57 protein-coding genes (2 of these 57 only partly in view) are annotated in these 55662 nt (G+C 70.9%); 22 read left to right on the top strand and 35 right to left on the bottom strand.

Going from position 1 to position 55662, the window contains the following annotated elements; genetic code table 11:
* The 4 genes in view from cobJ to cobC are tightly spaced (each overlapping or abutting the next) and all read left to right on the top strand, a layout consistent with a single transcriptional unit that may run on beyond the window.
* Positions 1-814, top strand: partial view of a precorrin-3B C(17)-methyltransferase gene (gene cobJ / locus ACWD3E_RS06610; protein WP_451386397.1) — the final stretch only. It extends 878 nt beyond the left edge of the window; 814 of the gene's 1692 nt are visible here — the last part of the coding sequence; the start codon falls outside the window, past its left edge; it ends in the stop codon at positions 812-814.
* Positions 811-1401 carry a precorrin-8X methylmutase gene (locus ACWD3E_RS06605; protein WP_451386396.1) on the top strand — a complete coding sequence of 197 codons (591 nt, stop codon included), beginning with the start codon at positions 811-813 and terminating at the stop codon, positions 1399-1401. The genes cobJ and ACWD3E_RS06605 overlap by 4 nt, the downstream gene beginning before the upstream one ends.
* Positions 1398-2333, top strand: a complete 936-nt coding sequence (locus ACWD3E_RS06600) for a sirohydrochlorin chelatase (protein WP_451386395.1) — start codon at positions 1398-1400, stop codon at positions 2331-2333. The genes ACWD3E_RS06605 and ACWD3E_RS06600 overlap by 4 nt, the downstream gene beginning before the upstream one ends.
* Positions 2323-3369 (top strand): Rv2231c family pyridoxal phosphate-dependent protein CobC, encoded by a 1047-nt coding sequence (cobC, locus tag ACWD3E_RS06595; RefSeq protein ID WP_451386394.1) that lies wholly within the window; start codon positions 2323-2325, stop codon positions 3367-3369. Before ACWD3E_RS06600 ends, cobC begins: the two co-directional genes overlap by 11 nt.
* A gap of 35 nt (positions 3370-3404) precedes the next feature.
* Here cobC and ACWD3E_RS06590 read toward each other — a convergent pair whose 3' ends face one another.
* The 5 genes from ACWD3E_RS06590 to ACWD3E_RS06570 form a co-directional block, all read right to left on the bottom strand.
* Positions 3405-4313 carry an SCO1860 family LAETG-anchored protein gene (locus ACWD3E_RS06590; protein WP_451386393.1) on the bottom strand — a complete coding sequence of 303 codons (909 nt, stop codon included), beginning with the start codon at positions 4311-4313 and terminating at the stop codon, positions 3405-3407.
* Between the two features lie 169 nt (positions 4314-4482).
* The gene (locus ACWD3E_RS06585; RefSeq protein ID WP_451386392.1) at positions 4483-5574 is read right to left on the bottom strand and encodes an amidohydrolase family protein; all 1092 of its coding nucleotides are present in this window, start codon (positions 5572-5574) and stop codon (positions 4483-4485) included.
* Between the two features lie 42 nt (positions 5575-5616).
* Complete coding sequence (locus tag ACWD3E_RS06580) at positions 5617-6411, bottom strand: amino acid ABC transporter ATP-binding protein (protein ID WP_451386391.1); 795 nt, start codon at positions 6409-6411, stop codon at positions 5617-5619.
* On the bottom strand, positions 6408-7241 hold the full coding sequence (locus ACWD3E_RS06575; protein ID WP_451386390.1) for an amino acid ABC transporter permease: 834 nt from the start codon (positions 7239-7241) through the stop codon (positions 6408-6410). The genes ACWD3E_RS06580 and ACWD3E_RS06575 overlap by 4 nt, the downstream gene beginning before the upstream one ends.
* Entirely contained in the window at positions 7238-8083 is an 846-nt protein-coding gene (locus tag ACWD3E_RS06570; RefSeq protein WP_451386389.1) for a basic amino acid ABC transporter substrate-binding protein, read from the bottom strand. Before ACWD3E_RS06570 ends, ACWD3E_RS06575 begins: the two co-directional genes overlap by 4 nt.
* Positions 8084-8247: 164 nt before the next feature.
* Between ACWD3E_RS06570 and ACWD3E_RS06565 the strand changes: the two genes are divergently transcribed.
* The 5 genes from ACWD3E_RS06565 to thpD all read left to right on the top strand — a co-directional run bounded on the left by ACWD3E_RS06565 (position 8248) and on the right by thpD (position 12786).
* Positions 8248-9351 carry a pyridoxal-phosphate-dependent aminotransferase family protein gene (locus ACWD3E_RS06565; RefSeq protein ID WP_451386388.1) on the top strand — a complete coding sequence of 368 codons (1104 nt, stop codon included), beginning with the start codon at positions 8248-8250 and terminating at the stop codon, positions 9349-9351.
* Positions 9352-9603: 252 nt separating this feature from the next.
* A complete protein-coding gene (ectA, locus tag ACWD3E_RS06560; protein ID WP_451386387.1) occupies positions 9604-10122 on the top strand; it encodes a diaminobutyrate acetyltransferase in 519 nt (172 codons plus the stop codon).
* Positions 10123-10135: 13 nt separating this feature from the next.
* Positions 10136-11407: a diaminobutyrate--2-oxoglutarate transaminase gene (gene ectB / locus ACWD3E_RS06555; protein ID WP_451386386.1), complete on the top strand. Its 1272-nt coding sequence runs from the start codon at positions 10136-10138 to the stop codon at positions 11405-11407.
* Positions 11408-11487: 80 nt separating this feature from the next.
* Complete coding sequence (locus tag ACWD3E_RS06550; RefSeq protein ID WP_451355494.1) at positions 11488-11892, top strand: ectoine synthase; 405 nt, start codon at positions 11488-11490, stop codon at positions 11890-11892.
* Positions 11893-11898: 6 nt separating this feature from the next.
* Complete coding sequence (gene thpD, locus ACWD3E_RS06545) at positions 11899-12786, top strand: ectoine hydroxylase (RefSeq protein ID WP_451386385.1); 888 nt, start codon at positions 11899-11901, stop codon at positions 12784-12786.
* 76 nt (positions 12787-12862) lie between these two features.
* Here the strand turns inward: thpD and ACWD3E_RS06540 are convergent, their stop codons facing one another.
* From ACWD3E_RS06540 to ACWD3E_RS06525, 4 genes are all read right to left on the bottom strand, one after another.
* On the bottom strand, positions 12863-13969 hold the full coding sequence (locus ACWD3E_RS06540) for an aminotransferase class V-fold PLP-dependent enzyme (protein ID WP_451386384.1): 1107 nt from the start codon (positions 13967-13969) through the stop codon (positions 12863-12865).
* Positions 13970-14030: 61 nt separating this feature from the next.
* Positions 14031-14756 carry a DsbA family oxidoreductase gene (locus ACWD3E_RS06535; RefSeq protein WP_451386383.1) on the bottom strand — a complete coding sequence of 242 codons (726 nt, stop codon included), beginning with the start codon at positions 14754-14756 and terminating at the stop codon, positions 14031-14033.
* A 75-nt stretch (positions 14757-14831) separates the two neighbouring features.
* The gene (locus ACWD3E_RS06530) at positions 14832-15335 is read right to left on the bottom strand and encodes an N-acetyltransferase family protein (protein WP_451386382.1); all 504 of its coding nucleotides are present in this window, start codon (positions 15333-15335) and stop codon (positions 14832-14834) included.
* 107 nt (positions 15336-15442) lie between these two features.
* Positions 15443-16972 (bottom strand): aldehyde dehydrogenase (NADP(+)), encoded by a 1530-nt coding sequence (locus tag ACWD3E_RS06525; protein ID WP_451386381.1) that lies wholly within the window; start codon positions 16970-16972, stop codon positions 15443-15445.
* A 132-nt stretch (positions 16973-17104) separates the two neighbouring features.
* On the opposite strand from ACWD3E_RS06525, the gene ACWD3E_RS06520 reads away from it, so the two are divergent.
* On the top strand, positions 17105-17875 hold the full coding sequence (locus ACWD3E_RS06520) for an IclR family transcriptional regulator (RefSeq protein ID WP_451386380.1): 771 nt from the start codon (positions 17105-17107) through the stop codon (positions 17873-17875).
* Between the two features lie 80 nt (positions 17876-17955).
* Positions 17956-19410, top strand: coding sequence for a peptidoglycan D,D-transpeptidase FtsI family protein (locus ACWD3E_RS06515; protein ID WP_451386379.1), 1455 nt, complete (start codon positions 17956-17958; stop codon positions 19408-19410).
* Between the two features lie 41 nt (positions 19411-19451).
* On the opposite strand, the gene ACWD3E_RS06510 is transcribed toward ACWD3E_RS06515, so the two are convergent.
* The 4 genes from ACWD3E_RS06510 to ACWD3E_RS06495 form a co-directional block, all read right to left on the bottom strand.
* Complete coding sequence (locus ACWD3E_RS06510; RefSeq protein WP_451386378.1) at positions 19452-20903, bottom strand: NCS2 family permease; 1452 nt, start codon at positions 20901-20903, stop codon at positions 19452-19454.
* Positions 20904-21077: 174 nt separating this feature from the next.
* Positions 21078-21875: an HAD family acid phosphatase gene (locus tag ACWD3E_RS06505; protein WP_451386377.1), complete on the bottom strand. Its 798-nt coding sequence runs from the start codon at positions 21873-21875 to the stop codon at positions 21078-21080.
* Between the two features lie 203 nt (positions 21876-22078).
* Positions 22079-22831 (bottom strand): MBL fold metallo-hydrolase, encoded by a 753-nt coding sequence (locus ACWD3E_RS06500; RefSeq protein WP_451386376.1) that lies wholly within the window; start codon positions 22829-22831, stop codon positions 22079-22081.
* A gap of 219 nt (positions 22832-23050) precedes the next feature.
* Positions 23051-23629 (bottom strand): TIGR03086 family metal-binding protein, encoded by a 579-nt coding sequence (locus tag ACWD3E_RS06495; RefSeq protein WP_451386375.1) that lies wholly within the window; start codon positions 23627-23629, stop codon positions 23051-23053.
* A gap of 99 nt (positions 23630-23728) precedes the next feature.
* Here ACWD3E_RS06495 and ACWD3E_RS06490 point away from each other — a divergent pair, with 99 nt between their 5' ends.
* The 4 genes from ACWD3E_RS06490 to ACWD3E_RS06475 all read left to right on the top strand — a co-directional run bounded on the left by ACWD3E_RS06490 (position 23729) and on the right by ACWD3E_RS06475 (position 27672).
* A complete protein-coding gene (locus ACWD3E_RS06490) occupies positions 23729-24127 on the top strand; it encodes a DUF4440 domain-containing protein (RefSeq protein ID WP_451386374.1) in 399 nt (132 codons plus the stop codon).
* A gap of 84 nt (positions 24128-24211) precedes the next feature.
* Positions 24212-25462, top strand: coding sequence for an MFS transporter (locus tag ACWD3E_RS06485; RefSeq protein WP_451386373.1), 1251 nt, complete (start codon positions 24212-24214; stop codon positions 25460-25462).
* A gap of 151 nt (positions 25463-25613) precedes the next feature.
* Positions 25614-26423, top strand: a complete 810-nt coding sequence (locus ACWD3E_RS06480) for an NAD-dependent epimerase/dehydratase family protein (protein WP_451386372.1) — start codon at positions 25614-25616, stop codon at positions 26421-26423.
* Between the two features lie 82 nt (positions 26424-26505).
* Positions 26506-27672 carry a TerD family protein gene (locus ACWD3E_RS06475; RefSeq protein WP_451386511.1) on the top strand — a complete coding sequence of 389 codons (1167 nt, stop codon included), beginning with the start codon at positions 26506-26508 and terminating at the stop codon, positions 27670-27672.
* 70 nt (positions 27673-27742) lie between these two features.
* Here ACWD3E_RS06475 and ACWD3E_RS06470 read toward each other — a convergent pair whose 3' ends face one another.
* Positions 27743-28309, bottom strand: coding sequence for a TetR/AcrR family transcriptional regulator (locus ACWD3E_RS06470; protein ID WP_451386371.1), 567 nt, complete (start codon positions 28307-28309; stop codon positions 27743-27745).
* Positions 28310-28466: 157 nt separating this feature from the next.
* Here ACWD3E_RS06470 and ACWD3E_RS06465 point away from each other — a divergent pair, with 157 nt between their 5' ends.
* A complete protein-coding gene (locus ACWD3E_RS06465) occupies positions 28467-29903 on the top strand; it encodes an MFS transporter (RefSeq protein ID WP_451386370.1) in 1437 nt (478 codons plus the stop codon).
* An 80-nt stretch (positions 29904-29983) separates the two neighbouring features.
* Here the strand turns inward: ACWD3E_RS06465 and ACWD3E_RS06460 are convergent, their stop codons facing one another.
* From ACWD3E_RS06460 to ACWD3E_RS06450, 3 genes are all read right to left on the bottom strand, one after another.
* Positions 29984-31564 (bottom strand): TROVE domain-containing protein, encoded by a 1581-nt coding sequence (locus ACWD3E_RS06460; protein WP_451386369.1) that lies wholly within the window; start codon positions 31562-31564, stop codon positions 29984-29986.
* A 498-nt stretch (positions 31565-32062) separates the two neighbouring features.
* Positions 32063-33508, bottom strand: coding sequence for an alkaline phosphatase PhoX (locus ACWD3E_RS06455; protein WP_451386368.1), 1446 nt, complete (start codon positions 33506-33508; stop codon positions 32063-32065).
* Between the two features lie 189 nt (positions 33509-33697).
* Complete coding sequence (locus tag ACWD3E_RS06450; RefSeq protein ID WP_451386367.1) at positions 33698-35134, bottom strand: hypothetical protein; 1437 nt, start codon at positions 35132-35134, stop codon at positions 33698-33700.
* Positions 35135-35401: 267 nt separating this feature from the next.
* Between ACWD3E_RS06450 and ACWD3E_RS06445 the strand changes: the two genes are divergently transcribed.
* A complete protein-coding gene (locus ACWD3E_RS06445) occupies positions 35402-37228 on the top strand; it encodes an endonuclease/exonuclease/phosphatase family protein (protein WP_451386366.1) in 1827 nt (608 codons plus the stop codon).
* 21 nt (positions 37229-37249) lie between these two features.
* On the opposite strand, the gene ACWD3E_RS06440 is transcribed toward ACWD3E_RS06445, so the two are convergent.
* From ACWD3E_RS06440 to ACWD3E_RS06430, 3 genes are read right to left on the bottom strand one after another with little or no spacing between them, the layout of a single operon-like run.
* Entirely contained in the window at positions 37250-37462 is a 213-nt protein-coding gene (locus tag ACWD3E_RS06440) for a hypothetical protein (RefSeq protein ID WP_451386365.1), read from the bottom strand.
* Complete coding sequence (locus ACWD3E_RS06435; protein ID WP_451386364.1) at positions 37459-38154, bottom strand: hypothetical protein; 696 nt, start codon at positions 38152-38154, stop codon at positions 37459-37461. Before ACWD3E_RS06435 ends, ACWD3E_RS06440 begins: the two co-directional genes overlap by 4 nt.
* Positions 38151-38291 (bottom strand): hypothetical protein, encoded by a 141-nt coding sequence (locus ACWD3E_RS06430; RefSeq protein WP_451386363.1) that lies wholly within the window; start codon positions 38289-38291, stop codon positions 38151-38153. Before ACWD3E_RS06430 ends, ACWD3E_RS06435 begins: the two co-directional genes overlap by 4 nt.
* 168 nt (positions 38292-38459) lie before the next feature.
* Between ACWD3E_RS06430 and dapA the strand changes: the two genes are divergently transcribed.
* The 3 genes from dapA to ACWD3E_RS06415 all read left to right on the top strand — a co-directional run bounded on the left by dapA (position 38460) and on the right by ACWD3E_RS06415 (position 40461).
* A complete protein-coding gene (dapA, locus tag ACWD3E_RS06425; RefSeq protein WP_451386362.1) occupies positions 38460-39362 on the top strand; it encodes a 4-hydroxy-tetrahydrodipicolinate synthase in 903 nt (300 codons plus the stop codon).
* Between the two features lie 70 nt (positions 39363-39432).
* Positions 39433-39939 carry a hypothetical protein gene (locus ACWD3E_RS06420; protein ID WP_451386361.1) on the top strand — a complete coding sequence of 169 codons (507 nt, stop codon included), beginning with the start codon at positions 39433-39435 and terminating at the stop codon, positions 39937-39939.
* A gap of 318 nt (positions 39940-40257) precedes the next feature.
* Positions 40258-40461, top strand: coding sequence for a hypothetical protein (locus tag ACWD3E_RS06415; RefSeq protein ID WP_451386360.1), 204 nt, complete (start codon positions 40258-40260; stop codon positions 40459-40461).
* A gap of 169 nt (positions 40462-40630) precedes the next feature.
* Here the strand turns inward: ACWD3E_RS06415 and ACWD3E_RS06410 are convergent, their stop codons facing one another.
* The 15 genes from ACWD3E_RS06410 to ACWD3E_RS06340 all read right to left on the bottom strand — a co-directional run bounded on the left by ACWD3E_RS06410 (position 40631) and on the right by ACWD3E_RS06340 (position 54563).
* Entirely contained in the window at positions 40631-42103 is a 1473-nt protein-coding gene (locus ACWD3E_RS06410; RefSeq protein ID WP_451386359.1) for a sialidase family protein, read from the bottom strand.
* A gap of 470 nt (positions 42104-42573) precedes the next feature.
* Positions 42574-42780, bottom strand: a complete 207-nt coding sequence (locus ACWD3E_RS06405; protein WP_451386358.1) for a hypothetical protein — start codon at positions 42778-42780, stop codon at positions 42574-42576.
* A gap of 182 nt (positions 42781-42962) precedes the next feature.
* Complete coding sequence (locus ACWD3E_RS06400; protein ID WP_451386357.1) at positions 42963-43238, bottom strand: hypothetical protein; 276 nt, start codon at positions 43236-43238, stop codon at positions 42963-42965.
* 637 nt (positions 43239-43875) lie between these two features.
* Positions 43876-44862 (bottom strand): 2,3,4,5-tetrahydropyridine-2,6-dicarboxylate N-succinyltransferase, encoded by a 987-nt coding sequence (gene dapD / locus ACWD3E_RS06395; protein WP_451386356.1) that lies wholly within the window; start codon positions 44860-44862, stop codon positions 43876-43878.
* Positions 44863-44935: 73 nt separating this feature from the next.
* Positions 44936-45472: a TetR/AcrR family transcriptional regulator gene (locus tag ACWD3E_RS06390; RefSeq protein WP_451386355.1), complete on the bottom strand. Its 537-nt coding sequence runs from the start codon at positions 45470-45472 to the stop codon at positions 44936-44938.
* On the bottom strand, positions 45472-45795 hold the full coding sequence (locus ACWD3E_RS06385; protein WP_451386354.1) for a DMT family transporter: 324 nt from the start codon (positions 45793-45795) through the stop codon (positions 45472-45474). Before ACWD3E_RS06385 ends, ACWD3E_RS06390 begins: the two co-directional genes overlap by 1 nt.
* Before the next feature lie 72 nt (positions 45796-45867).
* Entirely contained in the window at positions 45868-47901 is a 2034-nt protein-coding gene (locus ACWD3E_RS06380) for an NAD(+) synthase (RefSeq protein WP_451386353.1), read from the bottom strand.
* An 89-nt stretch (positions 47902-47990) separates the two neighbouring features.
* On the bottom strand, positions 47991-48323 hold the full coding sequence (locus ACWD3E_RS06375) for a metal-sulfur cluster assembly factor (RefSeq protein ID WP_030792219.1): 333 nt from the start codon (positions 48321-48323) through the stop codon (positions 47991-47993).
* On the bottom strand, positions 48320-48787 hold the full coding sequence (gene sufU / locus ACWD3E_RS06370; protein ID WP_451386352.1) for a Fe-S cluster assembly sulfur transfer protein SufU: 468 nt from the start codon (positions 48785-48787) through the stop codon (positions 48320-48322). The genes ACWD3E_RS06375 and sufU overlap by 4 nt, the downstream gene beginning before the upstream one ends.
* Before the next feature lie 12 nt (positions 48788-48799).
* Positions 48800-50056: a cysteine desulfurase gene (locus ACWD3E_RS06365; RefSeq protein WP_451386351.1), complete on the bottom strand. Its 1257-nt coding sequence runs from the start codon at positions 50054-50056 to the stop codon at positions 48800-48802.
* On the bottom strand, positions 50053-50817 hold the full coding sequence (gene sufC / locus ACWD3E_RS06360; protein ID WP_451386350.1) for a Fe-S cluster assembly ATPase SufC: 765 nt from the start codon (positions 50815-50817) through the stop codon (positions 50053-50055). The genes ACWD3E_RS06365 and sufC overlap by 4 nt, the downstream gene beginning before the upstream one ends.
* Positions 50818-50824: 7 nt before the next feature.
* The gene (locus ACWD3E_RS06355) at positions 50825-51142 is read right to left on the bottom strand and encodes a non-heme iron oxygenase ferredoxin subunit (protein WP_451351456.1); all 318 of its coding nucleotides are present in this window, start codon (positions 51140-51142) and stop codon (positions 50825-50827) included.
* Entirely contained in the window at positions 51139-52323 is a 1185-nt protein-coding gene (sufD, locus tag ACWD3E_RS06350) for a Fe-S cluster assembly protein SufD (RefSeq protein ID WP_451386349.1), read from the bottom strand. The genes ACWD3E_RS06355 and sufD overlap by 4 nt, the downstream gene beginning before the upstream one ends.
* A gap of 60 nt (positions 52324-52383) precedes the next feature.
* Positions 52384-53805, bottom strand: a complete 1422-nt coding sequence (gene sufB, locus ACWD3E_RS06345; RefSeq protein ID WP_451386348.1) for a Fe-S cluster assembly protein SufB — start codon at positions 53803-53805, stop codon at positions 52384-52386.
* Entirely contained in the window at positions 53802-54563 is a 762-nt protein-coding gene (locus tag ACWD3E_RS06340; RefSeq protein WP_451351459.1) for a helix-turn-helix transcriptional regulator, read from the bottom strand. The genes sufB and ACWD3E_RS06340 overlap by 4 nt, the downstream gene beginning before the upstream one ends.
* A gap of 195 nt (positions 54564-54758) precedes the next feature.
* Here ACWD3E_RS06340 and ACWD3E_RS06335 point away from each other — a divergent pair, with 195 nt between their 5' ends.
* Together ACWD3E_RS06335 and ACWD3E_RS06330 are read left to right on the top strand one after the other, a co-directional pair.
* Positions 54759-55571 (top strand): aminoglycoside N(3)-acetyltransferase, encoded by an 813-nt coding sequence (locus ACWD3E_RS06335; protein ID WP_451386347.1) that lies wholly within the window; start codon positions 54759-54761, stop codon positions 55569-55571.
* A 31-nt stretch (positions 55572-55602) separates the two neighbouring features.
* Positions 55603-55662, top strand: the start of a protein-coding gene (locus ACWD3E_RS06330) for an ABC transporter ATP-binding protein (protein WP_451386346.1). Its footprint extends 864 nt past the window's final position; the window shows 60 of its 924 coding nt (coding positions 1-60); the start codon lies at positions 55603-55605; its stop codon lies off the right edge, out of view.

The following is a 55662-nucleotide window of genomic DNA, read 5'->3' as shown; positions in this document are numbered from 1 at the left end:
GCCGAAGCGGAAGTCGTCGCGTGCCGACGGACAGCCGGCCATGGCGACCTGTGCGGTCGTACGGCGGCCGGGGCGCGGGCGGCTCGCGGTGGTCGGGCTCGGGCCGGGCGCCCGGGACCTGCTCACCCCGCGTGCGACGGCCGAGCTGCGGCGGGCCTCCGTGCTGGTGGGGCTCGACCAGTACGTCGACCAGATCCGCGATCTGCTGCGGCCGGGCACCCTGGTGCTGGAGTCGGGGCTCGGCGCCGAGGAGGAGCGGGCCCGCACGGCGGTCGCCGAGGCCCGCAAGGGGCACGCGGTGGCGCTGATCGGCAGCGGGGACGCGGGCGTGTACGCCATGGCCTCCCCCGCGCTCGCCGAGGCCTCCGACGACATCGACGTGGTCGGGGTGCCGGGCGTGACGGCCGCGCTGGCCGCCGGGGCGATCCTGGGCGCGCCGCTGGGCCACGACCACGTGTCCATCAGCCTGTCCGACCTGCACACGCCGTGGGAGGTCATCGAGCGCCGGGTGCGCGCGGCGGCCGAGGCGGACATCGTCGTGACCTTCTACAACCCGCGCTCCCGGGGACGGGACTGGCAGCTTCCCAAGGCGCTCGGCATCCTCGCCGAGCACCGGGAGCCGACGACGCCCGTCGGTGTCGTACGCAACGCCTCGCGGCCGGACGAGTCGAGCCGGGTGACCACGCTCGGCGCCCTGGATCCGGCGTCGGTCGACATGATGACGGTCGTGACCGTGGGCAACACCGCGACCCGCACCATCGCGGGCCGCATCGTGACCCCGCGCGGCTACCGCTGGCAGGAGGAGCCGAAATGAACCGTGTGGTCCATCCCATCGAGGAGGAGTCCTTCCGGCGGCTGCGCGCCCGCCTGGACACCTCGCACTTCCCGCCGCTGACCCGGGCGGTGGTGGAGCGGGTCATCCACTCCGCCGCCGACCTGGAGTACGCGTCCGATCTCGTCATGGACGAGGACGACCTGGTGAAGGCGCACGCCGCGCTGCACGCCGGGGCGCCCGTCGTCGTGGACGTCGAGATGGTCGCCGCCGGGATCACCCGGCGGGACACCGTGTGCCGGCTGAAGGACGCCGAGGCCGGTCCCGGGCTGACCCGTTCGGCCCACGCGATCCGGCTCGCGTACGAGGAGGTCGGGCCGGGCGCCCTGTGGGTGATCGGCTGTGCGCCGACCGCCCTGGAGGAGCTGCTCACCCTGGACGCCTCCCCCGCCCTCGTCATCGGCCTGCCCGTCGGCTTCGTCGGCGCGGCCGAGTCCAAGGCCGCGTTGCGCGAGAGCGGGCTGCCCGCCGTGAGCAACGTGTCCGAGAAGGGCGGCTCGGCGGTCGCCGCCGCCGCGCTCAACGCCCTGCTGTACCACCCCGTTTCACCGTTCGAGGAGACATCGTGACCACCCCGCCGCCCGCCCTGCTCATCGCCGGCCACGGCACCCGGGACGAGGCAGGAGCCGAGGCCTTCCGTGACTTCGTACGGGAGTTGGGCCGCCGCCACCCCCGACTGCCCGTCGCGGGCGGCTTCATCGAGCTGTCCCCGCCGCCGCTCGGCGAGGCCGTCGCCGAGCTGGTCGAGCGGGGCGTGAGGCGGTTCGCCGCGGTGCCGCTGATGCTGGTGTCCGCCGGGCACGCCAAGGGGGACATCCCGGCGGCGCTGGCCCGCGAGAAGGAACGGCACCCGGGCATCTCGTACACCTACGGCCGCCCGCTGGGCCCGCATCCGGCGCTGCTGAGCGTGCTGGAGCGGCGGCTGGACGAGGCCCTCGGGGGCACCGTGCGTACGCCCGCGGACCGGGCCGACGTCACCGTGCTGCTGGTCGGGCGCGGCTCCACCGACCCGGACGCCAACGCCGAGGTGCACAAAGCGGCGCGACTGCTGTGGGAGGGGCGCGGCTACGCGGGCGTGGAGACGGCGTTCGTGTCGCTGGCGGCGCCGGACGTGCCGAGCGGCCTGGACCGGTGCGCGAAGCTGGGCGCCAAGCGGATCGTCGTCCTGCCGTACTTCCTGTTCACCGGGATCCTGCCGGACCGGGTGCGGCAGCAGACCGAGGGCTGGGCGGCGGCGCATCCGGAGGTCGAGGTGCGGTCGGCGGACGTCATCGGGCCCGAGCCGGAGCTGCTGGACCTCGTGATGGAGCGGTACGAGGAGGCGGTCAAGGGCGATCTGCGCATGAACTGTGACTCGTGCGTGTACCGGATCGCGCTGCCGGGCTTCGCGGACAAGGTGGGGCTGCCGCAGCAGCCGCACTTCCACCCGGACGACGACAGCCACCACCACGGACCCGGGCACCACCATCACCACTACGACGGACACGCTCATGCCCACTGAGCACGATCTGCGCCACCACGGGGACGCCGAGGTCCGTGACGGCGGGGCGGCGCTGGTCGACCTCGCCGTCAACGTCCGCGCGGACACGCCCCCGCGGTGGCTGCGGGAGGAGATCGCCGCGTCGCTGTCGTCCCTCGCGGCCTACCCGGACGGGCGGGCCGCGCGGGCGGCGGTGGCGGCGCGGCACGGGCTGCCGGTGGAGCGGGTGCTGCTGACGGCGGGCGCCGCGGAGGCGTTCGTGCTGCTGGCCCGCGCCCTGAAGGTGCGTCGACCGTCGGTTGTGCACCCGCAGTTCACGGAGCCGGAGGCGGCTCTGCGGGACGCGGGGCACACCGTGCACCGGGTGCTGCTGCGGGCGGAGGACGGTTTCCGGCTGGATCCGGCGGCCGTCCCGGAGGACGCCGACCTGGTGGTGATCGGGAATCCGACGAATCCGACGTCGGTGCTGCATCCGGCCGGGGCGATCGCCGAACTCGCCCGTCCGGGGCGGACGTTGGTGGTCGACGAGGCGTTCATGGACGCGGTGCCGGGCGAGCGGGAGGCGCTGGCCGGGCGGACGGACGTGCCCGGCCTGGTGGTGCTGCGCAGCCTGACCAAGACCTGGGGTCTGGCCGGGCTGCGCATCGGCTACGTGCTGGCCGCGCCGGAGACCATCGCCGAGCTGGAGCGGGCCCAGCCGTTGTGGCCGGTGTCCACGCCCGCGCTGGCCGCGGCCGAGGCGTGTGTGGCGCCGCAGGCGCTCGCGGAGGCGGCGCATGCGGCGCACCGGATCGCCTCGGACCGGGGTCACCTGGTGGCGGGGCTGTCCGCCTTCGCCGACCGGGGCGTAGACGTGGCCGGTCCGGCGGAGGGGCCGTTCGTCCTGGTCCGTGTGCCGGGTGCCGCCGCGGTACGGCACCGGCTGCGCGAGCTGGGCTACGCGGTGCGGCGGGGGGACACGTTCCCCGGGCTGGACGAGGACTGGGTACGGGTCGCTGTACGGGACAGGGCCACGGTGAACGGATTCCTGGCGGAGCTGGAGCGGGCACTGGGCTGAGCCCGCCAGTCCCGTCGGCCCCGCCAGGAGTTCCGTCAGCCCTTCCTGCGGCGGGCCAGGGTCGCCACTCCCCCGCCCACCAGCAGCAGCACCAGCGAGCCGCCCGCGAGGTACGGCGTCGCCGAGCTGCCGCCGGTCTCCGCGAGGTCGGCCTGGGCGGGCGCGCCCTGGGGGCGGACGTCGGCCGCCGGGTCATGGCTCGGCACAGGATGCCCGGTGGGTGGGGCCACCGGTGTCCTGCAGGTCGCCTTGGCCAGGGTGACCGTGCCCTCCACGTCGGCCACGTTCAGCTTCAACGGGTTGACGGAGACCTTGAGTTCGAGGGCGGTGGCCGCCGCCGTGAAGGTCGTGGTGCGGCGCTGGGCGAGGTCGAGGCGGACCTCACCGACGCCGGGCACCTTCACCTCGGTCGGCCCGCCGGCGGTCAGCGTGATGCGCTTGCCGAGGACGGTGACGGCGCCGAGGACGTTCGCGGAGGCGACGGGCCGCTTGCCGACCTCGCAGGTCGCGCGGGCGGTGACCGCGTCGGCCTCGATGAGGGACAGCAGGGGCAGGCCGGGGACGTGCAGCTTGGCGTGGACGAGGCGGACCGAGCCCTCGGCGCGCTTGTCCGTCACCGTGGCCTTGGCGCTGGCGACGTCCGCGCCGAGCACGGTGAACGGCTTGCCCCCGTTCACGCCGTCGAGCCGGGCCGACAGCGCGGTCTTGTCGGCGCTCTGCGGTGCGTGGACCTCGTCGAGGGAGACCACGAGCGGGACGTCGACGGTCTTGTTGAGCAGGGACACGTCGAGCCCGGTGCGCAGGACGACGGCGGAGGCGCGGCCGTGGTCGGCGGTCGCATGCGCGACGCCCGCGCCCAGGACCGCGGGACCGGCGGCCAGAGCGGTGACCGTCGCGACGGTGGCGAGACGGCGTGCGGGCATGCGGAAGTTGTTGCTGTTCAAGGTGTGGGACCCCCCAGACGGGACATGCTTGGGACCCGTCAACTCTTGCGCACGGAGGGTGAACGGTCAGCAATCCTGGGTTACTTCACTCGATAGTGGAGTTTCCGCACACCTCTTCGAATCATCGGGCACACGCGTTCCCTTGCGTGGCTTCCCCACTCGGCTCCCCCTACTCGATCACCATCCCGTTGAGCACCACCCGGCGCGGAGCCGCCAGCACCCGTACGTCCTCCCGCGGATCGCCCTCGTAGACCACGAGGTCGGCCGGGGCGCCCTCCTCCAGGCCGGGGCGGCCCAGCCAGGCGCGAGCACCCCAGCTCGTCGCGGACAGCGCGTCGACCGGCGGGATGCCCGCGGTGACCAGCTCGGCGACCTCGGCCGCGACCAGGCCGTGGGCCAGCGAGCCGCCGGCGTCCGTGCCGACGTACACGGGGATCCCGGCGTCGTAGGCACCGCGCACGGTGTCGTAGCGCCGCTCGTGCAGCCGCCGCATGTGGGCCGACCAGCGCGGGAACCGGGTCTCGCCGCCGGCCGCGAGCCGCGGGAAGGTGGCGATGTTGACGAGGGTCGGGACGATCGCGACCCCGCGCTCGGCGAAGAGGGGGATCAGGTCCTCGGTGAGGCCGGTCGCGTGCTCGACGCAGTCGATGCCCGCCTCGACCAGGTCGCGCAGGGAGTCGGTCGCGAAGCAGTGCGCGGTGACGCGGGCGCCGAGCCGGTGGGCCTCGGCGATCCCCGCCCGGGCCGCCTCGCGGGGCCAGCAGGCCGAGAGGTCGCCGAGGTCGCGGTCGATCCAGTCGCCGACCAGCTTGACCCAGCCGTCGCCGCGCCGGGCCTCCTGGGCGACGTACGCGACGAGTTCCTCCGGCTCGATCTCCCAGGCGTAGTTGCGGATGTAGCGGCGGGTGCGGGCGATGTGCCGGCCGGCCCGGACGATCTTCGGGAGGTCCTCGCGGTCGTCGACCCAGCGGGTGTCGGAGGGCGAGCCCGCATCCCGGATGAGCAGGGTGCCGGCGTCCCGGTCGGTGAGCGCCTGCTTCTCGGCGGTGTCCGCGTCCACGGGGCCGTGCGCGTCGAGGCCCACGTGGCAGTGCGCGTCGACCAGGCCGGGCAGCGCCCAGCCCTCGACGGTCCGGACGTCACGGGCCCCGGCGGGGCGGTCGTAGGAGACGCGCCCCCCGACCACCCACAGCTCGTCACGGACGTCCTCGGGTCCCACCAGGACCCGGCCCTTCACGTGCAGTACCGCGCGATCGCTCATGTACGGCACCTTAGTGAGCCACGGCCCGGTCCCGTTAGTGAGCTAGGACTCGGACTTTCCCACCTGGTCCGAGGTCTCCTCCTCCACCTCGGCCATCGCCGGGTCCAGGAGACGGGAGAGGAAGTGCCGGGTGCGCTCGTGGCTCGGGTTGCCGATGACCTGCTCGGGGCTGCCGTCCTCGACGATCACGCCGCCGTCCATGAAGACGACCCGGTCGGCGACCTCGCGGGCGAAGGTCATCTCGTGGGTGACGACCATCATCGTCATGCCCTCGTTCGCGAGCATGCGCATCACCGCGAGGACGTCCCCGACGAGTTCGGGGTCGAGCGCGGAGGTCGGCTCGTCGAAGAGCATCACCTCGGGGCCCATGGCGAGGGCGCGGGCGATGGCCACGCGCTGCTGCTGGCCGCCGGAGAGGGAGGAGGGGTAGGCCTCCGCCTTCTCGGAGAGGCCGACGCGGGCCAGGTTCTCGGCGGCGATCCTCACGGCGGTCGCCCTGTCCCGCCCGAGGACCCGGCGCTGCGGCAGCGTGAGGTTCTCGGTGACGCTCAGGTGCGGGAAGAGGTTGAACTGCTGGAAGACCATGCCGATACGGCGGCGGACGGCGTCGATGTCGACGTCCGGGTCGGTGACCTCGGTGCCGCCGACGAAGACCTGGCCCTTGGTGGGCTCCTCCAGCAGGTTGACGCAGCGCAGCAGCGTCGACTTGCCGGAGCCGGAGGGGCCGATGACGCAGACGACCTCGCCCTGGTTGATCTCCAGGTCGATGCCCTTGAGCACCTGGTTGTCGCCGAAGGACTTGTGCAGGTCCTGGACACGGATCTCGGGGCGGGTCACTTGATCTCCTTCGTGGCCTTGGCCTCCAGACGGCGGGCGACGAAGCCGAGCGGGATGGTGACCAGCAGGTAGCACAGGCCCGCGACCAGGATCGGCGTGGAGTTGGCGGTCGTACTGGCCAGGTCGCGGCCGAACTTGGACAGTTCGCGCTCCTCCAGGGTCACACCGAGCAGCAGCACCAGGGAGGAGTCCTTGAAGAGCATGATCAGCTCGTTGGTGAGCGGCGGGAGGATGATCCGGAAGGCCTGCGGGATGATGATGGAGGTCATGGCCTTCGCGGGCGAGAAGCCGAGCGAACGGGCCGCCTCCATCTGCCCCTTGGGCACCGCCTGGATGCCGGCGCGGAACGTCTCCGCCATGTAGGCGGCACCGATGAGTCCGAGGCCGAGGGCGGCCTTGCCGTAGGTGCCGCCGGGGATCTCCGTGCCCGGGAAGGCCAGCGGGACGGCCACCGCGATGAAGACGAAGACCAGCAGGGCGGGCAGGCCGCGGAAGATCTCGATGTAGATGCCGGCCAGCCAGCGGTACGGGCCCACGGAGGACAGCCGCATCAGCGCGATGACCAGGCCGAGCGCCAGCCCGAGGACGAAGCCGGACACCGTGAACAGGACGGTGTTCTTCAGCGCCAGCGTGATGACGTCCGGCCACATCTGCTTGGCGATGCTGCCTTGGGCGAACTGGTTCTGCAGCCGGCCCCAGTCCGCCGTGACCGCGATGGCGATCACGGCGGCGACGAAGACGACGTACTGGATGCCGCGCGACAGCCGACGCTTCTGACGTCGCGTCAGCCCCTTCTTCTTCGGCCGGAGTTGTACGTCCGTATCGGTCATGAGGCGGCGGGAGAGGCCACGGAGGCGTTGTACGGGCCGATCCACTGCTCGTAGAGCTTCTTGTAGGTGCCGTCGGCCTTGGCGTCCTTCAGGGCCTTGTTGATGGCCTCGCGCAGCGCCGTGTTGCCCTTCTTGACCGTGAAGCCGTACTGCTCACCGGTCTTGAGGTTGTCGACGACCTTGAACTTGTCCGCGTTGGCCTTGTCCTTCAGCCAGCCCTGGACGACCGGGTAGTCGATGACGACGGCCTGGACCTGGCCGGTGCGCAGGCCGTTGAGAACGGCGTCGGAGGACTCGAAGGAGACCGGGTCGTAGCCCTTGCCCTTGACGTAGTCCTCGCCGGTGGTCTGCGCCTGGGCGCCGAGCTTCTTGCCCTTGGCCTTGACGTCCGCCAGCGAGTTGATGCCGCTGCTCTTGTCGACCAGGACGGCCTGGGTGGCCTCGAAGTACGGGTCGGAGAAGTCGACGTTCTTCTTGCGCTCGGGTGTGATCGTCATGCCGGCGGCGGCGAGATCGCACTGGCCGGAGTTCAGGAAGGCGCCGGTCTTGAAGTTCTCGAACGGCGTGTCGACGATCTCCTGCTTCACGCCGAGGTTCTTGGCGACGAGGTCGATGAGGGAGACGTCGAAGCCCTGCACCTTGCCGTTGATCTCCGACTGGAACGGCGGGTACGGCAGGTGGGTGCAGGTGGTCAGCTGACCGCCCTTGACCAGGTGAACCCCCTTGACGGTGGTCTTGCCGCCCCCGTTGTCCGAGGAGCAGCCGGCCACGACGAGCGCGAGCGCGGCGGTCGCGGTGGTGGCGGCCAGTAGGCGGGTCCGGCGCCCGAACGGCGTGTGCATGAGCTTCTCCTCCAGGTGAACTACGGGTTCCGATTATAAGGATGTGTTTGAGTACCTCAAATCAAACCCAAGGTCACCGAGCCCATGGACCTAGGATCGATGGAGTCGACTCCCGCGAGCCAAGATCGACTGCCGCTGACAGAGAACGAAGAGAGAGCACCGCCGTGACGCACCCCCTCCTCGACCTGCCCCCGTTGAGCGCCGAGCGCTTCGCCGCCATCGAGGACCGGGTGGCCCGGCTGCTGGAGACCCGGCAGGACATCGTGATCACGCAGGGCGAGGCGCTGCTGCCACTGGAGGGGGCGATCCGCGCGGCGGCCGGACCGGGCACCGTGGCCCTGAACGTGATCACGGGCCCGTACGGGCAGACCTTCGGCAACTGGCTCCGCGACTGCGGCGCCACGGTGCACGACCTCGCCGTCCCCTTCCACACGGCGGTGTCGGCCGCGCAGATCCGGGAGGCGTTCGCCGAGCACCCGGAGATCGACTTCGTGTCGCTCGTGCACGCGGAGGCAGCGACCGGCAACACCAATCCGGTCGCCGGGATCGGTGAGGTGGTGCGGGAGCACGGCGCACTGTTCTACCTGGACGCGGTGGCCTCCGTCGGTGCGGAGCCGGTGCTGCCGGACGCGTGGGGCGTGGACCTGTGCGTGATCGGGGCACAGAAGGCGATGGGCGGCCCGGCGGGCGTCTCGGCGATCTCGGTGAGCGAGCGGGCGTGGACCCGGATGGCGGCGAACCCGAACGCCCCGCGCCGCTCCTACCTCTCCCTCCTCGACTGGAAGGAGCGCTGGATCGACGGGGGTCGCAAGGCGCTGCTGCACGCTCCGGCCCAGTTGGAGATGCTGGCGCTGGAGGCGTGCCTGGAGCGGATCGAGGCGGCGGGCCCGACCACGGTCATGAACCGCCACCGCAGTGCCGCGCTGGCCACGCGGGCCGGCGCCGTGGCCCTGGGCGGTGGCCTGGAGCCGTACGTCCACGAGGCGGCGGACGCGGCCCCGGTGGCCACGACCCTGCGGGTCCCGCCGTCCGTGGCGGCCTCGGAGCTGGTGACCCAGGCCCTGGCCGACGACCCGGCCCTCCCCCTGTCCGCCGGCGGGGGCGCCCTACCCAAGGAGATGATCCGCGTCAACCACTACGGGCCCGACGCGACCCCGGAAGCCGTGGAGCGCTCCCTGGCGGCCCTGGGAACGGCTCTGGCCGACCGGGGCCTGACCGTGGACCTTGAGGCGGCCCGGCGAACCGTGCGTGAAATTTCCGGGGCCTGAATTCAAATAGGCTTCACAATTCCCATCGATTCATCAATTCACCGACGACAGCTTCCCGTATCCTTCTGCCCGCTTTTTTGGAGGCTAAACCGGGGAGTTTTCCGGCGGATTTCCGGGCTGTGACACACTCCACATCAGTGGGTTTTTGTCCCGATATTTGGTGGGGCAATGCGGACATTTCGCATTGCCCCACCATCACGCTGATCGCCACGCCCGTGCATTTCTGAATTTGCCTCGCTAAATTCGTGCCGCATGACTGCCGCACCCGCAGACCTGCTCATCGACCGACCGGAGGTGGCCGACGGAGCCGCGCTCTGGCGGATCGCCAAGGACTCGAAAACCCTCGACCTGAACTCCTCGTACAGCTATCTGCTGTGGTGCCGGGACTTCGCCGGCACCTCGGCGGTGGCGCGCGGGACGGACGGGGAGCCGGTCGGTTTCGTCACCGGGTACGTGCGGCCTGACCGACCCCGCACCCTGCTCGTCTGGCAGGTGGCCGTGGACTGCGCCCAGCGCGGCCGCGGTGTCGCCGCCGCGCTGCTGGACGGGCTGACCGCCCGGCTCGCCGCCGAGCACGGCATCACCGGCGTGGAGACCACCATCACGCCCGGCAACACGGCCTCCGAGCGGCTGTTCACCTCGTACGCCGCCCGGCACGGGGCCCGGCTCACCCGCGAGGTGCTGTTCCCCGCCGACCTGTTCCCGGACGGCCCGCACGACCCCGAAGTCCTGTATCGCATCGGCCCGTTGACCCCCCATACCTCGCACTGAGGAGCGATTCACCGTGACCATCACCCAGCCCGACCTCAGCGTCTTCGAGACCCTCGAGTCCGAGGTGCGCAGCTACTGCCGCGGCTGGCCCACCGTGTTCGACCGTGCGCAGGGCAGCCGGATGTTCGACGAGGACGGCCATGCGTACCTCGACTTCTTCGCCGGGGCCGGCTCACTCAACTACGGCCACAACAACCCCGTCCTCAAACGGGCGTTGATCGACTATCTGTCCCGGGACGGCGTCACCCACGGCCTGGACATGTCGACCACGGCCAAGCGGACCTTCCTGCAGACCTTCCAGGACCTGGTGCTGCGCCCGCGCGACCTGCCGTACAAGGTCATGTTCCCGGGGCCGACCGGCACCAACGCCGTCGAGTCGGCGCTGAAGCTGGCCCGGAAGGTGAAGGGGCGCGAGGCGATCGTGTCGTTCACCAACGCCTTCCACGGCATGTCGCTCGGGTCCCTGGCCGTGACCGGCAACGCCTTCAAGCGGGCCGGGGCCGGCATCCCGCTGGTGCACGGCACGCCCATGCCGTTCGACAACTACTTCGACGGCACGGTCCCGGACTTCCTGTGGTTCGAGCGGCTCTTGGAGGACCAGGGCTCCGGCCTCAACAAGCCCGCCGCGGTCATCGTGGAGACCGTGCAGGGCGAGGGCGGCATCAACGTGGCCCGGCCCGAGTGGCTGCGTGCTCTGAAGGAGCTGTGCGAGCGGCAGGACATGCTGCTGATCGTCGACGACATCCAGATGGGCTGCGGCCGTACGGGCGCCTTCTTCTCCTTCGAGGAGGCGGGCATCACGCCCGACATCGTCACCGTGTCCAAGTCGATCAGCGGCTACGGCCTGCCGATGTCGCTGTGCCTGTTCACGCCGGAGCTGGACCTCTGGGAGCCGGGCGAGCACAACGGCACCTTCCGCGGCAACAACCCCGCGTTCGTCACGGCGACCGCCGCCCTGGAGGCGTACTGGACCGACGGCTCCGCCATGGAGAAGCAGACCCGCGCCCGCGGCGAGCAGGTCGAGCAGGGGCTGATCTCCATCACCGAGGAGAACCTCGCCGACGTGAAGGAGTACCGCGGACGCGGGCTCGTGTGGGGCCTGGAGTTCCACGAGAAGGAGCGGGCCTCGCGCATCGCCCGGCGCGCCTTCGAACTCGGGCTGCTCATCGAGACGTCCGGCCCGGAGGGCGAGGTCGTCAAGCTGCTGCCCGCGCTGACCATCACCGCCGACGAGCTGGACGAGGGGCTGAGCATCCTCGCCCGCGCCGTCCGCGAAACCGTCTGACCGCCACCGTCCGACCGCGACCCTCTGACCCAGACCGTCCGCCCCGGACCGCCCGACCGACCAGGAGAGAGCACAGCACCGTGATCGTCCGATCGTTCAAGGACATCGAAGGAACCGACCGGCACGTCAGGGCCAAGTCCGGCACCTGGGAGAGCAAGCGGATCGTCCTCGCCAAGGAGCGGGTCGGCTTCTCCCTGCACGAGACCGTCCTGTACGCCGGCACCGAGACGTCGATGTGGTACGCCAACCACATCGAGGCCGTGGTCTGCGTCGAGGGCGAGGCCGAACTCACCGACCACGAGACCGGGCAGACGCACACGATCACGCCCGGCACCATGTACCTCCTCGACGGGCACGAGCGGCACACGCTGCGCGTCAAGGAGGACTTCCGCTGCATCTGCGTGTTCAACCCGCCGGTCACCGGACGGGAGGACCACGACGAGAACGGCGTCTATCCCCTGCTCACCGAGCCCGAGGAGGTGTGACATCCCATGACCACCGTCAGCGATCTCTACCCCACCCGCGGCACCACCGAGGTGACCGTGCCCCGGCAGGACCCGGTCTTCTGGGGCTCCCCGGACACGCCGGGCCCGATCCCGGCCGCCGATCTCCAGGCGTACGACCGTGACGGCTTCCTCGCCATCGACCAGCTGATCACCCCCGACGAGGTCGAGGTCTACCGGCAGGAGCTGGACCGGCTGGTCACCGACCCGGCGATCCGCGCCGACGAGCGCTCGATCGTCGAGCCGAAGTCGAAGGAGATCCGCTCCGTCTTCGAAGTGCACCGGATCAGCAAGGTGTTCGCGAACCTGGTGCGCGACGAGCGGGTCGTCGGCCGCGCCCGGCAGATCCTCGGCTCGGACGTGTACGTCCACCAGTCCCGGATCAACGTCAAGCCCGGCTTCGGCGCGAGCGGCTTCTACTGGCACTCGGACTTCGAGACCTGGCACGCCGAGGACGGCCTGCCGAACATGCGCACGGTGTCCGTCTCGATCGCGCTGACCGAGAACTACGACACCAACGGCGGGCTCATGATCATGCCGGGCTCGCACCGGACGTTCCTGGGCTGCGCCGGGGCCACGCCCGAGGACAACTACAAGAAGTCGCTCCAGATGCAGGACGCGGGCACCCCGTCCGACGAGGCCCTGACCTCGCTGGCGAGCGAGTACGGCATCCGGCTGTTCACCGGCCGGGTCGGCTCGGCGACCTGGTTCGACTGCAACTGCATGCACGGCTCCGGCGACAACATCACGCCGTTCCCGCGCAGCAACGTCTTCATCGTGTTCAACAGCGTGGAGAACAAGGCCGTGGAGCCGTTCGCGGCGCCGGTGCGCAGGCCGGAGTTCATCGGCGCCAGGGACTTCACCCCGGTGAGGTAGCCGCCGTACAGCTCCCCCCTGAACTCCGGGCCGGGGCCTCCTCGTGTGGGACGGGAGGCTCCGGCCCGGGCTCGTCTCAGCCCGACAGCACGTCCAGCAGACGGTCCACGTCCGCGGGGGTGTTGTAGAGGTGGAAGGACGCGCGCAGGTTGCCCGCACGGTTGGACACCTCGATACCGGCGCGGCTCAACTCCCCCTGGCGATCGCCGAGTCCGGGCACCGACACGATCGCCGAGCCGGGAGCCGGCAGGGCTTCGTGGCCGAGCGCGGCGAGTCCCGCGCGGAAGCGGTCGGCGAGGGCCAGGTCGTGAGCGTGAACGGCATCCACGCCGAGTTCCTCGATCAGGGCGAGGGAGTGGCGCAGCCCGGCGAAGGTGAAGAGGGCGGGGCTCACGTCGAACCGCCGGGCGGAGTGGGCGAGTTCCTGGACCGGGCCGTAGCAGCTGTCCCACGGCTGCTCCGCCGCGACCCAGCCCGCCAGCAGCGGGGTCAGCTCGCCGAGGTCCTCCGGCACGACGAGGAAGGCCGCCCCGTGCGGGCCGAGCAGCCACTTGAAGGTGGTGGAGACGGTGAAGTCGTAGGCGTCGGCGTCCATCGGCAGCCAGCCGGCGGCCTGCGAGAAGTCGACGTAGGTGCGCGCCCCGTGCGCGCGGGCCGCCTCGCGCAGGGCGGGCAGGTCCGCGACCCGGCCGTCGGCGGACTGAGCGGCGCTCACCGCGACGAGCGCGGTGCCCGGGCGGACGGACTCGGCGATCCGCTCCAGCGGCACGGCGCGCACCTTGAGGTCGCCGCGGATGTGGAAGGGGTTCACCACGGAGGTGAAGTCGTCCTCGGCGGTGAGGACTTCGGCGCCGGTGGGCAGGGCCGCGGCGATCAGCCCCGTCTGGGCGGCGACCGAGGCGCCCGCCGCCACGCGTGCGACCGGGACGCCGGCCAGCCGGGCGTAGGCCGCCCGGGCGACCTCGACGTCCTCGAACAGCAGGTCCAGCGGCCTGCCCTCGGCCCGGATCGCCACGGCCTCCCGAAGGGCGGCCACGGTACGCGCCGGGAGCAGGCCGCTGCTCGCGGTGTTCAGATACGTGTTCTTCGGGGTGAACTCGGCGCGGACGAGGCTGTCGAACGTCTCCGTGATCTCCGTGGTCTCCATGAGTCCACTCTGCGGCCCGCGGAACTCCCCGTCCATTGCGAATTTTTACGTGGGTCCGCTTAGCGCGGCTTATACATCGGCCGCGACCTGCGGTTTCTCACTGCTGCGGAACGGCGCACCCGTCCGGCCCGCAGGCGTCGCCCCCGTCGCCGACTCCCTGGTCGACGAGCTTGAGCGGAGAGCGCTCGCCCCACGCCTGGGTCAGCGCCCGGGTGAAGACCTCGGCGGGCTGGGCGCCGGAGACGCCGTAGGTGCGGTCGAGGACGAAGAAGGGCACGCCGGTGGCGCCGAGCTGGGCGGCCTCGCTCTCGTCCGCGCGGACCTCGTCGGCGTAGCGGGACGGGTCGGCGAGCACCGCGCGGGCGGCCTCGGCGTCGAGACCGGCCGCCACAGCCAGCTCGACGAGGCGCTCGTCGCCCTCGCTGAAGACCGACCGCTCCTCGGCGAAGTTGGCCCGGTACAGGATCTGGATCAGCTCGTCCTGCCTGCCGTGCTCCTTGGCGAAGTGCAGCAGGCGGTGCATGTCGAAGGTGTTGCCGTGGTCGCGGTCCCGGGTGCGGTAGTCCAGACCCTCGGCGGCGGCCTGGGCGCCGAGGTTGTCCTCGCCGGCCTGGGCCTGCGCCTCGCTCATGCCGTACTTCCGGCTGAGCATGGTGAGCACCGGCTGCACATCGCCCTTGGCGCGGCCCGGGTCCAGCTCGAAGGAGCGGTGCACCACCTCGACCTCGTCGCGGTGCGGGAACGCGGCCAGCGCCTTCTCGAAGCGGGCCTTGCCCACGTAGCACCAGGGGCAGGCGATGTCGCTCCAGATCTCGACGCGCATGTCTTCGGCTCTCTCCAGGTCGTACGGGCGCGGAGGCTCTCTCCGGCCAGTACGTGAACGTTCAATCAGCGATGTTCATTCCCCGGGCACGGAAAAGCGCAGGAAGAGGTGGTGGTCGCCCTCGGCCGGCGGGTTCTCCGGGTCGGGGATCCAGCCCTGGCGGGCGTAGAAGGCCTGGGCTCGGGCGTTGTCCGTATGGACGTCGAGTACGGCCGTCCGCTTGCCGTCGACCTGCCACTCCTCCACGCAGGCCGCGTGCAGGGCCGTACCGATGCCGGCGCGCCAGTGGCCCGGGTCGACGTGGAACTGGAACAGCTTGACCGTTTCCGCCGGTGCGCCCTCCGGGGTACGGAAGGAGGCGATGCCGACGATCCGGCCCTGCTCCACGGCGCACAGCACATGTGCCTCGGGACGCTCGATGGAACCGCGCCAGACCTCGACCCAGTCGAAGTCGGCCGGCGGGAGCCCGTCCGGGTAGTAGGTCGAGCGCGCCCGGACGTGCAGATCGGCGATGACCTCGGCTTCGGCGGGCAGGGCGGTGCGGATCACCAGGGCACCGGTCACGCGTTCACTGATCATGCAGGGAAGGACGAGCGGTCACGGGCCGCGGTTCCGTCCGGGGAGTACTCCGGACGGAACCGCGGCCCAGGCCCGTTCACCGACGCGCCTTTCTTCGTGAGCTTGCGCTACCGCTCCAGAACCCCGTTGAACCGCCTGGGAAGCCCGAGGGGGTTGTCGTCGCGCAGTTCCTTCGGCAGCAGCGCCTCGGGGGCGTTCTGGTAGGCGACCGGCCGCAGCCACCGCTCGATGGCCGTACCGCCCACGGAGGTCGAGGTGGAGGTGGTCGCCGGGTACGGCCCTCCGTGGTGCTGGGCGGGGGCCACCGCCACGCCCGTCGGCCAGCCGTTGACGAGCACGCGGCCGGCGAGCGGGGTGAGTTCGGCGAGGATCTCCGCACCCCGGCCCGCACCGGCCGCCTCCTCCTGCGAAAGCTGCACCGTCGCGGTGAGGTTGCCGGGCAGGCGGGAGAGGACGGCGGCGGCCTCGGTGTCGTCCTCGTAGCGGGCCACCACCGTGACCGGCCCGAAGCACTCCTCCAGGAGCACGTCGTACGCGCCCTCCTCGGTCAGCCTGCTCGCCGGCACCGTGAGGAACCCGGCGCTGACCGTGTGCGCGCCGCCGGCGCCCGGGGTGACCGGGGACTCGACGTCGGGCAGTGCACCGCGCTCGGCCACGCCCGCGAGGAAGCTGTCCCGCATGCGGTGGTCGAGCAGCACCCCGGCCTCGGTGTCGCTGACGGCGTCGGTGAGGGCCTTGACCAGGCCGTCGCCCGCCGCGCCGGCCGGCACCAGGACCAGGCCGGGCTTCACGCAGAACTGGCCGACGCCGAGGGTCATGGACCCTGCGAGCCCGGCGCCGATGGCCTCCGCGCGCTCGGCCGCGGCGGCCTCGGTCACGATCACCGGGTTGAGCGAGCCCAGCTCGCCGTGGAACGGGATCGGCACCGGGCGCGCGGCGGCGGCGTCGAAGAGGGCCCGGCCGCCGCGGACCGAACCGGTGAAGCCGGCGGCGGCGGTCTTCGGGTGCCGGATCAGCTCGACGCCCGCCTCGAAGCCGTGGACGAGGCCGACGACGCCCGCGGGGATGCCGTGCTCGGCGGCTGCCCGGCGCAGCACCTTGGCGACCAGCTCGGACAGGGCCGGGTGGTCGGGGTGGGCCTTGACGACGACCGGGCAGCCCGCGGCCAGCGCGCTCGCGGTGTCGCCGCCTGCGACGGAGAAGGCGAAGGGGAAGTTGGAGGCGGAGTAGACGGCGACGACGCCGAGCGGGACCTTGTAGCGGCGCAGGTCCGGGATGGGCGGGGTGGCGGTGTCGTCGGGGTGGTTGATGACGACGTCGAGGAAGGCGCCCTCGTCGACGATGGCGGCGAAGGCCCGCAACTGGTAGGTGGTGCGGGCCAGTTCGCCGGTCAGCCGGACCGGGCCGAGGGCGGTCTCGGCGTCGGCGGCCTCGACCAGCTGGTCGCGGGCCGCGTCCAGGCCCGCGGCGGCCGAGCGCAGGAAGGCGGCGCGGACCGTGCGGTCGGCGAGGGCGCCGCGCGCGGCGTGGGCCGCCTCGACGGCCTCGTCCACCTCCTGGGCTGTGGCCTCGACCGCAACCTGTTCGCGCTGCTTCCCGGTGCGCGGGTCGACACTCCAGACTGGTGCTGCTGCCACCGCGGGTCCCTCCAGTCAAGGCCGCATTGCCTAGGCCGGCCAACAGCAGTGTTCGATATGCTGAACACTGTCTCTGATGATGAATACGCTGCTCGGAGACTATTTCCCGGCGATTGAAGGGGTCAAGGGGCGATGGCGGCAGGCGAGACAGGCGGGGCGCAGGTCAAGTCCGCGGTGCGGACCGTCGAGTTGCTCGAGTACTTCGCCGGCAAGCCCGGGATGCACTCCCTCGCGGCCGTCCAGGAAGCCGTCGGCTACCCGAAGTCCAGCCTGTACATGCTGCTGCGCACGCTCGTGGAACTGGGCTGGGTGGAGACGGACGCCACCGGCACCCGGTACGGCATCGGGGTGCGCGCGCTGCTGGTCGGCACGTCGTACATCGACGGCGACGAGGTGGTGGCGGCGGCCCGCCCGACGCTGGACCGCCTCTCGGACGACACCACGGAGACCATCCACCTGGCCCGCCTCGACGGCACGAACGTCGTCTACCTCGCCACCCGCCAGTCCCAGCACCATCTGCGCCCCTTCACCAGGGTCGGCCGCCGGCTGCCCGCGCACTCCACCTCCCTCGGCAAGGCGATCCTCGCCACGTACACCGACGAGCAGGTGCGCAAGCTGCTGCCTCAGACCCTGCCCGCGCTCACCGAGCACACCCTCACCGACCGGGAGAAGCTCATCGAGGAGCTGCACCAGGTCCGGGAGCAGGGCTTCGCGGTCGACCGGGAGGAGAACACACTGGGCCTGCGCTGCTTCGGCGTCGCGATCCCCTACCGCACCCCGGCCCGCGACGCCATCAGCTGCTCGGTCCCGGTGGCCCGGCTGACCCCGGCCCGCGAACAGATGATCAAGGACGCCCTGTTCGACGCCCGGGACCGGCTGAGCATGGCGACGCGGCGGCTCTAGGAGCCGGTTCCTGAACACCCGATGAGAAATCCGGGCGTACGGGAACGATCCTGCCCGTCCCGGTCGTCTTCACGGGCGGAATGAACAAGACGATCAGGCGGGCGTCCGTCTTCGCGCTGCTGCTCGTGCTCGCTCTGCTGGTCAGGGCGACCTGGGTGCAGTTCTACGACGGCAAGGCCCTCGCGGAAGACAACAAGAACCGGCGCAACGCGATCGAGACGTACTCGCGGCCGCTGGGGAACATCATCGTGGCCGGAGACGCGATCACCGGCTCCGCTCGGACGAAGGGGGGCGACCTCGCGTACAAGCGCACCTACAAGGACGGCGAGCTGTACGCGGCGGTGACGGGCTACGCCTCGCAGGCGTACTCCCCGACCCAGCTGGAGGGCATCTACAAGGACGTGCTCAACGGGACGGACAGCCGGCTGAAGACGGTGATGGACACCCTCACCGGCAAGCGGGCCGACCCGGGCGACGTGGTGACGACGATCGACCCGGCCGTGCAGAAGGCGGCGTACGCCGCGCTGGGCGGCAACAAGGGCGCGGCCGTCGCGATCGACCCGAAGACCGGCCGGATCCTCGCGGTGGTGTCGACCCCGTCGTACGACCCCACGCCGCTCACCGACGCCAATACGGCCGGCTCCGCCTGGAAGAGCCTCAACGCGGACAAGGACAAGCCGCTCACCAACCGCGCGCTGCGCCAGCCGCTGCCGCCGGGCTCGACGTTCAAGCTGGTCGTGGCGGCAGCCGCGCTGGAGGACGGCCGCTACAAGAACGTGGACGACCCGACCGACAGCCCGGACCCGTACACCGCGCCGGGCACGACGCGGCCCCTGGTGAACGAGAACAAGTCGGCTCCCTGCAAGAACGCCTCGCTTCGCAAGGCTCTGCAGTACTCCTGCAACAACGTCTTCGGCAAGCTGGCCGTCGACCTCGGCCAGGACAAGGTCCGGGACATGGCCGAGAAGTTCGGCTTCAACGACGACAAGCAGGACGTCCCGGTGCGCGCCTACGCCAGCGTGTACCCGTCGGACATGGACAAGCCGCAGACCGCTCTGTCCGGCATCGGCCAGTTCGACGTCACCGCGACCCCGCTCCAGATGGCCATGGTGTCGGCGACCATAGCCAACGGCGGCAAGCTGGTCTCGCCGCATATGGTGTCGCAGCTCACCGATGGTGGCGGTGATGTGTTGAAGAACTACGACGACGACGCCGGCACCTCGCAGATCATCAGCTCCTCCACCGCCGAGCAGCTGCAGTCGGCGATGGAGACCGTGGTGAAGGACGGCACCGGTACGAACGCGCTGATCGACGGGGTGACCGTCGGCGGCAAGACCGGTACCGCCCAGCACGGCGAGAACAACAGCAAGACGCCGTACGCCTGGTTCACGTCCTACGGCAAGTCCGACTCCGGCGGCAAGGAGGTCGCCGTCGCCGTGATGGTCGAGCAGTCGGACGCAGCCCGCTCGGAGGTCAGCGGCAACGGGCTGGCGGCGCCCGTGGCGAAGGCGATGATGAAGGCGGCGCTGAAGTAGGCGCCGGGGGCAGTTCGCGGCGGCAGCTGCCCCCTCGGACCTCACTTGACCCCGAGGATCTGCTCCACCGGATCGATCGCGAAGTACACCAGGAACAGCGCCGAGACGCCCCAGAGCAGCCAGTTGACCTCCTTCGCCTTGCCCAGGACCGTCTTGATGACGACGTAGGCCAGGAAGCCCGCGCCGATGCCGTCGGTGATGGAGTAGGTGAACGGCATCGCGGCGATGGTGAGGAACGCCGGGACGGCGATCTCGTAGTTGTCCCAGTCGATGTGCTTGACGTGGGTCATCATCAGGAAGCCCACCGCGATCAGCGCGGGCGCCGCCGCCTGGAGCGGGACGATGGTGAGCAGCGGGGTGAGGAAGAGCGCCAGGCCGAACATTGCGCCGGTGACCAGGTTGGCGAAGCCGGTGCGGGCGCCCTCGCCGACGCCGGCCGCGGACTCGATGTAGGCGGTGTTGGAGGAGGCGGAGCCGAGCCCGCCGGCCACGGCGGCGGCACCGTCGATGAACAGGACGCGGCCGATGCCCGGCACCTGCCCCCGTTCGTCCAGCAGCCCGGCCTCGGCGCTGATGCCGACGATCGTGCCCATGGCGTCGAAGAAGTCCGACAGGATCAGGGTGAAGACGAGCAGGACGGTGGTGAGCACGCCGGCCTTCGCGAAGCCGCCGAACAGGTTGAAGTGACCGATGAGCCCGAAGTCCGGGGCGGCGACGAGTTTGTCCGGGACCTTCGGGGTGGTCAGGCCCCAGCTCTTGATGTCCGCGAGGGCGTTGATGACGATCGCGACGACCGTCATGGTCACGATGCTGATGAGGATCGCGCCCTTCACCTTGCGGGCGAGCAGCGCGACGGTCAGCAGCACGCCGAGGCAGAACACGAGCACGGGCCAGCCGGTGAGACGGCCGACGGCGCCGAGCTGCACGGGCACGGTGGTGTGCGCGGCGTCCGGGATGCGGCTGACGAAGCCCGCGTCGACGAAGCCGATGAAGGCGATGAACAGGCCGATGCCGACGCCGATGGCCTGCTTCAGCTGATGCGGGATCGCGTCCATGATGGCCCGCCGCAGTCCGGTGAGCACCAGCACGCAGATGACGATGCCTTCGAGGACGACCAGGCCCATCGCGTCGGACCAGGTCATCAGCGGGGCGAGCTGGAAGGCGACGACGGCGTTGAGGCCGAGTCCGGCGGCGATGGCGAGCGGCAGGTTACCGCCGACGCCCATGGCGACGGTCATCACGCAGGCCACCAGCGCGGTGGCGGTGGCGAGTTGGCCGGTGTCGAGGGAGTGGCCGTACTTGTCCTTGGCGCTGCCCAGGATGATCGGATTCAGGACAAGGATGTAGGCCATCGTGAAGAACGTGGCGAAGCCGCCGCGTATCTCCCGGCCGAAGCTGGATCCCCGTGCGGAGATTCTGAAGTACTGGTCGAGTCCGTTGCGGGCAGGTGGCAGGGCGCCCTGCCGCTGATCCACTTTCTGTGTCTGGGACATGGCCAACTCCTCATTACCGGTTGAACAGTGTGCGGATGCTGGCTGGATTGTTCCCTTACAGAACCCGTTTCAGGTTTTCACCGTGTTACGGAATGTGGCTCGAAGGGCGGCTTCGCGCCGTACGACGCCACCGTGGGCGGCGCGAAGCCGCCCACGGCTGACTGACCGAGCGCGTCAGGACACGAAGTACGTCGGGTTCGGCAGCTTGTAGGTGCGGCCGGTGTAACCACCGTCGAGGTCCGAGTACTGGTCGCCGAAGTCGGCGATGATCGTGTACCCGAGGTCGTCCTCGATGTGCTCGCGGGTGCCCGACTTGTACTGGACCGTCGTGCAGGTCCAGTTGCCCGGGGTGGCGCAGTCGCTCAGGTAGGCCGGCGGGTTGGCCTTGTCCTTGAGGAACATGTGGTCGGTGTCGAGGTTCACGTCGGCGCCGATCTTCTTCAGGTTCGCGACGGCGGCGGCGCGCTGGGACTCGCCGAGCCCGGAGTTGTAGAAGACCTCGACGCCCTTGGACTCGGCGTACTGCACCAGCTCGGGGCTGCCGAACACGGCCGGGCGGTCGGCGCGGTTCACGTAGTCGGCCCAGGTGGTGGGGTTGTACGTGTAGTTGTAGCGCTTCTCGTAGTCGAGGCTGAGCAGCAGCGTGTCGTCGATGTCGAAGACGACGGCGGGCTTCTCGCCCCAGCGCTGGGCCTTGCGGGCCGCCTTGTCGATGTAGCGCTTGGCGTCCGCGTCGATGTCCGCCAGGTCCTGGGCGTACTGGCTGTCGGGAGAGGCCTGGTAGACACCGCCCGCGTCGGCGTGGGTGCCGTAGTAGGCGTCGATGTCCTTGACGAGCTGGCCGATGTTGTACGGCTCCTGCGTCGAGTTGGCCGTCGACTGGTCGGCCGTGGCCGCGCCGGCGCCGTACAGGGCGCCGGCGGCGAGGGCGCAGGCGGCGGTGACGGCCGCGATGCGAAGTGATTTATGCATGACAGGTTTTCTACGCGCGTCACCATGGGTAGCGCGAGACCCGTTGCCCGATCGATATCAAGCCATGGGTTTCGCGGGGTCCGAACGGGCCTCGCACACCTGCCTGTTGCCGACAGTTCACCGTCACGCCGGTGGTCGTACTGACCGTGGTCAGGAGCATGGTGCAGGGCAGGGGAGCCGCCGTCCGACGGGGAGTTGCCCGCTCAGAAGGTCCGGACGTCACCCTCGACGGCGGCGAAGGTGGGCCGGTCGGAGAACTCGGCGGCGCGGGCGGTGGCCTCCTCGCGGGTGAGGCCGGGCCCCACATGGGTGACGAGCAGTTCGCGCACATGCGCCTCCCGGGCCACCCGTCCGGCGTCCTCCGGCGTCAGATGCACCTGTGCGCCTTCGTGATGCGCGTCGATGTCCGCCTCGCACAGGAACAGGTCGGCGCGGGTGGCGAGTTGGGTGAGGGCGGGGCAGGGCCCGCTGTCTCCCGAGTACGCGAGCACGCTGCCCTGGCACTCGGCGCGCAGCCCGTACGCCTCGGTGCCGTGGGCGACGGCGCGGGTGGTCAGCCGGAGGTTCCAGTGCCGGACGTCGTGGCCGTCGTAGAGAGGCCGGAACTCGAGGACCTCCTTGAGGAAGTCGACGTCCGCCCGCCCGAAGAAGCTGCCCAGCCGCAGGGCGCATTCCTGCGGGGCGTACACGGGGACGGGGGCGGCCGGGGTCATCCCGCCGTACGCGAAGGCGTAGGCGGCGGAGAGCAGGTCGGCGCTGTGGTCGGCGTGCAGATGGGAGATCCAGATCGCGGTGAGCCGGGCGGGGTTCGTGTACCGCTGCAACGCGGCGAACGATCCCGGCCCCGCGTCCACCCACACCTCGGCACCGCCGCCGGAGACCAGGTACCCGGAGCAGGGACGGTCCGGGCCTGGGTGCGGGGAGGCGGTACCGAGGACAGTGAGCGTGATGGGCATGGGGGGAGAGTACGACGCCGCGCGGGGGCCGGGGTTCGATTTCCCCGCGAAGAGCCAACGACGACGCCCGCCCTCTCCCGGACGAGAAGGCGGGCATCCTCACAACGGCCTGTGGCTCGCTCGGCGAGCCCTGGAGCCGGCGGAACGAGCCGTGTGACGCCCTTGCGGGGTGCAGTGCCCCGCAGCGCGTCACAGCCCGGTTGTTCCCGTCGCGTCCGCTTACCCCCGCCATCCCGGATCCCGGCCGCTCAGGCCCACCGCCCGGTCCAGCAGCGGGGCCTGCGTCGGGACCGGGACGACCGGGCCGAAGGGGCCCTTGCCGGCGCTCGGGTCGGTCGCGACGAGGAGGAAACCGTGGGCCGACTCCAGGGCGGCCGGGTCGGGCTCGTAGGGCAGGCCGGTCGCGCGGGCCAGGTCCCAGCCGTGGATCACCAGCTCGTCGGCCGCGACGGCACCGGCGACCGCGCCGGGCAGGTTCACGCCGCCCGCGCGGGTGTCGCCGGTCCAGGCGTCCGGGTCGCGCCAGGCGTCGGCCAGCTCGTCCAGCGCCTTGGGCAGTTCCTCACGCCAGCCGGGCCCGAGGTCCGGGATGCTCGCGTTCGGGCTGGTGTCGGTCGTCGGCCCGAAGTTCTTGCGGGCGGCGTCACGGAAGGCGACGGACAGTCCGTGGATGTGGGCCAGCAGGTTGCGCACGGCGTAGTCCGGACACGGCGTCGCGGCCGACAGCTGCTCGTCCGTCACCGCGCCGGCCAGCCGCGCCACGATCCGGGCCTGCGGGCCCAGGTCGACGATGGTCATCCCTCGCTCCTTATGAGTTGCCATACCAGTACGCAGGAGAGACCGGCCGGAGCACGGAAACTCATCGGCACCGGCCCCCGCCGTGGTTACCGTGACGCCATGTCCAAGATCGAGATCGACGCGCTGACCGCCGAGTTCTTCGGCGCCTTCGACAACCGGGGCGGCAAGGCCCCCGACGTGGACCGGATACGCCGGCTGTTCCTCCCCCAGGGATTGATCACCTGTACGGGCCCCGGGTTCGCGGTCTACACGGTCGACGAGTTCATCGAACCCCGGCGCGCGCTGCTGACCGACGGCCGGCTGACCGAGTTCTCCGAGTGGGAGACCACCGAGCGGACCGAGATCGTGGGCGGCATCGCGGCGCGGACCGGGGAGTACCGCAAGTCCGGGGTCATGAACGGCGAGCCGTTCGAGGGCGGGGGCACCAAGAACCTCCAGTTCGTGCGCACCCCCGAGGGCTGGCGGATCCAGTCCCTCGCCTGGTACGACCAGCCCTGACCTCCTCGTACGGCCGGTCCAGGTCCTGACCTAGGGCAGCTTCCCGATCCGTAGGCACCCCCCTTAGGCCCACGATCGTCAGGCATGACGACTTCCTGGACCGTGACCCGCGTGCTGCGGGACCGTAACGCGGGGCTCTATCTGGCGAGCGTGGTGGTGTCCGGCTTCGGCACCTCCTCGCTGTGGCTGGCGTCGGGGGTGTGGGTCAAGGACCTCACCGGTTCCGACGGCCTGGCCGCGCTCTGCATGCTCGCCATGTGGGCACCCACCCTGGCCGGGCCGGCGCTCGGCACGATCGCCGACCGGGTGCGCCGTAAGCCGTTGCTCATCGCCACCGAGCTGAGTCTGGCCGGCCTGCTGCTCACCCTGTGCACGGTGAACTCCCCGGGCCGCCTGTGGCTGCTGTTCGCCGTGCTGTTCGTGTACGGCGTCGCCGGTGTGATCCAGTACGCGGCCTCGTCGGCGCTGGTGGCCGCCGCGGTCGGCCCCGACCTGCTCGGCGACTTCAACGGGCTGCGCATGACCGCCGACGAGGGCATGAAGCTCGTGGCCCCGCTGACGGGCACCGCCCTGTACTCGGCGTACGGCGGGGCGAGCGTCGCCGTGCTGGACGCGATCAGCTGCGTGTGCGGGGCCGGGCTGTGCGCCCTGCTGCGCGTGCGCGAGGAGCGGCCCGTGCGGTCCGGCGCCGACTGGCGGCAGGAGACCGCCGACGGCGTCCGCCACCTGTGGGGGCACCCCGGGCTGCGGGCACTGGTCCGGGCCGGCGGTGCGACCATGCTCTTCGGCGCCCTGAGCAGCACGATGACCTACGCCGTCGTGGACCGCCTCGGCCACTCCCCCGCCTACGTGGGCGTGCTGTACGCCGTCCAGGGCGTCGGCTCGGTGACGGTCGGGCTGGTGTCCGGGCCGGCGCTGCGGCGGCTCGGCGCGCGTCGGTTCGCGGCGGCCGGGACCGCGCTGGTGGGGCTCGCGGTGGCCGCGCGGGCCGTGCCGTCGGACACGGCGGCCCTGGTGTCCGCCGCGGCGACCGGCCTCGGCCTGCCCTGTGTCCTGATCGCCGCGCTCACCGCGGTGCAGCGCGAGACCCCGGGGCCGCTGCTCGGCAGGGCGACGGCCACCGCCAACACGCTGATGTTCACGCCGAACGTGCTCGGGCTGGCCGTCGGGGCCGGTCTGGTCGAACTGGCCGGTCCCGGGCTGCTGTTGCCTCTCTACGGCCTGGGGCTGCTCGCCACGGCCGCCTCGCTGGTCCCGTCGGCCCAGCGGGCCGACAGCGCCGACAGCGCTTCGCGCACCGCCGCGAGGTCCGGGTCGGACGCCAACCCGGCGTGATACAGGCACAGTTCCGTCGCCCCTGCAGGTCAAGCGGGCAGACTTGCAACACCGGCCTGGATTCACGCACATCACGCGACACTTGACGGTGGACGACGCAACTCCCTAGCGTGTCCACGGATGTGAACGCCGTCCACGAGGAGAGCCGAGGATGCCCGCTCCCCGCACCGTTCTGCTCACCGGCGCCGCCGGCGGACTCGGCACCCTGATGCGGTCCCTGCTGCCGGAGTACGGCTACACGCTGCGCCTGTTCGACGTGCGCCGCGTCGAGGGCGAGCCGGACGCGATCACCGCGGACCTCGGCGACAAGGGGGCGCTGCGCGAGGCGGTACGGGGCGTGGACGCGATCCTGCACCTCGCGGGCATCTCCCTGGAGGCGCCGTTCGAGAAGATCCTGAAGGCGAACATCGAGGGCACGTACAACCTCTATGAAGCCGCCCGTCTGGAGGGTGTGCCGCGCATCGTCTTCGCCTCCTCCAACCACGCCGTCGGCTTCACCCCGGCCCCGCGCGCGGGCGAGCCGCTGATCCCGGTCGACACCCCGCGCCGCCCGGACACCTTCTACGGCCTGTCCAAGTCCTTCAGCGAGGACCTGGCCCAGCTCTACTGGGACAGGCACGGCCTGGAGACCGTCTCCGTGCGCATCGGCTCCTGTTTCCCGGAGCCGACCAGCGTGCGCATGCTCTCGGTGTGGATGAGCCCGGCCGACGGCGCCCGTCTCTTCCACGCGGCCCTGACCGCCGAAGGGGTCGGCCATACGGTCGTCCACGGCTCCTCGGCCAACACGCGCCTGTGGTGGGACCTGTCGACCGCGCGGGCGCTCGGCTACGAGCCGCAGGACGACTCCGAGCCGTACGCCGGGAAGCTGATCGCCGAGCAGGGCGAGCTGGATCCGGAGAACCCGGCCCACAGCCACCTGGGCGGGCACTTCGTGAACGACCCGCCGATCTGGCCGTACTGAGCCGGGGTCGGGGCCCTCGGCCGATCGGGGGCGGGTAAGGGAACGGTAAAGCGGTGTCGTTCGTTCACCCGGCATGACAGCTATGACCCCAGGCTCGAACATCGCCCTCTCCGCCGCCCGAGTAGCGGTGGACGTCGCCGCTCCGGTGCGGCTCGATGTGTCGGGCCTGCTGCTCACCGCCGACGGCAAGGTGCGTTCCGATGACGACTTCATCTTCTACAACCAAGCAGCCGGGCCGGGCGTGACGTACCGGTCCGGCGGTGGCGCCGCGCCCGACGCGATCATCGTCGACACCGGCGCGGTCCCGCCGGACATCGAGAAGATCGTCGTCACCGCGAGCCCCGACGCGGCCGGGCAGACCTTCCAGGGCATCGAGCCGACGGCCACGATCCGTGACGCGGACGGCGGCTCGGTGCTGGCCACGTTCACCCCGCCGCAGCTCGGCACGGAGACGGCGCTGGTGGTCGTGGAGATCTACCGCAGGGGCGGCGCCTGGAAGGCCCGCGCGGTCGGCCAGGGGTACGCCAACGGGCTCGCGGGCATCGCGACCGACTTCGGAGTGACGGTCGAGGAGCCGGCCCCTGCCGCCTCGGCGCCCGCCGCCGCGGCACCCACCGCCCCGGCGCAGCAGCCGGTGACCCCGCCGCCGCCCGCCGCGGCGCCGGGCGCGGGGAAGGTCAACCTCGACAAGGGGCGGGTCAGCCTCCAGAAGAACCAGACCGTGTCCCTCGTCAAGGGCGGCCGTCCGCTGCTCTCCCAGGTGCAGATGGGCCTCGGCTGGGAGCCGGCGTTCCATGCCGCGGACATCGACCTGGACGCCTCCGTCATGGCCTACGGCCCGCAGCGCAACCACATCGACAGCTGCTACTTCGGCAAGCTGACGATCCTGGGCGGCGCGGTCAAGCACTCCGGTGACAACCTCACCGGCGAGGGCGCGGGCGACGACGAGGTGATCACGGTCGACCTCGGCCGGCTTCCGCAGGAGGTCACCGGGCTGGTCTTCACCGTCAACTCCTTCTCCGGGCAGAAGTTCACGGACGTCGCCAAGGCCTACTGCCGCCTGCTGGACGCGACCACCGGCGAGGAACTGGTCCGCTTCGACCTCACCCACGCCGAGCCGGAGACGGGCGTGATGATGGCCAAGCTGGTCCGGCAGTTCTCCGGGGAGTGGGACATGACGGCGCTGGGCGAGTTCGTGAAGGCCCGGACGGTGCGGAACATGGTGGAACCGGGGGCGCGCGCCCTGTAGCAGCCGAGGAACCACCGCTGCGGGCCGTCGTACGCACGACCGCCCGCAGCCGCGTACCCGCCCGCGGTCCCTACGGCCGCAGCCCCTCCGTCAGCAGGGTCAGATACCGGCGGATCTGGCTGCCCTGCCCGTCCGCCAGTTCCGACGCCGTGGCCACGCCGTGCGCCAGCCGCAGGACCTCGACCGGTTCGAGGTCGTCCCGCAGCACGCCCGCCGCCTGCGCCGCCTCCACCAGCCGCGCCGCCGCGCCCTTCACGGCCGTACCGCAAGCGGTCAGCGCCACCGAGCTGCCGTCCTTGACCGCGGCTCCCAGCAGGGTCTTCAGCCCCCGCAACTGGATCGTGGCGACCCCCAGCTCGTACAGCCACTGCGTCAGCGCCTCACCGGGCGGCAGTTCCTTGGCCAGCTCGTCGGCCCGTGCCGCGATCTCCTCGATCCGGTCCACGTACGCGGCCTCCAGCAGCGCCTGCCGGGTCGGGAAGTGCCGGTAGAGCGTGCCCGAGCCCACGCCCGCCCGCTTGGCGATGTCGTCGAGTGACGCGTTCTCCCCGTGCTCGGCGAAGGCCTCGAAGGCAGCCTTCAGCAATCGCTCGTAGTTGCGCCGAGCGTCCGCGCGCATGGGCCTGACCTGCGTCATCAAGTAACTCCTTGCAAAGCGGGGACTGCCTCCGTATTTTATCCGACATCGAAACGGAGACAGTCCCCGGTTATGTCGTCATCACGTTCCGCCGGGCAGCTCATCCCTGCCCGCGGCATGCCGTCACGCCCGGGGACACCCAGACCGGGAGACCCTCATGTCCACCCCGTCCGCACCGTCCACCCTCACCGAGGCGCCCTTGGCGCCCGTGCCTCCCGCGAGGCTCGGCACCACCCTCCTCGTCATCGTCACCGCCTACCTGATGGTCGGCGTCGACTCCACCGTCGTCAACGTGGCACTGCCCGACATCCAGCAGGGCCTGCACTTCAGCCGCACCGGCCTGTCCTGGGTCCTCAACGCCTACACCCTCGCCTTCGGCGGCCTGCTGCTGCTCGGCGGGCGGATCGGCGACGTCGTCGGCCGTCGCCGCGCCCTCGCCACCGGCGCCGTGCTGTTCGCCCTGTCCTCCCTGCTCGGCGGCATCGCCACCGAGGGCGGCTGGCTGCTCGCGGCCCGTACGCTCCAGGGCGTCGGCGCCGCCCTGATCGCCCCGAGCACCCTCGCCCTGATCACCACCAACTTCCCCGAGGGCCCCCGCCGGCACCACGCCCTGAGCGTCTACTCCTCCATGGCGGGCATCGGCAGCTCGCTCGGCCTGGTCCTCGGCGGCATGCTCACCTCCTGGGCGTCCTGGCGCTGGGCCCTGCTCATCAACGTGCCCATCGGCCTCGCCCTGGTCCTCGCCCTGCCCCGCTTCGTCACCGAGACCCCGCGCCACAGGGGCCGGTTCGACCTGCCGGGCGCCCTGGTCGGCACGGCCGGGACCACTTCCCTGGTGTTCGCGTTCATCCGGGTCTCGGAGGACGGCTGGAGCGACGCCCGGGCGCTGCTCGGCTTCACCGCCGCCGCCGCACTCCTCGCCGGATTCGCGCTGATCGAGGCCAGGGCCGCCCAACCCGTCATGCCGCTGCGGCTGTTCGCCGACCGCGACCGGGCCGGCGGCTACGCGAGCATCCTGCTGCTGCCCGCCGGCATGTTCGGCGCCTTCTACTTCCTCAGCCTGGTCGGCCAGCAGGCCCTCCACTACAGCCCGTTGCGCGCGGGCCTCGCCTTCCTGCCGCTGACCCTGGTGATGTTCACGACCGTACGGCTGGTGCCCCGGCTGCTGGCCCGGTTCGGCGCCAAGGCGGTGCTGCTGACCGGGATGACGCTGGTCACCGCCGCCACCGGATGGCTGTGGCAGCTGCGGCCCGGCGAGGGGTACGCGGACGGACTGCTAGGCCCGCTGCTGCTGATGGGGCTCGGCACGGGTCTGAGCTTCATGCCGCTCAACGCGATGATCCTGTCCGCCGTCGAGCCCCGGGAGGCGGGCGCGGCCTCCGGTCTGCTCCAGACCCTCCAGTGGCTGGGCGGCACGGTCGGACTGTCCGTCCTGGTCACGGTGTACGGCACGGCGAGCCGGCACGCCGGCGGGACACCGGACGCCGTCCTCGTCCACGGGTCGGCCAGCGCGTTCGGCGCCGGTGCGCTGATCTCGCTGGCCGCGCTGCTGGTCGCCGCCACGGTGCTCACCGGCAGGCGCAGGGCCGGCTAGAACCGCACGGCAAGGGGAGTGGCCCGCACCCCCCGTAGAAGTGCGGGCCACATCAGGCCGGCCGGCCGGGCGGCCCCGGTTCAGGCCTCCCACGGCCAGGCGGCGTCGCTCGCGCGCTCCAGCAGCGGCACCATCCGGAAGGCGGAGTCCGAAAGCCCGCCGAATGTATGCCTGTTCCCCGTGCCCGACGGACCGTGGCCCGCCCGGTAGCCCTCCAGGTTCCACGTGTAGACGGGGACGTGGGCCGGGATCTGGGCGGTCGGGTCGCCGTGCTGGTGCGGGGCGTACTGCTCGTCGGTGACGATCAGCACCCGGTCGTGCTTCCTGTAGTGCCGGCGCACGGCCTCGGTGGTGTCGGTGCCACCGAGGTTGCCGAAGCGGTCCAGGATCTTCAGCACGGACTCGCCCTTGCGGAACTTCACCTCGGCGCTGGTCGAACCGAACTCCACCAGGTCGGCGTCCGCCGCCCGCAGCGCGAGCGCGCTGCCGAAGATCGCCGCCGCGTCGGCCCGGGTGAGCTGAGAGCGCTCCGAGGCCGGCGACCAGAACATGGAGCCCGAACGGTCGACCAGCACCAGCGTCCGGCCCGGCAGCGCGGGCACGTTGGCCAGCGAGTGGCCGAGCGCCTGCTCCAGCGGGTAGGACCAGCGCAGCGAAGGGGCGTGCCGGTAGGCGGCCAGGTAGCGGAAGGGGAACTGCCGCGAACGTGCCACCTGCTGCGGGTCGCTGATCTTCGCCGCGACCCGGGCGGCGACCTCGTCCGAGACGCCGGCCTCGTCGAAGTTCCGCAGGTTGCGGACCAGCGCCATCGCGCCCATGGACGGGATGACGGCCTCCCACGCCGCCTTGTCCATCGGACCCTGGAGCCAGCCGGCCAGCGCCTCCCAGGTGATCCCGGCCGCCGCCAGCCGCTCGACGCCGTCGGGCGCGGCGACGACCGCCCGCCGCCGCTCGACGGGCAGCGCCATCAGCTCGCGGTGCAGACCGAGCACCGGGAGCGAGGCGGGCGGCACGGCGGTGTCCGGGTTGTGCCGCCGGTCGAGCGCGTACCGGAACAGGTCGCCCTGCCACGGCTTGTCAGCGTCCGGCGCCGCGTGCACCAGGTTCAGGATGTCGCCGAAGCGGTAGCCCCTGGACGCGGTGTCGTACTTGAGCAGCGACCGGACGTGGTACAGCCGTCGTACGGCGTCGGCAATACCGCGCTTGACGGGCTTGGGGATGGCCCGGCCGTAGGTCGACGTCCAGTACGCGAGCAACTCGCCGGGCTCGTCCGGGCGCTGGAGCACCAAGTCCACGACCTGCCGGTTGGACGGACCCTCGGTGGCACCCGCCGCAAGCCGGGCGTGCACGTACTTGGCGGCACCCACGATCGAGGCCGTCCGCATGTTCCCCTCACCGCGCAGCCAGCCGAGCAGACCTGCCGTCCAGGACGGGTCGCTGACGGCGAGTTCACGGACGAGCCGGGTGAAGCGGCCTTCGCGCTCCTCGGCGTTCTCGTAGAAGGTGCCCGTGACGAAGTGGGACACCGCCAGCAGAAACAGCTCCGAGCGCGGATCGCGCTCGTGTCCCCGGCCGCCCTCATAGGTCCGCAGGATGCGGCCGGTCGACGTCACCGCCGACTTCGGCTGCGCCTTGGCGGCACGCGTGTTGAATCGCGCCATGATGAATTCCCCCGAATTCATGTTGCTTTCGGAGGGAGGCGCGGCAAATGGAGGGTGTCCGAGATCGAGAGTCGGCGACGGACTCAGTCGGATGCTCTGTCCATTGAGCTACACCGACCCGAAGTCGATGACGGGAGTCGAACCCGCAACCTTCCGATCCCATGAAGTAACCGCTGCCTGCGCACCGGACACCCACCATGCGCCACGCCTCCCGAGATCAAGTCGGCGACGGCTGTTGTTTCATTCCAGGAAAGGGAAGTAGCCGTTGCCATCGCACCGGGAGGTGCGAGACGTTTCCGGTGTCCAGAGATCGAGGCGGCGGAACCGACGTTGGTGCTCTGCCGACTGAGCTACACCGGCCCGAAGAACCGGTGGCGGGACTCGAACCCGCGACCTCCCCATTAGAAGTGGAAGTAGGTCCTGCCTTCGCACCTGGACGTGCATCACTTTAGGAGGACGGCCGCGGGTCGAGCGAGCGAATTAATCGCCCGGCGGAGTTCAGTCGCGCTTCTGCCGCTTCCACGGCCCGGTGATGGCCAGCATGATGCCCGGTTCCTGGATGTTGGCGAACAGGGTCGAGCCGTCGGGCGAGAAGGTGACGCCGGTGAACTCGCTGTACTCGGGCGCCGCTTCGGTGCCCAGGTTGAGTTCGTTGCGGGCGATCGGGTAGGTACGGCCGCTGTCGGTGGCGCCGAACAGGTGCTGGACGCCCTCGCCGTCCTCGGCGATGACCAGGCCGCCGTACGGGGAGACGGTGATGTTGTCGGGGCCGTCGAAGGCGCCGTCGGCGGAGGGGTCCGGGTTCACGCCGAGCAGGACCTTGAGGGTCAGGGTGCGGCGCGAGGGGTCGTAGAACCAGACCTGGCCGTCGTGCTGGACGGGGCTCTCCGCGCGGGCGTAGGAGGAGACGATGTAGGCGCCGCCGTCGCCCCACCACATGCCCTCCAGCTTGCGGGCGCGGGTGACCTCGCCGGCGGCGAACTGCTTGCGCACGGAGACGGTCCTGGCGTCACGGTCGGGGACGTCCACCCAGTCCACCCCGTACACCGTGCCGGTCTTCGTGGCCCGGGAGAGGTCGTCGACGAGGTTGCCGCCGGAGTCGAAGCACAGGAAGGCCTGGAGCACGCCGGCGTCCTCGGCGAGGCTGCGCAACCGGCCGCAGCCGTGGCGGAAGCCCTGCGGCGGGGTCCAGCGGTAGAGCAGCCCGTTGGGGTTGGCGGCGTCCTCGGTGAGGTAGAGGTGGCCGCGCTTGGGGTCGACCACGACGGCCTCGTGGGCGTAGCGGCCCAGGGCCTTGACCGGCTTGGGGTCGCGGTTGGCCCGGCGGTCCTCGGGGTCGACCTCGAAGACATAGCCGTGGTCCTTGGTCATGCCGTTCTGGCCGGCCTTGTCCTCGGTCTCCTCGCAGGTCAGCCAGGTGCCCCACGGGGTGTTGCCGCCCGCGCAGTTGGTGGAGGTGCCGGCGATGCCGACCCACTCGGCGACTTGGTCGCGGCGGACCTCGACCACCGTGCAGCCACCGGAGGCGGCGGGGTCGTAGACCAGGCCCTCGGTGAGCGGCACCGGGTACTTCCAGTTGGCGCGCGGGCCCTTCAGCTCGTGGTTGTTGACGAGGAGGGTGGCGCCGCGGGGGCCCTCGAAGGTGGAGGTGCCGTCGTGGTTGGACGGGGTGAACTCGCCCGACTCCAGCGTGGTCCGGCCGCTGTAGGTGATGATCCGGTACTTGAAGCCGGCCGGGAGGGCGAGGATGCCGTCCGGGTCGGGGATCAGCGGGCCGTAGCCGACGCCGTGCTGCTCGTACTCCGACTCGCCTTCCGTGGCCCGGATGTCGGTGGACGCCAGCGCGCCCGGGGCCGTGGCGAGGGCACCGACGCTGCCCGCCAGCGCGACGCCGGCTCCGGTGACGGCGGACTTCCTGGCGAAGTCCCTGCGGGTGAGCGACATGGAGTCTCCTGTGACGGTGGGCGTGCCATGGAGGTGCCGGCGGTCCTCGTTCGACACACCAGGCTCTCGCCCACCCTTGAACAGGAGCTGAACACCGGTCTACTTCCGGACCGCCGGTTCCATGAATCCGTATGTCCCGCCCCATGGGCGGCAAAAGGACCCCTTGCCGTCCAAGCTCTCCCGTACCGCTCAACCGCCTTGCTGCGAGCGCGCCTTGAAGGCGGCCTTCCGGGCCTCCTTCGCCACCTTCTTGTCCGGGTGCAGCCGCCCCATCGCCTCCAGCACATCCGCGGTGGCCGGGTGCTCGACCCGCCAGGCGGCGGCGAAGAACCCGCTGTGCTGCTCGGCCAGGCCCTCCACCAGCGCGCGCAGCTCCGCGGAGTTGCCCTCGGCGGCCAGCTGCGCGGCGAGCGTGTCGATGGTCAGCCAGAACACCAGCTGCTCCGACGGCGCGGGCACATCTGCGGCGCCCCGCTCGCTCAGCCACACCCGGGCGAGTCCGCCCAGCTCGGGGTCGTCCAGCACCTCCCGGAGCGCGGGCTCGGCCTCCGCGCCGACCAGGGACAGCGCCTGCTGGCAGCGCAGCCTGCGCAGCGGCGCCCCCTCGTCCGAGCCCCGGGCAGCCGCGAGCAACTCCCGTGCCGCGGCCAGCGGTTCGCGGTGCTCCAGCCACTGCTCGGTCTCGGCCTGCGCGGCCGACTGCCCGAAGCGCGCCGTGCCGTCGAGCAGCGCGTCCGCGCCCTTGCCGACGAGTTCGCCCACCGCGGGCGCCTCGAACCCGGCGTCCAGCAGCCGGGCCCGCAGCCCGTAGAGGCCGAGCGGGGTCAGCCGGACCATGCCGTAGCGGGAGACGTCGGTTTCGTCGGTTTCGTCGACCGGCGCGGCGGGCTCCTCGCCGGCGTCGGCCATCAGCGCCTCGTCCACCGGCTGGTACTCCACGAGCCCGACCGGCTCCAGCATCCGGAACTGGTCGTCCAGACGCATCATCGCGTCGGAGACCTGCTCCAGGGCATCGTTGCTGGGCTCGCCCATGCCGCCGGGGATGATCATCGAGGCGGCGAGGGCGGGCAGCGGCACCGCACTCTCGCCGGGGCCGTCCTCACTGACGGTCAGCAGATAGAGGTTGGCGAGGACGCCGTCGAGGAACTCCGCCTCGGCCTCCGGGTCCCAGTCGAGTGACGAGAAATCGACCTCGCCGCCCTCGTCCAGAGCGTCGACCAGACCATCGAGGTCGGGCACGGCCGCGTCCGCGACGACGGTCTCCAGGGCGGCGAGCCAGATGCCGAGCACGTCCTGCGGGGAGCCGCCGGTGAGCAGCGCCAGGTCGGCGGCGGCCCCCACGGCTCCGGTCTCCTCGTCGACGACGTCGACCAGGCCGGCGTCCACGGCGACCCGCCAGGCCTCACCGGCAGCAGCCGCGGCGTCGTCGCCGCTCAGTCCGAGCACCTCGGCGGCGGCCGGGAGCTGCTCCTCGGCCAGTTCGCCGCCGGCGTCCACGCGGGTCTCGGGCCCGGCCCAGCGGGCGAGGCGGGCGGCCCGGGAGAGGACGGGCGTGGACAGCGCGGCACGCGCCAGCTCCGCTTCGGGGTGCAGCCGTACGGGCGGCAGGGGGGAGCTGTCTGACATCGGCTGGTTCTCCTCGGACCGTGAAAGGACTCAGCCGCTCAGCCTAGACGGGTTTCCACCCATGCCGCCCGGTTCATCTCCCCGCAAGGTCCCGTCCATGGCCGAAACCTTGACAACTCCCAGGCATAGGCAGGAGATTGACGCGCGTAGAAGTTGGGGGGACAACTGTTCACTCGGCTCTATGCGTGTCACGGAGGGCTACGAGCCCCGCACGCTCACGTTCCACCCTCGTCCCGGCGCCCCACATTCGTCCCCGGAGGGATTCCCTTGCCGAGCAGGTCTTCCGCGCGCCTCGCCGCGCTCACCGTCGCCGCCGTCTGTTCCGCCGCGTCGACCATCGTCCTCACCGCGCCCGCCCACGCCGACTCGGTGCGCATCCACGACATCCAGGGCACGACCCGGATATCGCCGCTGGCGGGCCAGAAGGTCGCGGACGTGCCCGGCATCGTCACGGCCACCCGCGGCTACGGCTCCTCCAAGGGCTTCTGGCTCCAGGACCCGACGCCGGACGACAACCCGGCGACCAGCGAAGGCGTGTTCGTCTTCACCGGCTCGGCGCCGAAGGTCGCGGTCGGCGACTCCGTGAAGGTCAGCGGCACGGTCTCCGAGTACGTCCCGGGCGGCACCACGTCCGGCAACCAGTCCGTGACGGAGATCAGCAAGCCGGTCGTCACCACCGTCTCCACAGGCAACGAGGTCCCGGCGCCGGTCGTGATCGACGAGGACTCGGTGCCGGACGAGTACGCCCCGGAGGGCGACACCGCGGCGGGCGGCTCGATCAACGGCCTGGCCCTGGACCCGTCGGCGTACGCCCTGGACTACTACGAGTCCCTGGAGGGCATGAACGTCCAGGTCGAGGACACGCGCGTGGTCACCGCCACCAACCCGTACAGCGAGCTGTGGGTCACGGTGAAGCCGTGGGAGCACCGCAACGTCCGGGGCGGCACGGTCTACGGCTCCTACGAGTCCCAGAACACCGGCCGCCTGCAGATCGAGTCCCTCGGCCCGACCGCCGACTTCCCGAAGGCGAACGTCGGCGACACCCTGGAGGGCGCCACCACCGGCCCGCTGGACTTCAACCAGTTCGGCGGCTACACCCTGGTCGCGAGCAAGCTCGGCACGCTGCAGAGTGGCGGTCTGGAGCGCGAGACGACCCGCAAGCAGTCGGGCCGCGAGCTGGCGGTGGCGACGTACAACGTCGAGAACCTCGACCCGTCGGACCACACGTTCGACCAGCACGCCGCCGCGATCGTGAACAACCTGCAGTCGCCGGACATCGTGTCCCTGGAGGAGATCCAGGACAACAACGGTGCCACGGACGACGGCACGGTCGACGCGAGCGCGACCGTGAACAAGCTGATCGACGCGATCGTCGCGGCGGGCGGCCCCAAGTACGACTGGCGCTCCATCGACCCGGTCAACGACCAGGACGGCGGCCAGCCCGGCGGCAACATCCGCCAGGTGTTCCTCTTCAACCCGGAGCGGGTGTCCTTCGTGGACCGCGCGGGCGGCGACTCCACCACCGCGGTCGGCGTCACCAAGGTCGGGGGCAAGGCACAGCTGACGGTCTCGCCGGGCCGGATCGACCCGGCCAACGCGGCCTGGAACAGCAGCCGCAAGCCGCTGGCCGGCGAGTTCGTCTTCCACGGCAAGACCGTGTTCGTGATCGCCAACCACCTCAACTCCAAGGGCGGCGACCAGGGGCTGGCCTCCCAGTACCAGCCGCCGGTGCGCAGCTCGGAGATCCAGCGCCACGCCCAGGCGACCGAGGTGAACGCCTTCGTCAAGGACATCCTGGCCGTGCAGAAGAACGCGAACGTCATCGCGCTCGGTGACATGAACGACTTCGAGTTCTCCGAGACCGCGCAGATCCTGGAAGGCGACGGCGAACTGTGGTCGGCGATCAAGTCGCTGCCCAGGAGCGAGCGTTACACCTACGACTACCAGGGCAACCAGCAGGTCCTGGACCAGATCCTGATCAGCCCGGCGATCCGGCGCGGCTGCGACTTCGATTACGACAGCGTGCACATCAACTCGGAGTTCAACGACCAGATCAGCGACCACGACCCGCAGGTGCTGCGCTTCCGCCCGTAGCGCCGGAAAGACCGGGGCCGGTCAGTGGTGACGGTGGCGCAGCACGCCGCGCACGGCCTGGGCCGCGCTCATGCGCACCTGTACGGCCATGGCCCCGGTCTTGTCCAGCAGGTCGGCGGCGCGGGTGCGCGCCCGCCCCGCCAGGTCCGCCTCGCCCGCCAACCGGCCCAGGGTGTGGCCGAGTCGGCTCCTGGTGTGCCCGTTGTGCCGGGGCGGCTCGTCGTGGTGCCTCACGATGATCCGCCTCCGGTGCCGCGGTCGCCGAGCCGGGCGAGCTGGGTCTGGAACCAGTCGAGCCTGGCCTGCAACAGGGCGGCCTCGGCGACGAGTTCGGATACGCCCGGCGCCGGTTCAGCGGACGAGACCCCCGCACCGACCCCCACTCCGGTCCCGGCCCCCGCCACCACCCGCAGCCCTTCCCCGGCCAGCCGGGCGAATCCGGCCGGCGAGACGGACGTACGCCCGCGCCCGCAGCCCGCGCAGAGGGGGGCCAGGGCCCGCCAGCCGGGCCTGCCCCAGCCCGCGTCCGCGAGCGCGATGGCGGTGGCGCCGCAGGCGCACGGGCCGACCGTCGCCGTGCGCACCCGCTGCCGGGCGTAGCGGAAGCCACGCTCGAAGCGGATGTAGGCGCCGAGCACGGAGACTTCGAGCAGGACCGCCGCCCGGTTCTCCGCGGTGCACAGCAGGGCCTCGGCCGCCGCGCGGTCGTGCACGCAGTGGAAGCCGCAGTCGCACAGGCGCGCGGGCGGCCGGTGCCTGCGGCCGTAGACGCAGGCAGCGTCGTCGAGCACGGCGTACGGCAACGCGCCGCCGAGCGACACACCGGTGAACCCGGCCCGGGTGCCGTCCTGGGACAGCATCGGGTGGGCGATCTTGTAGCCGGTCGGCGGCTCCGTCGGGCGTTCCGCCGGGAGCCGCAGTCTCATCGGGCGGCCGGGACCTCTTCGCGGGCCGGCTCGGCCGGTTCACTGCGGACGATGTCTTCGGGAAGCTCCGTCTCGTCCTTCCGGACGAGCGGCTTCTCCTCGGCGATGCCGGTGGCCAGTGCCTTGCCGAGCTTCATGGCGCCTCCCATGACCTGACGTCGGTGCCCCTTGGGCCATAGTGACCCATGAGGGCCCGAGTTGGACACAGCCCCTCCGGCCACCCACCAAACATCTCAGTAATGCTTACGAATACCTCTAAGAAGAATTAAGTAGAGCTTCACTGTGATGCTGCCGAGACTACTCCCATGACGACCACTCGCAAGCCCTCCCCGCCCTTCGGCCGCACTCTCTGCGCGATGATCACGCCGTTCACCGAGTCCGGCGCGCTCGACCTGGACGGCGCCCGGCGGCTGGCCGGGCACCTGGTGGGCGAGGGCTGCGACGGCCTGGTCCTGAACGGCACCACGGGCGAGTCGCCCACCACCACGGACGCGGAGAAGGCGGAGCTGATCGCGGCCGTGCGGGAGGCGGTCGGCGACGGGGCCTCGCTGGTCGCGGGCGTGGGTACATCCGACACCGGGCACACCGTGGAGCTGGCCCGCGCCGCCGCGAAGGCGGGCGCCGACGGCGTGCTGGTGGTGACGCCGTACTACAGCAAGCCGCCGCAGGAGGCGGTCGAGGCGCACTTCCTCCAGGTCGCGGACGCGAGCGAGCTGCCGGTGATGCTCTACGACATCCCGGGCCGCACCGGCACCCGGATCGAGCCGGAGACGATGATCCGTCTAGCCGCGCACCCGCGGATCGTGGCGGTCAAGGACTGCTCCTACGACTTCCTCGGCACCCAGAAGGTGCTCGCGCGCACGGAGTTGGCGTACTACGCGGGCTGCGACGAGCACGTCCTCGCGTTGTACGCGGTCGGCGCGGCCGGCTGTGTCAGCACGGTCGCCAACGCCGTACCGGCCCATGTCGCCGCGATCCTCGACGCGTTCGACGCGGGTGACACCACCCGCGCGAGCGAACTCCAGCTCCGGGCCACGCCGTTCATCGAGGCCATGATGGGCGCGGGCCTGCCCGGCACGGTCACCGCCAAGGCCGTCCTCCCCCGCCTCGGCCTCCCCGCGGGCCCCGTGCGCGCCCCTCTGCTGCCGGCCGGCCAGGAGGCCGTCGACGCGCTGATGGCGGCGTACGAGAAGTGCGTACGGGCGTGATCACCTAGGGCCTGGCCGCTGCGCCGGAAAATCCGTGGGCCCCGCGAGCCCGCTGCCGTACGGTGTCCCCGTGAGCCGCCCCCTGCTGTTCCTGGACGTCGACGGCCCGCTCAACCCGTACGCGGCGAAGGCACAGCGGCGCCCCGAGGGCTACACGACGATCCGCGCGGGCACGGGCCCCTTCGGCCGTCCCTGGCGGGTCTGGCTGAACCCGGCCCACGGCCCGGCGCTGCTGAACCTCGGCTACGAGCTGTGCTGGGCGTCGACCTGGATGGCCGAGGCCAACATCTGGATCGGCCCGGTCCTCGGCCTGCCCGAGCTGCCGTACGTCGACTTCGGCGGGGCTCTGTTCGCCGAGCGGCCGGACACGGTGCACTGGAAGACGGAGGCGATCGTCGCCCACGCCGGAGGCCGCCCGTTCGCCTGGGTGGACGACGAGCAGAGCCCGGCCGACGCCGATTACGTGACGGCCCACCATCGCGCACCCGCCCTGCTGCACCACGTCGACCCGCGGGTGGGCCTGCGCGGGGACGACTTCACGGCGCTGGCGGAGTTCGCGGCCGGCCTGGAGACATGAGCGAGCGCCCTCCCGGCATACGGAAGGGCGCCCGGTGTCGTTCCGTTCGTCAGTGGTGGCTGCTGTGAGGTCGGCGCAGGTCACAGGCTCACGGCGCCTCACGGGCCGCCCCGGGGCCGGCGAGAGCGGTGCCGGGCGTGAGCTGGACGACCGGGCGGGGTGGTCTCTTCGTTCCAGGGCCTGCCCGACGGGTCGCGTCACCGACCCCGCACCCGACAGCAATTTCACCCGAATGGCGCAACATGACGTGCCACCCACATGGGTGAAGATCAAGCTGACTAGTGCCCCAGACGAGGCAATCCGTGAAAGGGGAACCAAATGCGTCTTCGACGAATCCTCGCCGCCGTCATCGCCACGGCAGCCCTCGCCGGACTCGGCCTCACAGGCGCCGCCACCGCCGCAACCGCACAGGGTGCACCGTCCTACGTCACCCCTTCTCAGTGCAAGCAGGGCGGCGGAACGGCCGATCTGACGGACAACCTCTGCAAGGGCGGTACGCACGACGGGGAGCGGATCGACTGAACCCCACAAGGCGCCCCGCAGCCACGCGCCGCGGGGCGCTCCCGCGCGAGCGCAGCGAGCTGCCAAGGTTCGCGCGGCCTTGGGCCGCACCTTCTCGGAGGGCCCCACGCAGGTCCGAGGCCTGTCTGCAGCCGTCGGCGGTCGGGGCGGCCGACGGCGTCCGCGTCGGTCAGCGGGTGCGGAGACTGGTTGTGTACACGTCCGTACGGTTCTGTGGTGCGCCGGAGTGGGTCTCGGTGAGCACCGCCCGTACTCCCTTGCCGTCCGCCACCAGGCCTTGGTAGTCGCCGAGGAAGTAGCCCCCGGCGAACGGCGCCTGCAGCCAGTCGAAGACCCGCGAGATCCGTCGTTCGGTCCGCAGCTTCGGATTTCCGCGCTGCAGCGTGGCCAGTTGGTAGGCGGTGGGCAGGGTGGTGGTGGTGCCGGGCTCGAGGAAACGCAGGTCGTAGTAAGTGAGCGCGACCGTGCCCCGCTCGGCGACCGCGATCGACGGTGAGAAGGCCGGAACGCCCTTGGGGCTGATCAGCTCCGGGGTCCCCCAGGTGCGTCCGCCGTCGGTGGACCGCACAAGCTGGACGGAGTCGAACTTTCCACCGGAGAAGTCCGAGCCCTCGTAGGCCATGTACAGCGTGCCTGTCCTGGGGTCGACGGCCGGGCTCGGCAGAGTGGTCCCGTCGCGCAGCAGTTTGGTGGGGTCGTTCGGGTCGACCTCCGGTACGGAGGTGTCCCGGGCCACGGTGACCGGGGCGCTCCAGGTCTCTCCGGCGTCGGTCGAGGTGACCGCCTCGTAGCGGGCTTCGACGACGGTGCTCAGGTCGTCGGAGTAGGTGATCCGGTCGAAGAAGTCGTACAGGGTGCCGGTGCGCCGGTCGGCGACGATCAGATGGCCGATGGTCTGGGTGTTGGGCACGGTGCTGGTGTCGACGAACGGCCGGGCCTTGCTCCAGGTGCGGCCGCCGTCGCGGGTGAGGGAGATGTAGCCGGGACCGTCGAGGGAGCTGGGGCCGGGTGGGTCGTTGTCGAGGCGGTTCCAGACCTGATAGGCGGTGCCCTTGCGGATCGGGTCGGCGGTGAGTGAGGGCTTGTCGTTGAAGAACGGCTGCTCGTCGACGTGCGTGGTGGTGAGGTTCTGCCAAGTGCGGCCGCCGTCGCGGGACGTGACTGCCAGGAGGGCGCTGCGCGTGCTCTTCGTGAAGTCGACGCCCTCCCCGCCGGCGTAGACCGTGCCGTCCGGTCCGGTGCTCACCCAGGGGTCGGTGGCCCGTTCGTAGTCCGCGCCGCCGGGGGCGCACAGGCTGAACGGCAGCGTGCTCCGGTGGAAGGTGCGGCCGTCCCTGGTCCAGCCGGCCGCCAGGCCGCGGGCGCCGCCGTCGTTCCAGCGGTCCTGCTGGAACACGGTGACCACGCGCTTCGGGTCGCGCGGATCGACGGAGAGGTACGGCTCGACCTCGGTGCCCGGGTAGACGACGCTGTCGGGGGACCTCGCGCCGATGGTGCAGTCGGCGTACGGGTCGCCCTGGGACACCTTGACCAGTGGTGTGCCGTCGGGGTTCCGGTCTGCCGCGGCGGGAGTCGCGCCGGTGACCGTGACGAGCAGGAGCGCGGCGGTGGTGACGGCGGCCGGGGGCAGGCAGACGCGCATGCGGGATCTCCTCCGGGCCTGGCGGCCGGGGTACGGGACCGCCGTCATCCAGGCGGCCGGGGGCGCGAAGGCGTACCGGAACGCGAGGATGGGGCGACTCCGCTTGATCCTTTTCGGCGTTGCAGCCGGTGCCCTTGATGGGCCGAACGACGGAGTCATCCCCGGGGTTGTCGAGGAGCATGGCGGAGCCGACCGGCGGTGCACCGTGCCGGTCGGCTCCTTGGTCGTGCTGTTACGGCGCCGTCTCGTAGGTCCCCGGAGAGGCCGGCGAGACTGCTCGTTCTTCTGCGCCTGTTCAAGACCTGCCGAGTGTCAACAATGCTCGTGATCAATACAGCTAGGAAATGCGAACGACCTCGTCGGTCACTTATGACGACACGGCCGAGGCCGTTCAGGACGGCGCGGACCATCTCGAAGCGCCGCGCCGGGGTGCACCGGCCGGACTGGTTGCCCAGCCGTGCGCCGACCGGTCAAGTGATCGCCTGCGTGGTCCCGTCAGGCAGCGCGCAGACGTAGCCGTCGTAGGGGCGTGAAACGATCTGTCCGCCGGCGGCCGTGCAGTCGTCTCTGGAGATGTTCGGAGACGAGGCGGCCCCGGCGCTGACAGCGCCGACGGCGCTCACGCCGGCAAGGGTTGCCGCGGCCAGGGCGAGGCCCAGGATTCTGCGCATGCGCATGACTTCCTCCTCCTCTCAGGCGCCTTCGTTCGGCCTTCGGGAAGGACAAGTCCCAAGACGACGGCGCCCTCTTGCTCAGCATGGGCGCTCCGCATGAGGCCCGCGAGGCGAGGCTGGGCGCCGCGCTCGGGCGGTGACCGCCCGGCCCCGGAGGGCGGCGGGCGGCTGCCGCGCGCGGTCCTCTAATGCGGTTCGTGGGCCGCCGCCCGGCAGGCACCGGTCGCGGCGCCGCCCGCCACTCCGGCCCCGGTCAGCCCGGTCACACAACCCTGCAGGTCTCCGACCACGCCACGGCTGCATGCCGCTGTGACGGAGTCGGAAGCGGTGGCACCGGCCAGTTCGGCCATCTGCGTGCAGGCGGGGATGTCCGCCCGGACCGCGGGAGCGGCGAGGACCGCACCGCCGAGGGTGAGGGTCAGGCCGGTGAGGGCACCGGCAATACGGGTCGACGTGCGCATGGGAAGCACCTGCCTTCCGGGTTGGTCGCGCGGTCCTGGTCCCGGCGGGCCGGATCCACGCGGTAAGGCCGCCTGGCGACGCTCGGTGAGTGGTGCCCCGGCTGACCGCACGATTCTGCGTCGCATCCATTGAGCCGCACCGGGACATGGTCGCCAGGCCGAAGGAGAGGGCCCCGGACCGGATGAGACGCACTCGGACCTCCACTCGCGGGCCCCTCACTCCAGCGTCGCATCCTCTCCCCCGCCCGTCCTGGGCACCCGGGGGGCCACGCTGAGTAACCGCGATTACGCGAAGCGCGGTAGCCGGCCCGTCCGTCCGACCAGGTGGATCGGGCGGCACTTCACGGCGAGCGCCGATGGGAGGCCAAGGTGTCGCCGGGGAGAGCGAAGCCGCTGTACGGCCAGCAGACGAAGAACATTCTTTGTTCCTACGGCCCCAAGACCTTGCTGCCCAACTCTGCGAACCACGGCCGCTGATCGAACTCCTCTTGCGCTGCTCACGCACGAGCGCCCTCCCGGGCCGTCCTCGGGCCGTGGAAGGGCGCTCAGCGATGACCGACGTCGACAACTGCCGACAGCTCAGCAGCAGGTCAGGACGTTGATCGATGAGGGGGCCTCAGGTCAAGGCCGCCGATCGTCAGTTGTGGCTGTGCAGGATGTCGTTCAGGCCGCCCCACACCGCGTTGTTCGGGCGGGCCTCGACCGTGCCGGTGACCGAGTTGCGGCGGAAGAGGATGTTGGAGGCGCCGCTGAGTTCGCGGGCCTTGACGATCTGGCCGTCGGGCATGGTCACGCGCGTGCCGGCGGTGATGTACAGGCCGGCCTCGACCACGCACTCGTCGCCGAGCGCGATGCCGACGCCCGCCTCGGCGCCGATCAGGCAGCGCTCGCCGATGGAGATGACGACGTTGCCGCCGCCGGACAGCGTGCCCATGGTGGAGGCGCCGCCGCCGATGTCCGAGCCGTCACCGACGACGACACCGGCGGAGATGCGGCCCTCGACCATGGAGGTGCCGAGGGTACCCGCGTTGAAGTTGACGAAGCCCTCGTGCATGACCGTGGTGCCCGCGGCGAGGTGCGCGCCGAGGCGGACCCGGTCGGCGTCGGCGATGCGGACGCCCTTGGGGGCGACGTAGTCCGTCATGCGCGGGAACTTGTCGATCGAGGTGACCTGGAGGTGCAGGCCCTCGGCGCGGGCGTTCAGCCGCACCTTCTCGATGTCGTCCACGGCGACCGGGCCGAGCGAGGTCCAGGCGACGTTGGCGAGCAGGCCGAAGATGCCGTCCAGGCTCTGGCCGTGCGGCTTGACCAGGCGGTGGGAGAGCAGGTGCAGGCGCAGGTAGGCGTCGTGGGTGTCGATCGGCTTGTCGTCGAGCGAGGCGATGACCGTACGGACCGCGACGACCTCGACGCCCCGGCGGGCGTCCGGGCCGAGGGCCGCGGTCGCGCCGCTGCCGAGCAGCTCCGCGGCCCGCTCGGCGGAGAGCCGCTCGGTGCCGGAGGGGCCCGGCTCCTCCACCAGCTCGGGGGCGGGGAACCAGGTGTCGAGAACGGTGCCGTCGGAGGCGAGGGTGGCGAGGCCGGCGGCGACGGCGCCGGTCGAACGGGAAGCAGTGTCGGTCATGCGGAAAACCTAACGCGGCGGGGGTCGCCGGAGCGAACCCGTCCGGGAGGCGTCTCAGGTGCCGGGCGCGGGTTCAGGGGATCACCCGAGCCAGCACGGCGCGCGCGTACTCCTCGTCGTACGAACCGCCGGTCAGCAGCACCTGCAGACAGATCCCGTCCACCACCGCGAGCAGCGCGCGTGCCGTGACCGGGTCGACGCGGGCGGCCAGGCGGGCGGCGGTGTCCTGCGTCCACTGGGCGGCCACCGGGCGCAGCGCGGGGCGGCGCAGGGCCGCGAGGTACAGCTCGTACTCCAGCTCGGCACCGGGCCGGTCGCCGCCCAGCCAGTCGCCGAGGACCCGGGCCAGCCCGGCCGCGAGGTCGCTGTCCGGGTCGTCCAGGACCCCGCTCGCGTCGAGTACGCTCCCGAAGCCCTCGCTGGCCTGGCAGAGGGCGGCCACCAGCAGGTCGTCCAGGGTGGCGAAGTGGTACGTCGTGGAGCCGAGCGGGACGTCCGCCTCGGCCGCGACCGTGCGGTGGCTCAGTCCTGCGATGCCCTTCTCGCTCACGACCCGGATCGCCGCGTCGATGATCCGCCGGCGCCGGTCGGGGTCGTAGCGGCGGGGCATCAGTGCGTCGCCCCGCCCATGTTGAGGACCACCACGCCCCCGACGATCAGCAGGATCCCGGCGACCTTCGTCAGGGACAGCCCCTCGCCGAACAGCAGCAGGCCGAGGACGGCGATGACCGCGGTGCCGACCCCGGACCAGATCGCGTACGCCGTGCCGATCTGCACGGTCTTCAGGCACTGGGCGAGCAGCGAGAAGGAGACGAGGTAGCCCATGGCCGTCAGCAGCGAGGGCCCGAGCCTGCTGAAGCCCTGGCTGTACTTCATCGCCGTCGTCGCGGCGACCTCGGCGGCTATGGCGCCGGCGAGCAAGAGGTATCCCATGTGTACGAGCGTACACAGCATGTGTGTACGCCCGTACACATAGCCCGTACACATAGACGGGTCGGACGCGGTTCAGTCCTTCGGGACGCGGTCGAGGTCGCGCAGCCAGGCCCGTGCGTTGCCGTCGGACGGCGCGCGCCAGTCGCCGCGCGGGGAGAGCGAGCCGCCCGCCGAGACCTTCGGCCCGTTCGGCATGGCCGACCGCTTGAACTGCGCGAACCCGAAGAAGCGGCGGCAGAAGACGTCCAGCCAGTGCCGGATCACCGGCAGGTCGTAGGCCACCCGCTCGGCTTCCGGGAAGCCGGGCGGCCAGGCGCCCGCCTCCCGGTCGTGCCAGGCGTGCCAGGCCAGGAAGGCGATCTTGGATGGGCGGAAGCCGTGCCGCAGCACCTGGTAGAGGGTGAAGTCGTGCAGCGCGTACGGGCCGATCTTGGACTCGGTGGACTGCAGCTCCTCGCCGGGCACCAGCTCCGGGCTGATCTCCGTGTCCAGGATCGCGGCCAGGACCTTGCCGGTCTCGTCGTCGAACTGGCCGCTGCTGATGACCCAGCGGATCAGGTGCTGGATCAGCGTCTTCGGCACGCCGGAGTTGACGTTGTAGTGGCTCATCTGGTCGCCGACGCCGTACGTGGACCAGCCGAGCGCCAGCTCGGACAGGTCGCCGGTGCCGAGCACGATGCCGCCGCGCTGGTTGGCCAGCCGGAACAGGTAGTCGGTGCGCAGGCCGGCCTGCACGTTCTCGAAGGTGACGTCGTACACCGGCTCGCCGGAGGCGAACGGGTGCCCCATCTCCTTCAGCATGAGCCGCGCGGTCGGCGTGATGTCCAGCTCGGCGGCGGTGACACCGAGGGCGCGCATCAGCTTGTGCGCGTTGTCCTTGGTGTGGTCGCTGGTGGCGAAGCCGGGCAGGGTGAAAGCCAGGATGTCGCTGCGCGGGCGGCCGGCGCGGTCCATCGCGCGGGCGGCGACGATCAGCGCGTGCGTGGAGTCGAGGCCGCCGGACACGCCGATGACGACCTTCGGGCCGCCGATCGCCGCGAGCCGCTGCTGGAGCCCTTCGACCTGGATGTTGTACGCCTCGTAGCAGTCCAGGGCGAGCCGCTCGGGGTCGGCGGGCACGAACGGGAAGCGCTCCAGGCGGCGCCGCAGCCCGAGGTCGCCGACCGGCGGGTCGAGCGTGAACGGCACGGTCCGGAAGTCGCCGGTGCGTGCGGCGTGGGTGCGGCGGTTGTCGTCGAACGTGCCCACCCGCTGCCGCTCCTGACGCAGCAGGTCGAGATCGACGTCGGCCACCGCGTAGCCGTCCTCCAGCGGGAACCGGTCGGTCTCGGCGAGCAGGACGCCGTTCTCGTAGATCATGGTCTGGCCGTCCCACGACAGGTCCGTGGTCGACTCGCCGAGTCCCGCCGCCGCGTAGACGTAGGCGGCGATGCAGCGCGTGGAGGCCGAGCGGCACAGCAGCCTGCGGTCCTCGGCGCGGCCGACCGTGATGGGGCTGCCGGAGAGGTTGACGAGCAGGGTCGCGCCGGCCAGGGCCGCCTCCGCGCTCGGGGGCACCGGGACCCACATGTCCTCGCAGATCTCCGCGTGCAGCACGAGGCCGGGGACGTCCTCGGCGCCGAAGAGCAGGTCCACGCCGAACGGCACGGTCTCGCCGGCCACCCGGATGGTGCCGCCGCGCTCGTCCTCGCCCGAGGCGATCTGCCGCCGCTCGTAGAACTCCCGGTAGTTCGGCGGGTACGACTTCGGTACGACGCCGAGGATCCGGCCGCGGTGCACGATCACCGCGCAGTTGTAGACGCGGTGGCGGTGGCGCAGCGGGGCGCCGACGACCAGCACCGGCAGCAGCCCGGCCGATCCGGCGACCACGTCGGCGAGCGCCTCCTCGACCTGGTCGAGCAGCGCGTCCTGCAGCAGCAGGTCCTCGATCGAGTACCCGGTCAGGCCCAGTTCGGGGAAGACCGCGACGGCGACCCCGTCCGCGTCGCACCGGCGGGCCAGGCGCAGGACCGCTTCGGCGTTGGTGTGCGGGTCGGCGATGGCGGTGTGGCCGTTGCAGGCGGCGACGCGCGCGAAGCCGTGCTGATAGATCGACCAGAAGTTCAAGGGGACGGCTCCAAGAGATCGAAGAGAGAAACGGCGGCACCCGTCGGGTGCCGCCGCCGCTTGCGCATCGCAGTTGTCGATCGCAGGTGTCAGACGTTGAAGCCGAGCGCCCGGAGCTGCTCGCGGCCGTCGTCCGTGATCTTGTCGGGGCCCCACGGGGGCATCCAGACCCAGTTGATGCGCAGTTCGTTGACCAGGCCGTCCGTGGCGGACTTGGCCTGGTCCTCGATGACGTCCGTCAGCGGGCAGGCCGCCGAGGTCAGGGTCATGTCGACGGTCGCGATGTTGGAGTCGTCGATGTGGATGCCGTAGATCAGGCCCAGGTTGACGACGTCGATGCCCAGCTCGGGGTCGACGACGTCCATGAGGGCCTCGCGCAGCTCCTCCTCGGAGGCGGGCTTCATCTCAGCGGTGTCGGTCATGCCGTCTTCCTTTCGGCGTCGGCGCCACCCAGCGCCTGGGCCGTCGCGTCCTTCCACGCCATCCAGCTCAGGAGGGCGCACTTGACCCGGGCCGGGTACTTTGAGACACCGGCGAACGCGACCGCGTCCTCCAGGATGTCCTCCATCGCATCGTCCGGCTCGATCCTGCCCTTGGACTGCATCAGTTCCAGGAAGGTCTCCTGGATCTTCTGCGCCTCGGCCAGCTCCTTGCCGACCAGCAGGTCGTTGAGGACCGACGCGCTCGCCTGGCTGATGGAGCAGCCCTGGCCCTCGTACGAGACGTCCGTGATCGTCGTGCCGTCGTACTTCACTCGGAGGGTGATCTCGTCGCCGCACGTCGGGTTCACATGGTGCACCTCGGCGTCGCCATCCCTCAGACCACGCCCGTGCGGGTTCTTGTAGTGGTCCAGGATGACTTCCTGGTACATGGAGTCCAGCTTCACCTGTCAGGCCCCTCAGCCGAAGAAGTTCCGTACGTGCTCCAGGCCCGCGACCAGAGCATCGATCTCGGCCGGCGTGGAGTACAGATAGAACGACGCTCGCGTGGTCGCCGGAATTCCGTAGCGGAGGCAGACGGGGCGCGCGCAGTGGTGGCCGACGCGGACCGCGATGCCCTGCTCGTCGAGGACCTGGCCCACGTCGTGCGGGTGGATGTCGCCCAGCGTGAAGGAGATCGCCGCGCCCCGGTCCTCGGCCGTGGCCGGGCCGATGATGCGCAGGTCGGGAACCTCCGCCAGCCGCTTGACGGCGTACTGCGTCAGCGCGTGCTCATGGGCGAGGATCTTCTCCATGCCGATCGAGTTCAGGTAGTCGATCGCCGCGCCCAGACCGACGGCCTGCGCGATCGGGGGCGTGCCCGCCTCGAACTTGTGCGGCGCGGGAGCGTACGTCGAGGAGTGCATGGACACCGTCTCGATCATCTCGCCGCCGCCGAGGAACGGAGGCAGGTCCTCCAGGAGCTCCTGGCGGCCCCACAGGACGCCGATGCCCGTCGGGCCGCACATCTTGTGACCGGTGAAGGCCACGAAGTCGGCCTGGAGGGCCTGCACGTCGACCGGCATGTGCGGAGCGGCCTGCGAGGCGTCGATGCACACCAGCGCACCGACCTCCTGCGCGCGGCGCACGATCGTTTCGACCGGGTTGACCGTGCCCAGGATGTTCGACACCAGCACGAAGGAGACGATCTTCGTCTTCTCCGTGATGATCTCGTCGATGTTGGACAGGTCCAGGCGGCCGTCGTCCGTCAGACCGAACCACTTCAGCTTCGCGCCCGTGCGCTGCGCGAGCAGCTGCCACGGCACGATGTTGGAGTGGTGCTCCATCTCCGTGATGACGATCTCGGTCTCGTGGTCCACCCGGTAGGGCTCGTCGGCCCAGCCCAGCATGTTCGCCACGAGGTTCAGCGACTCGGAGGCGTTCTTGGTGAAGATCACCTCGTCGCGGCTCGGCGCGTTGATGAACTCGGCGACCTTGTCGCGCGAGCCCTCGTACAGCGCCGTGGCCTCCTCGGCGAGCACATGCACACCGCGGTGGACGTTGGCGTTGTAGCGCTCGTAGTACTCGCTCAGGGCGTCCAGTACCTGGCGCGGCTTCTGCGAGGTCGCCGCGTTGTCCAGGTACACGAGCTTCTTGCCGTCGTGGACCAGTCGGTCCAGGACGGGGAAGTCCTTGCGGATCGCCTCGGTGTCGAGGAGGCCCGGCAGCTGTGTCACGCGGATACGCCACCCTTCGTGTACGCCTCGTAGCCCTCGTTCTCCAGCTTGTCGGCGAGCTCGGCGCCGCCGGACTCGACGATGCGGCCGCCGGAGAAGACGTGGACGAAGTCCGGCTTGATGTAGCGCAGGATGCGCGTGTAGTGGGTGATGAGCATGGTGCCGACCTCGCCGGTCTCGCGGACGCGGTTGACGCCCTCGGAGACGATGCGGAGCGCGTCGACGTCCAGGCCGGAGTCGGTCTCGTCGAGGATCGCGATCTTCGGCTTGAGCAGCTCGAGCTGGAGGATCTCGTGGCGCTTCTTCTCACCGCCGGAGAAGCCCTCGTTGACGTTGCGCTCGGCGAAGGCGGGGTCCATCTGGAGACGCTCCATGGTCTCCTTGACCTCCTTCACCCAGGTGCGCAGCTTGGGGGCCTCGCCGCGGACGGCGGTGGCGGAGGTGCGCAGGAAGTTGGAGACCGAGACGCCGGGGACCTCGACCGGGTACTGCATCGCCAGGAACAGGCCCGCGCGGGCGCGCTCGTCGACGGACATCTCCAGGACGTCCTCGCCGTCGAGCAGCACGGTGCCCTCGGTGATCGTGTACTTGGGGTGACCCGCGAGGGAGTAGGCGAGGGTCGACTTGCCGGAGCCGTTGGGGCCCATGATGGCGTGCGTCTCGCCCTGCTTCACGGTGAGGTCGACGCCCTTGAGGATCTCCTTCGTGGCGTTGTCGGCCTCGACGGTGACGTGCAGGTCTCGGATTTCAAGCGTTGCCATGGGTGCCTCAGGACTCCTGGGTGAGGGAGACGAGAACGTCGTCCCCTTCGATCTTTACGGGGTATACGGGGACAGGGCGCGTCGCGGGGAGCCCGGACGGCTTGCCGGTACGGAGGTCGAAGCTGGAGCCGTGCAGCCAGCACTCGATCTGGCAGTCCTCCACCTCTCCCTCGGAGAGGGAGACGTTCGCGTGGGAGCAGATGTCGTAGATCGCGAACACCTCCCCCTCGGTCTTCACGACCGAGACCGGCGTGCCGTCGAGTTCCACCCGGTGCGGGGTGTCCTCCTCCAGCTCGCTCAGCCCACAGGCGCGTACGAAGGTCATGCGACCGAAGCCTCCAGCTCCTCCTCGATCTTGGCGAGGAGGCGCTCCTCGATGTCTGCGACACCGATCTGCTGGACCAGCTCGGCGAAGAAGCCGCGGACCACGAGGCGGCGGGCCTCGTGCTCCGGGATGCCGCGGGCCATCAGGTAGAAGAGCTGCTCGTCGTCGAAGCGGCCGGTGGCGGAGGCGTGGCCGGCGCCGACGATCTCGCCGGTCTCGATCTCCAGGTTCGGCACCGAGTCGACGCGCGCGCCGTCCGTGAGGACCAGGTTGCGGTTCATCTCGTAGGTGTCCGTGCCCTCGGCCTTGGCCTCGATGAGCACGTCGCCGATCCACACCGCGTGCGCGTCGTCGCCCTGGAGCGCGCCCTTGTAGACGACGTTCGACTTGCAGTGCGGGGTGTTGTGGTCGACCAGGAGGCGGTGCTCCTGGTGCTGGCCGGCGTCGGTGAAGTACAGGCCGAGCAGCTCGGCCTCGCCGCCGGTGCCCGCGTAGGTGACGCGCGGGTGCAGGCGGACCACGTCACCGCCGAAGGTGACGACGACCGACTTGAAGGAGGCGTCCCGGCCGACCAGCGCGTTGTGCTGGGCGACGTGGACGGCCTTGTCGTCCCAGTCCTGGACGGAGACGACGGTCAGCTTGGCGCCGTCGCCCAGGATGTAGTCGACGTTGGCGGCGAGCACGACGTCGCCGGTGTGGTCGATGACGACGACGGCCTCGGCGAAGGCGCCCAGCTCGATCACCTGGTGGGCGTAGGCGACCCCGCCCTCGCCGTGCGCGGTGATACGGATCGGCTCGGTGAGCACCATCTCCTTGGGGACGGTGACCACACCGGCCTTCTCGAACGCCGAGTAGGCCTGGGCGGCGACGCGGTCCACCGGGGTGCCCGCCTTGCCGAGCCGCGCGTCGTCGCGGCCGACGGTCTCGACGGTGACGCCCTCGGGGGCCTCGACGGCGACCTTCACGCCCCCGCCGTTCGCCACGGCGGTGCCGTCGTGCAGACCACGCAGGCGCTCCAGCGGGGTGAACCGCCACTCCTCCTCGCGGCCGTGCGGGACCGGGAAGTCCGCCACGTCGAAGGACGGGGGCGCGCTCATGCGCGTGGCGACGGTCGACTCGGCGGCCACCGCGATCTGGCCGGCGGTGGTGGAGCCTACCGGGATGTTCTGAGCCTCAGCCATGGCTGTCGTTGTGCTCTCTTCCTACGTCAAGAAATCTGGAGGCTGCTCTGGCGGGTGGCGTCAGCCGACCGCGCCTTCCATCTGCAGCTCGATCAGCCGGTTGAGTTCGAGCGCGTACTCCATGGGGAGCTCCTTGGCGATCGGCTCGACGAAGCCGCGCACGATCATCGCCATCGCCTCGAACTCGCTCAGACCGCGGCTCATCAGGTAGAAGAGCTGGTCCTCGGAGACCTTGGAGACGGTCGCCTCGTGGCCCATGGACACGTCGTCCTCGCGCACGTCGACGTACGGGTACGTGTCCGACCGGGAGATGGTGTCGACGAGCAGCGCGTCGCACAGCACGTTGGACTTCGAGCCGTGGGCGCCCTCGCCGATCTCGACCAGACCGCGGTAGGACGTACGGCCGCCACCGCGCGCCACGGACTTCGACACGATGTTGGACGAGGTGTTCGGCGCCATGTGAACCATCTTGGAACCGGCGTCCTGGTGCTGGCCCTCGCCCGCGAAGGCGATGGAGAGGGTCTCGCCCTTGGCGTGCTCGCCCATCAGGTAGACGGCCGGGTACTTCATCGTCACCTTGGAGCCGATGTTGCCGTCGATCCACTCCATGGTCGCGCCCTCGTAGGCCACGGCGCGCTTGGTGACCAGGTTGTAGACGTTGTTCGACCAGTTCTGGATGGTCGTGTAGCGGCAGCGGGCGTTCTTCTTGACGATGATCTCGACGACGGCGGAGTGCAGCGAGTCCGACTTGTAGATCGGGGCGGTGCAGCCCTCGACGTAGTGCACGTAGGCACCCTCGTCGACGATGATCAGGGTCCGCTCGAACTGGCCCATGTTCTCCGTGTTGATGCGGAAGTAGGCCTGGAGCGGGATCTCCACGTGGACGCCCGGCGGGACGTAGATGAAGGAGCCGCCGGACCACACGGCGGTGTTCAGCGACGCGAACTTGTTGTCACCGGCGGGGATGACGGTGCCGAAGTACTCCTTGAAGAGCTCCGGGTGCTCCTTCAGCGCGGTGTCGGTGTCCAGGAAGATGACGCCCTGCTCCTCCAGGTCCTCGCGGATCTGGTGGTAGACGACCTCCGACTCGTACTGGGCGGCGACACCGGCGACCAGGCGCTGCTTCTCGGCCTCCGGGATGCCCAGCTTGTCGTAGGTGTTCTTGATGTCCTCGGGCAGGTCCTCCCAGGACTCCGCCTGCTTCTCCGTGGAGCGCACGAAGTACTTGATGTTGTCGAAGTCGATACCCGACAGGTCCGAGCCCCAGTTCGGCATGGGCTTCTTCTCGAAGAGCTTCAGACCCTTGAGGCGCAGCTTCGTCATCCACTCCGGCTCGGACTTCTTGCCCGAGATGTCGCGGACGACGTCCTCGTTCAGGCCGCGCTTCGCCGCGGCACCGGCCTCGTCGGAGTCGGCCCAGCCGTATTCGTACTTGCCCAGACCCTCGAGTTCGGGGTGGGCAGTCTCCGTGGGGAGAGTCATGCGGGGTTCCTCCCGGCCGTGCTTGCAGAAGCGTGGTGGCTCTGGTGATCGGTCTTCGAAATCTTGGGGATGAACGTCGTGCAGACGCCGTCACCGTGGGCGATGGTCGCCAGCCGCTGGACGTGGGTCCCGAGCAGTTCGGCGAAGATCTCCGTCTCGGCCTCGCACAGCTGCGGGAACTGTTCCGCGGCGTGCACGACCGGGCAGTGGTGCTGGCACAGCTGCTCGCCCTGCTGCGGGAGGGGAGCGCTCCGCGCCGTAGCAGCGTACCCGTCGGCGCTCAAGGCCTTGGCCAGAGCCTCGGCCCGCCCGTCCGGGCCGGCGGCCTCGATCGCCTCACGGTAGGCGCGCGCCTGCGAGGCGATCCGGGCGCGGGCGAAGGCGGCGACCGCCTCGGGGCCGCCCTCCTTCTCGGCGATCCAGCGCAGCGCGTCCGCGGCGAGCTTGTCGTAGGACTGGTCGAAGGCGTCCCGGCCGCAGTCGGTGAGCGCGAAGACCTTCGCGGGGCGGCCACGCGTGCGCGTGCCGTAGACCCGCTGCTCGCGCGCCTCCACGACGTCGTCCGCGACGAGCGCGTCCAGGTGGCGCCGTACGGCGGCCTGGGTCAGCCCCAGCCGGCCGGCCAGCTCGGCGACCGTCGAGGGGCCGTGGTCCAGGATGGACCGCGCGACCCGGTTGCGCGTCGAATGCTCCCCGGTCGCGAGCTCCTCCTGGGGGGTACCCACCGGGGTCTCCCGAGCCTCGCCGACGTTTTTCACAACGCCATTGTTGCGTAATTCCTCGAAGACTGACAAGCCGCTTCCGGATCACCGGACGGTGCCCTGCATCACTAAGGCATACCTAATCCGACCTGCGGAAACGATCTTCTGATCGATCATTCACCGCTCGCTCAAGGGCCCCTGACCAGTGAAATCGGTGGCGCAGCACACCTCCGTCGGGAAGACTCCCGAACCATGTCGACACCCCCACCGGCCGGCCCGCTCGTCACCCGCGACTCCGTGTCGGCGCAGCTGCGTCTGCTGGGTGTCGAGACCGGCGAGATCCTCCTGGTGCACTCCTCGCTCCGCTCGCTCGGCTGGGTCAACGGCGGCGCCGTCGCCGTCGTCCAGGGACTCCTCGACGCCCTCGGCCCCTCCGGCACGCTCGTCGTCCCCACCCAGTCCGGCGACCTGTCCGACCCGGCCCTGTGGGGAAACCCGCCGGTGCCCGAGGAGTGGTGGGACAGGATCCGCGTCAGCATGCCCCCGTACGATCCCCGGCTCACGCCCTCGCGCGGGGTCGGCGTGATCCCGGAGGCCGTGCGGACCTGGCCCGGCGCCCTGCGCAGCGCCCATCCGCAGACCTCCTTCGCCGCGCTCGGACCGCAGGCGCGGGAGATCACCGACGGCCACGCCCCCGACTGCCGGCTCGGCGAGCGCAGCCCGCTGGCCCGCCTGGAGCGGCTCGGCGCCCGGGTCCTGCTGCTCGGCGCGGGCTACGACGCCTGCACCAGCTTCCACCTCGCCGAGTACCGGATACCCGCCCCGCTGGTCGAGGTCGGCCGCCCGGCGCCGGGCGGCGGCTGGGAGACGGTGATCGAGGTGTCGATCAGCCCCGACCGGTTCGACGAGCTGGGCCACGACTTCGAGCGGGACCGCCCGGTCGTACGCGGCAGGGTCGGCGCGGCGGACGCCCGGCTCTTCCCGGTCGCGGACGCCGTCGCGTACGCCGAGCGCTGGCTGCCGGTGCACCGGCCCTTGGAGGACATCCCCCACCCCCGCTCCTGAGCCCCCCGTGCGCTCCCTAGACTCTGGACCCATGCGAAGCGAGCCCGTGGTCCAGGTCCAGGCCCTGGTGAAGCGGTACGGAACGAAGACC

Source organism: Streptomyces sp. NPDC002676 (assembly GCF_053592455.1).
Note: the sequence above shows the minus strand (reverse complement) of the source record. Positions and strands in the feature narration are given on the sequence as shown.

Bases quoted from the DNA above. Each gene is read 5' to 3' on its own strand.
- ACWD3E_RS06475 (WP_451386511.1), top strand. From the start codon at position 26,506: ATGACCCCAGGCTCGAACATCGCCCTCTCCGCCGCCCGAGTAGCGGTG.
- ACWD3E_RS06510 (WP_451386378.1), bottom strand. From the start codon at position 20,903: ATGTCCCAGACACAGAAAGTGGATCAGCGGCAGGGCGCCCTGCCACCT.
- ACWD3E_RS06585 (WP_451386392.1), bottom strand. From the start codon at position 5,574: ATGAGCGATCGCGCGGTACTGCACGTGAAGGGCCGGGTCCTGGTGGGA.
- ACWD3E_RS06355 (WP_451351456.1), bottom strand. From the start codon at position 51,142: ATGACCTTCGTACGCGCCTGTGGGCTGAGCGAGCTGGAGGAGGACACC.
- ACWD3E_RS06485 (WP_451386373.1), top strand. From the start codon at position 24,212: ATGACGACTTCCTGGACCGTGACCCGCGTGCTGCGGGACCGTAACGCG.
- cobC (WP_451386394.1), top strand. From the start codon at position 2,323: ATGCCCACTGAGCACGATCTGCGCCACCACGGGGACGCCGAGGTCCGT.
- ACWD3E_RS06490 (WP_451386374.1), top strand. From the start codon at position 23,729: ATGTCCAAGATCGAGATCGACGCGCTGACCGCCGAGTTCTTCGGCGCC.
- ACWD3E_RS06470 (WP_451386371.1), bottom strand. From the start codon at position 28,309: ATGACGCAGGTCAGGCCCATGCGCGCGGACGCTCGGCGCAACTACGAG.
- ACWD3E_RS06530 (WP_451386382.1), bottom strand. From the start codon at position 15,335: ATGATCAGTGAACGCGTGACCGGTGCCCTGGTGATCCGCACCGCCCTG.
- thpD (WP_451386385.1), top strand. From the start codon at position 11,899: ATGACCACCGTCAGCGATCTCTACCCCACCCGCGGCACCACCGAGGTG.
- ACWD3E_RS06505 (WP_451386377.1), bottom strand. From the start codon at position 21,875: ATGCATAAATCACTTCGCATCGCGGCCGTCACCGCCGCCTGCGCCCTC.
- ACWD3E_RS06465 (WP_451386370.1), top strand. From the start codon at position 28,467: ATGTCCACCCCGTCCGCACCGTCCACCCTCACCGAGGCGCCCTTGGCG.
- ACWD3E_RS06430 (WP_451386363.1), bottom strand. From the start codon at position 38,291: ATGAAGCTCGGCAAGGCACTGGCCACCGGCATCGCCGAGGAGAAGCCG.
- sufB (WP_451386348.1), bottom strand. From the start codon at position 53,805: ATGACTCTCCCCACGGAGACTGCCCACCCCGAACTCGAGGGTCTGGGC.
- ACWD3E_RS06605 (WP_451386396.1), top strand. From the start codon at position 811: ATGAACCGTGTGGTCCATCCCATCGAGGAGGAGTCCTTCCGGCGGCTG.
- ectA (WP_451386387.1), top strand. From the start codon at position 9,604: ATGACTGCCGCACCCGCAGACCTGCTCATCGACCGACCGGAGGTGGCC.
- ACWD3E_RS06415 (WP_451386360.1), top strand. From the start codon at position 40,258: ATGCGTCTTCGACGAATCCTCGCCGCCGTCATCGCCACGGCAGCCCTC.
- ACWD3E_RS06535 (WP_451386383.1), bottom strand. From the start codon at position 14,756: ATGCGCGTCGAGATCTGGAGCGACATCGCCTGCCCCTGGTGCTACGTG.
- ACWD3E_RS06575 (WP_451386390.1), bottom strand. From the start codon at position 7,241: ATGACCGATACGGACGTACAACTCCGGCCGAAGAAGAAGGGGCTGACG.
- ACWD3E_RS06390 (WP_451386355.1), bottom strand. From the start codon at position 45,472: ATGCCCCGCCGCTACGACCCCGACCGGCGCCGGCGGATCATCGACGCG.
- ACWD3E_RS06460 (WP_451386369.1), bottom strand. From the start codon at position 31,564: ATGGCGCGATTCAACACGCGTGCCGCCAAGGCGCAGCCGAAGTCGGCG.
- ACWD3E_RS06335 (WP_451386347.1), top strand. From the start codon at position 54,759: ATGTCGACACCCCCACCGGCCGGCCCGCTCGTCACCCGCGACTCCGTG.
- dapA (WP_451386362.1), top strand. From the start codon at position 38,460: ATGACGACCACTCGCAAGCCCTCCCCGCCCTTCGGCCGCACTCTCTGC.
- ACWD3E_RS06520 (WP_451386380.1), top strand. From the start codon at position 17,105: ATGGCGGCAGGCGAGACAGGCGGGGCGCAGGTCAAGTCCGCGGTGCGG.
- ACWD3E_RS06410 (WP_451386359.1), bottom strand. From the start codon at position 42,103: ATGCGCGTCTGCCTGCCCCCGGCCGCCGTCACCACCGCCGCGCTCCTG.
- ACWD3E_RS06495 (WP_451386375.1), bottom strand. From the start codon at position 23,629: ATGACCATCGTCGACCTGGGCCCGCAGGCCCGGATCGTGGCGCGGCTG.
- dapD (WP_451386356.1), bottom strand. From the start codon at position 44,862: ATGACCGACACTGCTTCCCGTTCGACCGGCGCCGTCGCCGCCGGCCTC.
- ACWD3E_RS06455 (WP_451386368.1), bottom strand. From the start codon at position 33,508: ATGTCGCTCACCCGCAGGGACTTCGCCAGGAAGTCCGCCGTCACCGGA.
- ACWD3E_RS06570 (WP_451386389.1), bottom strand. From the start codon at position 8,083: ATGCACACGCCGTTCGGGCGCCGGACCCGCCTACTGGCCGCCACCACC.
- sufC (WP_451386350.1), bottom strand. From the start codon at position 50,817: ATGGCAACGCTTGAAATCCGAGACCTGCACGTCACCGTCGAGGCCGAC.
- ACWD3E_RS06450 (WP_451386367.1), bottom strand. From the start codon at position 35,134: ATGTCAGACAGCTCCCCCCTGCCGCCCGTACGGCTGCACCCCGAAGCG.
- ACWD3E_RS06435 (WP_451386364.1), bottom strand. From the start codon at position 38,154: ATGAGACTGCGGCTCCCGGCGGAACGCCCGACGGAGCCGCCGACCGGC.
- ACWD3E_RS06400 (WP_451386357.1), bottom strand. From the start codon at position 43,238: ATGCGCACGTCGACCCGTATTGCCGGTGCCCTCACCGGCCTGACCCTC.
- sufD (WP_451386349.1), bottom strand. From the start codon at position 52,323: ATGGCTGAGGCTCAGAACATCCCGGTAGGCTCCACCACCGCCGGCCAG.
- ACWD3E_RS06405 (WP_451386358.1), bottom strand. From the start codon at position 42,780: ATGCGCATGCGCAGAATCCTGGGCCTCGCCCTGGCCGCGGCAACCCTT.
- ACWD3E_RS06480 (WP_451386372.1), top strand. From the start codon at position 25,614: ATGCCCGCTCCCCGCACCGTTCTGCTCACCGGCGCCGCCGGCGGACTC.
- ACWD3E_RS06540 (WP_451386384.1), bottom strand. From the start codon at position 13,969: ATGGACGGGGAGTTCCGCGGGCCGCAGAGTGGACTCATGGAGACCACG.
- ACWD3E_RS06500 (WP_451386376.1), bottom strand. From the start codon at position 22,831: ATGCCCATCACGCTCACTGTCCTCGGTACCGCCTCCCCGCACCCAGGC.
- ACWD3E_RS06375 (WP_030792219.1), bottom strand. From the start codon at position 48,323: ATGACCGACACCGCTGAGATGAAGCCCGCCTCCGAGGAGGAGCTGCGC.
- ACWD3E_RS06385 (WP_451386354.1), bottom strand. From the start codon at position 45,795: ATGGGATACCTCTTGCTCGCCGGCGCCATAGCCGCCGAGGTCGCCGCG.
- ACWD3E_RS06515 (WP_451386379.1), top strand. From the start codon at position 17,956: ATGAACAAGACGATCAGGCGGGCGTCCGTCTTCGCGCTGCTGCTCGTG.